Raw genomic sequence first — 57,095 nt, forward strand, 5'->3', positions numbered from 1 at the left:
CGAAGTGTTCGGCTGGGAGCTCAGTTCATTTGGCGCATACTCATTATTCGGGCTGGAGATTTCCGGCGTTCAGGCCTGGTATATGTTCGCCAGTGCTGTTCTTCTCGTGGCGGTCTGGTTTGCCCTGAACCTGATTGAATCTCCCATTGGCCGGGCCTTGCGCTCCGTGCATGGTTCGGAAGTGGCGGCCAGTGTGGTGGGCGTCAATACAGCGAAGTACAAAAGCCTCGTGTTCGTGATCTCTGCCATTTACGCCAGCCTGATGGGTGGCCTCTACGCTCACTTCCAGGGCTTTATCACGCCCGCAGTGGCAAGCTTCGAGTTCTCCATTCTCTTTATCACCATGGTTGTGCTCGGTGGCATGGGATCCACATTCGGTGTGATTCTCGGTGCCGTGGTGCTGAAGCTGTTGCCGCAGGTGCTGGCGGACTTCCAGGAACTCGAGACTGTCATGTTCGGCCTGATCCTGATGTTGACCATGATCTTCATGCCCAAGGGGCTGTTACCAACGCTGACTGCCGTTGTTTCCAAAAGAATGCGCAAGAAAGCGGGAGGTGAGGCATGACAGCACTGGTTGAAGTAAAAGGGCTGGACAAGGCCTTTGGTGGCGTTCATGCGGTGGAAGGCGTCAGCTTCGCCGTGGAGGCGGGGCAGGTCTATTCTGTCATCGGCCCGAACGGTGCCGGAAAAACCACGCTGTTCAACCTGATCACCGGTCTCTATATCCCCACCAAGGGTGAGATTCTGCTGAATGGTGAGAGTACCGCCAGGCTGGAACCAAACGAGCTTGCGGAACGGGGTATGTGCCGGACGTTTCAGCAGATGCAGATCTGTATGAACATGACCGCCATCGAGAACGTGATGCTCGGCCGGCACCTTCAGCTCAAGAGCAACCTGTTCACCACACTGTTCCGCTTGCCCGCTTTACGCCGGGACGAGGAGTTTGCGTACAAGCGCGCCGCTGAACTCATGGAATACGTGGGGTGTGGCGAGTACGTGGGTGCCGAAGCCTCTGCGATGTCCTACGGTGCGCTCAAGCGACTGGAGATTGCCCGGGCCCTGGCGGCGGAACCCAAGGTCATCCTGCTGGATGAGCCGGCCGCAGGCCTGAACGCCACGGAGACCGCAGCCCTGGAGGACCTGATCCGGAAAATAGCGGATCAGGGCATAACCGTGATGCTGGTTGAGCACGATATGAAACTGGTGATGGGGATATCCGACCGGTTGCTGGTGCTTAACTATGGTCGCGTTCTGGCCGAAGGCACGCCCGAGGAAATCCGTCAGAACCCTGACGTTATCGCCGCCTATCTGGGTGGCTGAGCAAGGAGACATTTCACATGAGCGAGCAACAGACTGAAATGGCGCCTGCCCGGTCACGCAGTGAGCAGGCCGTCCGAATTATTGTGCACGAACATCAGGCGCTGTGGCGGATCCTTGATCTGCTGGATCAGCTTCTGAGTGATATGAATGTCAATGACCAGCGGCCGGATGAGCGGCTGCTCAAGACAATCTTTGATTACATTCAGCACTTCTCCCAGCGGGTGCACAGTACGCCCACGGACATTGAGCTCTACAAGCGGCTCAGTGAGAAGTCCCCCGAGACAGCGCCCCTGCTTGAGAAGCTGGCCAAGGGCTATGTGATCGGGCATGAAAAGCTTCTTGAGTTGCGCCAGCTGCTGGCGGAATGCGAAGAAGGCTGGCCGGAAGGGCGTGAGGAATTCAGTCATGCCCTGGCACGTTTCACGGAAGCCCTTCGCAAGCATATCCGCAAGGAAGAGGGCGTGGTTATTCCCCGGGCCCGGAAACTGCTGACCGAGGAAGACTGGCAGCAGATCATCGAAGCGCGGGATGTGGAAAACGACCCCTTGTTTGGTGAACGGGTGCGGGAAGAGTTCCGGGAGCTGCGCCACCAGATTGTCAGTTACACACCGGAGAAATTCGGGGGGCTGGGTCTCAAGCACGCAGACCGGGTGACTGCGCCTCACGCAAAACAGGAAATGCTGTCCATCAAGGGGCTTGTCACGTCCTATGGCCAGATCGAGGTTCTGCATGATGTGGACATCCACATCAACAGTGGCGAGATTGTCTCCCTGGTGGGCGCCAACGGAGCTGGCAAATCCACACTGCTGATGACGATCTCGGGGCTGCAGCCTACAGACCGTGGCGCGATCACCTTTGAGGGCAAGGATCTGGCGAAGATCCCTGCCGATCAGCGGGTGGCCGATGGCATTGTTCAGGTGCCGGAGGGGAGACAGGTGTTCAAGGACCTCAGTGTTCATGACAACCTTTTGCTGGGCGCCTACACGCGTGGCAAGACGCCTGAGGTGATGGATGACCTGGAGCGCATGTACACCAAGTTCCCCATCCTTCGCCAGAAGCGCCACAACCTGGCCGGTGAGCTGTCCGGAGGTCAACAGCAGATGCTGGCCATGGGGCGGGCCCTGATGGCCAAGCCAAGGTTGTTGCTTATGGATGAGCCCAGCATGGGCCTGGCGCCGTTGATCATCGAAGAGATCTTCAACATCGTCAAAGAGTTGAAGGAAGAGGGCATCACCATTTTCCTGGTGGAGCAGAATGCGTCCCAGGCGCTGGCTCTGGCCGACCGTGGTTATGTGCTTGAAACCGGCAAAGTGGTTATTGAGGGCACTGGCCGTGAACTGCTCAGCAATGAGAAAGTTCGTGAGGCGTACCTGGGCATGTGATGTTCCCGGAATGTCTGCATCAGTTGCAGGATCGGGTCCTGTGGCAGCGGCTTGAGGGTCTCAAACATGGTTCGCTTCCTTATCGGCCGGTTGGGTACGGATGAGGGTGGAGCGGCCAGTGTCCAGCGCCTTGATCAGCTGGGTCTGTTTTTCCCGGATGCCTTCTGCTGCCTGTTCGCGCACCGGCCCGTAGCCCCTGACGTCGGCTGGCAGCTCGGCCAGTTGCAGGAAAGTTTCGTAGTTGCTGGCGTCCAGTTCCCGGCCAATACGAGCCACCAGGTTTTGATAGTCCTTCAACATGGCGCGATCCAGCTTCCGGTCTGCTGAGTAACTGAAGGGATCCACCGCGGTTCCGCGCAGGCTGCGGAATTTTGCCAGCAGCCTGAAGGCCCGGAACATCCAGGGACCGAATCGGCGCTTCTTCGGACGTCCCTGGGCATCGGTTTCCTTGCTGAGCAGGGGCGGGGCCAGGTGAAAGTGGACCTTGAAGTCACCTTCAAAGGTTTCCTTCACTTCCTTCATGAAGTCGGTTTCCGCGAACAGCCGGGCCACTTCGTACTCGTCCTTGTAGGCCATGACGCGATACAGTTGCTGCGCCACGGCCCGGGTCAGGAGCAGGTTTGTCTGTCCCAGGGCTTCCTCGGCCTTCCGGACTTCCGCAACACTGGCCCGGTACTGATCGGCCCAGCGCCGGTTCTGATAGTTGACCAGATGGCCATGACGGGTCTCGATCAGCTCATCAAGGGTCGGCTCGGACTGGGCGTTCACAACCTTCGCGCCGCCGGTGTCCAGCAAGTCCGTTACCGCGCTCAGATCAACAGCGGCCACGCGGCCCCAGCCGAAGGCTTCCTTGTTGCGATCAATCGCCACGCCGTTGAGCTCGATGGCCTTCATCAAGGCCGCTTCAGACAGGGGCAGCAGTCCTTTCTGCCAGGCAAAGCCGAGCATCATCACGTTGGAGAATACGGTGTCGCCCATCAGCTTCTCGGCGATGCCATTGGCGTCGAGCTGATTGAAATGGTCCTGACCGACCGCATCTCGGAGCAGGCCCAGTCGCTTGTCGGCCTTCATGTCGGCATCGCGGAAGAGCACGTAATCGGCGGTAGGCAGTTCCGCTTCGTTGGCTACAATCCGGGTGTGATTCGGCCTCAGTACACTCAGGGCTTTCTGGGAGGACGCCACCACCAGGTCACAGGCGATAATCGCATCGGCCTGGCCGTTGCTGATCCGAACCTGGTGGAGCTTGTCCGGAGACGGCGCCATGCGCACATAGCTCAGAACGGTGCCACCCTTCTGGGCGAAGCCCATGAAATCCAGTACCGAGGCACCCCGGGATTCCAGGTGCGCGGCCATGGTGATCAGCTGTCCCACGGTGACCACGCCTGTGCCACCGACGCCGCCAACGAGCAGGTCATAGGAGCCGGTCATCGCCGGCAGTTCCGGAGCAGGAATGTTGGCCAGTTTGCCGGTCAGTACCGAGCCGGTGTCCATACCCCGGGATTTGCGCAGCTGCCCGCCTTCAATGGTGACAAAGCTGGGGCAGAAGCCGTTGACGCAGGAAAAGTCCTTGTTGCACGAAGACTGGTCGATCTTGCGCTTACGGCCCAGCTCGGTTTTGCGGGGCACAACGGAGAGGCAGTTGGACTGCACCGAGCAATCGCCACAACCCTCGCAGACGTGATGGTTGATGAATGCCCGCTTTGCCGGGTCCGGGAACTGATTGCGCTTGCGGCGCCGGCGCTTTTCAGCGGCACAGGTCTGGTCGTAGATCAGCACGGTGCATCCCGGAATGTCCCGCAATTCGCGCTGAACCGTATCCAGTTCGGAGCGATCGTGGAAGGTGACGTCCTTCGGGAACTGGTCTTTATGGCCATCGTATTTTTCCGGCTCATCACTGAGCACCACGACCCTGCGAACACCTTCGGCTGCCATCTGCTGGGCAATCATGGGCACGGTGATCTGTCCATCGACCGGCTGGCCGCCAGTCATGGCCACGGCATCGTTGAACAGTATCTTGTAGGTGATGTTGATGCCTGCCGCCACGGCCTGGCGGATGGCCATGGAGCCGGAGTGGAAATAGGTGCCTTCACCCAGGTTCTGAAACACGTGGGGGTTACCGATATAACGGCTCTTGCCGATCCAGTTGACGCCTTCGCCACCCATCTGAATCAGGGATTCCGTGTTGCGGCCCATCCAGGAGGCCATGAAGTGGCAGCCTATGCCGGCCAGAGCCTTGCTGCCTTCCGGGACCTTGGTGGACGTGTTGTGGGGGCAGCCGGAGCAGAAATAGGGCATCCGCTTTACACCACCCGGGTCCTGGGCATTGGACATGGCGCTGATCTCGGCCATGCGCTCGCTGAAGTCCAGCGAGAAGAACCGGCCAAGCCTGGCAGCCAGGAAACCGGCCACCAGTTTAGGGCTCAGTTCACCCACGTAGGGGATCAGCGGGCGGCCGAGCTCATCCTGTTTGCCGGTAATCAGCACTTTGCCGGGGCGGTCCGGCTCGGACATGGTTTCCTTGATCTGGCTCTCGATGATGCCCCGCTTTTCTTCAATGACCAGGACTTCTTCCTTGCCATGAACGAAGTTGAGAATGCCGCGCCGCTCCAGAGGCCAGACCATACCGATCTTGTAGATATCCAGCCCCATGTCGTGGGCCTTGTCTTCATCAATGCCCAACAGATCGAGGGCTTCGAGCAGGTCCAGGTGACCCTTGCCGGTGGTTACAATGCCGAAACGGGCTTCCGGGTTGTTGTACAGGCAGCGGTCAATGGGGTTGGCCCTGGCGAAGGCCTGCACGGCGGCCAGCTTGTGTTCGATCCGGGTTTCCAGTTGGGGCCCGGGCAGGTCCGGCCAGCGGTAGTGGAGGCCGCTTTCGGGCGCGGTGAAGTCATCGGGCGTGACAAACTCCGGCAGCGGGGGCAGCTCCACGGAGGCCGCGCTTTCAACCGTTTCCGATATTGCCTTGAAACCCACCCAGCAGCCGCTGTAACGGGACAGGGCATAGCCCCAGAGGCCGAATTCCAGGTACTCGGCCAGGCTGGCCGGGTTGATGGTGGGCATGAAGAAACTCATGAATGCCACATCGGACTGGTGGGGCATGGAGGAGGACACGCAGCCATGATCATCACCGGCAACCACCAAGACACCGCCGTGGGGGGATGAACCGTAGGTGGTGCCGTGTTTGAGGGCATCGCCAGCGCGGTCAACCCCGGGGCCTTTGCCATACCAGAGGCCGAATACGCCATCCACCTGCCGGTCATCATCGGTCTCTACCTGCTGGGTGCCCAGCATGATGGTGGCAGCCAGGTCTTCGTTAATCGCTGGCACGAAATCGATACGATTTTCATCGAGCAGGGTCTGGGCCTGCCAGAGCGCCTGGTCGTAGGCACCCAGGGGGGAACCCCGGTAGCCACTGACCATGCCGGCGGTGTTCAGCCCCTGCTTACGATCCAGGGTGGCCTGCATCAAAGGGATGCGGACCAGAGCCTGTGTTCCGGTCAGGAAAACCCGGCCTGATTCCCGCAGGTAGCGGTCTTCCAGTTTGTAATTGTCGAGCTGCGGGGTGTCGGCGGACATGGTGCCCTCCTTTTGTCGATTTTATAACCAGAATTCTAGAGGGAAGTCCGCAGAAGGTGCTTGCTTATTGGGTGAGGGTTGTCGGGGTTTGCGAAAGGATGTTTGATAAAAGACAATATTAAGCAAGAACCTTTGATAAAAATCAGGTGTTACCAAATGAAACAGGTCAATCTCGACAAACTGGATCGGCGGATCCTGTCGGTGCTTCAGCAGGACGGGCGCATCAGTAACCAGTTACTGGCAGAGCAGGTGGGGTTGTCGCCTGCGGCCTGCTGGCGGCGGGTACGGACTCTGGAGGAAAGCGGTGTCATTCGGGGATATAGCGCACGGTTGGACCCCGATCGCATCGGCCAGGGTTTGTGCGTGCTGGTCAACCTGTCATTACAGCGGCACACGATCGACAGCACTGCAGAGATTGAACAGCAGGTCAGCAGTTACCCGGAGGTACTCCAGTGTTTTGCGGTGACCGGCAATGCCGATTTCGTACTGAGGGTTATCGTGCCGGATATGGCCAGCTATGACCGCTTTCTGAATGAAAAGATCTTTACCTTGCAGGGCATTGCACAGGTGAATTCAAACTTTGCTTTGCGGGAGATCAAGAATACCGAGACCATCCCGGTGGATGGCCTGGTATGAGACGTCAATAATGCGAACCTGAACGTATCCCCCCGCAGGGCGGGGAGTAAGAGCGGTAGCCCGGTGTTACTCGGGCTTTTTGGCAACCAGTGTCAGGATGTCGTAGCTTGCAACCAGTTCGTCGTTCTGGTTCTGAACTTGAACATCCCAGACTACTACGCCCTGGGGGTGTCCATCCGGGGATGTCCGCCCCTGATCGATCTTGCGCTTGCAGGTCAGCCGCGCCCGGATGGTGTCTCCCGGGGCAACCGGCTCAATAAAGCGCAGAGTGTCCAGACCGTAGTTCGCCAGAACCGGGCCTTCGCCCGGATAAACGAACAGTCCGGCCGCCGCAGAAAGCACGAAGTAGCCATGGGCAATGCGCTTGCCGAACTGTGAGTCCCGCGCTGCAATTTCATCAAAGTGCATGTAGAAATGGTCGCCGGACAGGCAGCCGAAGTTGACAATATCCGCTTCGGTGACCGTGCGTCGGTGAGTCAGCAGGGATTCATTGATCTGCAGGTCTTCAAAGTGGCGACGGAATGGGTGCACGTCGGTTTCAATCAGATCAGCACCACGGACATACTCGCGGGTGACCGCTGCCAGCATGGTCGGGGAGCCCTGGATCGCCGTTCTCTGCAGGTAATGATGGACTGCACGGATACCACCGAGTTCTTCGCCACCACCGGCGCGACCCGGGCCGCCATGCTTGAGCATGGGCAGGGGTGAACCGTGGCCGGTGGACTCCTTCGCAGCTTCGGCATCCAGCAGGTGCAGACGTCCGTGGAAGGCCGCAAGCAGGGGAGCGATTCTGCCGGCAATGGCGGGATCCCGGGTGGTCAGGGTGGTGACCAGTGAGCCCCGACCCTGGGCGCACAAAGACACTGCGTCCTCAATGGTGTCGTAGGGAATCACCGTTGCTACCGGGCCAAAAGCCTCGATGTCATGCGCGCCACACCCATTTTCGGGGTTCCGGCACAGCAGCACGTGCGGCTCGATGAACGCACCGTTCTCGGTGCCCTCTCCAGTCGGTTTGAAGCTGCCTTCGCCACCCATGACACGTTCGCTGGTTTTCAGCAGTTCCCGGATGTTGGCTTTGACGTCTTCAAGCTGGTCGGTGGAGGCCAGGGCGCCCATGCGAACGCCCTCGACCGCAGGATCGCCGACGGTGACTTTCGACAGGCGCTCCTTGAGTTTCTCGCAGACAGCATCTACCTGGTCTTTCGGTACCAGGACCCGGCGGATAGCCGTACACTTCTGTCCCGCCTTCGCCGTCATCTCGCGGCCCACTTCCTTCACAAAGATATCGAATTCTTCGTGCTCGGGAGTCACGTCCGGCGCCAGGATGGCACTGTTCAGTGAGTCGGCCTCGGCGTTGAACGGAATCGAACGGTTGATGATGTTCGGATGATTCTTGAGCTTGCGAGCGGTTGCCGCCGAGCCAGTGAAGGTGACGACGTCCTGCTCTTCAAGGTGATCGAACAGGTCGCCGGTGCTGCCGATGATAAGCTGCAGGCTGCCTTCAGGCAGGGCGCCGGATTCCTGCATCAGGCGAACGGCGAGTTCGGTGACATAGCAGGTAGAGGTGGCCGGTTTCACAATGGAGGGCATGCCCGCCAGGAAGGTCGGCGCGAATTTTTCCAGCATGCCCCACACCGGGAAGTTATAGGCATCGATGTGCACGGCCACACCGCCACGGGGCACCAGGATATGGGTGCCGGCAAAGTGGTTGTTCTTGCCCAGTGGGGTCACCGGGCCTTCATGCACCACGTTGCCGGAGGGCAATTCGCGGCGGCCCATGCTGGCATAGGAGAACAGGGTGCCGAAACCGCCATCGATATCAATGCCGTTATCGCCCTTGGTAGAACCGGTATGCATCGACAGTGCGTAAAGCTCTTTCTTGTGTTCCTGGAGGTACATGGCCATGGCCTTCAGGGCCAGGGCACGCTCCTGGAAATCCATGGCCATCAGGTTCTTGCCGCCGACCTTGCGGCCGTACTCTGCGGCTTTCCCGAAATCGAGTGTATCGTCGTGGGTGTGCGCCACGATTTCGCCGTTGACGGCGCTGGGCAAAGCCTTGGCGGGCTTTTCACCGACCCACTGGCCGGCGATGAAACTTTTCAGGACTGACATGGGGAACTCCGTTTGTTTCTGAAACGCCAAGGCAAGCCCCGTGTGTGCGGGGCTTGCCTTGCTCGTGTCTTGGTGGGCTGGGCGGAAACTACATTTCGTCGTAGTCCAGAACCACCTTGTCGCTGACCGGGTAGCACTGGCAGGAAAGCACATAGCCGGCTTCCACTTCGTAGTCCTCCAGGGCAAAGTTCTGGTCCATTTCCACTTCGCCTTCCACGACCTTGGCGCGGCAGGTGGAACAGACGCCGGCTTTGCAGGAGAAGGGCAGATCTGCGCCTTCCTCGTTGCCGGCATCCAGAATGCTCTTGGTGTCACGAATCAGCGGGAAGGTCAGTGAGCGGCCATCGGCGATGACGGTCACTTCGCTGACAGACTGCGGGTCCACTTTGGACGGTGCCCTGTCCTTGCGAGCCTGGGGCGCACCACCGACCGGCGTGAACAGTTCGAAATGGATCCGGCTTTTGTCCATGCCATGACGAAGCAGCGAGTCCCGGACATCCTCGGTCATCAGCTGGGGGCCGCAGATGAAGGCGGCGGTGAGATCCTTGGCGTTGATCCAGTGATCAAACAGGGCGTCGCACTTGTCGTGGTCAATCCGCCCGTTGTACAGGTCAATGTCCTGCTCTTCACGGGTGAAGATATAAACCAGATTCAGGCGGGCCATGTATTCGTTCTTCAGGTCCTGGAGCTCATCCCGAAACATGGTGCTGCTGGTGGCCTTGTTGCCATAGAACAGCGTTACCTCGCTCTTGGGTTCGGTTTCCAGGGTGGTCTTGACGATCGACAGTATCGGGGTTATGCCACTGCCGGCAGCTACGGCCAGGTAATTGCCTTCCCGCTCGGGATCCAGGTCAATGGAGAAATGGCCCTGGGGCGGCATGACTTCCAGCGTCTGGCCTGGCTTCAGCTGCTCATTGGCAAACGTGGAGAAACGACCACCGGCAACCCGTTTGACCGCGATGCGCAGCTCCTGATCGTTGACGCTGCGGCAGATCGAATAGGAGCGGCGCACTTCCTCGCCATCCATCTGCGTTCTGACAATCAGGTGCTGGCCCTGTTTGTAGCTGAATTTGTCCGCCAGATCTTCCGGCAGGTCAAAAGCAAGTGATACGGCGTTTCTTGTTTCAGGTCTGACCTCTTTGAGGGTCAGTGAGTAGAATTTATTCATGATCGTATCGGCTCTAGATGCATTTGAAATAGTCGAAGGGCTCGAGGCATTCCTTGCAACGATAAAGTGCTTTGCAGGCGGTTGATCCGAATTCGCTGACCCGTTCAGTGTCGTTGCTGCCACAATGGGGGCAGGCAATGACGTCCGACTCCCCAAGCAGGGTCAGCTTGCTGGAGCTGCCCTCGGGCGGTGCAATTCCGAATGCCCGAAGCTTCTCTTTGCCTTCGGCTGTGATCCAGTCGGTGGTCCAGGCAGGGGTCAGCACCTGGTTGATTTTCGGATCCCGGAAGCCTGCGGCACGCATGGCTTCGGTAATCAGTTCCTCAATCAACTCGGTGGCGGGGCAGCCGGAATAGGTCGGGGTGACGTCAATGGACAGTTCTTTCCCGTCCCAGCGCACGGCACGAACAATGCCGAGTTCCACGACACTGACTGCCGGCACTTCGGGGTCTTTGACCTCCTCCAGAAGTGCCCAGATATCGTCCTCTGTCAGCAGATCGGGGCGGGCGTTTGCCGGCACCCGATCACTGGCAATCAGGATATCAACGGCTGACCTGTGGTCTGACTCACCATGTTGTGGCATCGGGATAGGCCCTCTGCAGGAACTGCATTTCTGCCAGAATGAAACCGAGGTGTTCGGTGTGCTCGCCGTGCTTTCCGCCCATATACATCCAGGCGTCTTCGGCGCCCGGTGTCAGGGTGGCCTGGGTGAGCACCTCGTTGACCATGCCGCGCCAGTCTGTAGCCAGCTGGTCGGGATCCGGGCCAATGCCCGCCTCGGCCAGGACACGATCGGTGTCGTCCGGAGTGATCAGTTCGCCGGTGAAGCGCCACAGGATATCAACCGCCTCCTGCATGCGTTGGTGGCTCTCTTCGGTGCCATCGCCCAGACGCTTGACCCACTCGGATGACCGGCGCAGGTGATAGGTAGCCTCTTTCAGGGCCTTGGCGGCGATACCGGCAATACGCTCGTCGCTGGATCCGGTCAGGCTCTTGAGTGTGAAGTAATGCCACACGTCGAAGAAAAACTGCCGGCCCATGGTGACCGCATAGTCCTCATTGGGCTGCTCGGTGAGCAGCAGGTTGCGGTAATTATGGGCATCGCGGCGGAACGCCAGCTTGTCGGCATCGCGGCCATCATCGATCAGCTCGGCAGCGTACTCGTACCAGTTGCGGGCCTGGCCGACGAGGTCGAGGGCAACGTTCATCAGTGCCATTTCTTCCTCAAGCGCCGGGGCCTTGCCGCACAGCTCGCACAGGCGCTGGCCCAGGATCATGTCGGAATCTGCCAGTCTCAGCAGGTATTCCTTTAATGCTTCTGCTTGTGTCATTGGATCCGCTCCTTACATGTGTCCGACTTCATCGGGCAGCTCGTAAAAAGAAGCGTGCCGGTAAATCTTGTCTTCCGACGGGTCGAAAAGTACTTCCTTCTCGTCGGATGCGGAGGCCGTGATGGTGTCGGAGGGCACGACCCAGATGCTCACGCCCTCATTACGGCGTGTGTACAGATCGCGGGCGTTTTCCATGGCCATCTCGGCGTCAGAGGCGTGCACGCTGCCCACGTGTTTGTGGTTCAGACCGTGCTTGGAGCGCACGAAGACTTCGTAAAGGCGCCATTCAGACATATTGCATTCCTCCGGTATCAAGCGGCTTGTGCGCGCTGTTTTTGTTTTTTGGCATAGGCGACCGCCGCTTCGCGGACCCATGCGCCTTCGTCAATTGCTTTCTTGCGAGTATTGATACGCTCGCGGTTACAAGGGCCGTTACCCTTGAGAACGTCGTAGAATTCCTGCCAGTTGATCTCACCGAAATCGTAGTGGCCGGTTTCTTCGTTCCATTTCAGGTCCGGATCCGGCGCGGTGCACCCCAGGAATTCGAGCTGTGGAATGGTCTGGTCGATGAACATCTGGCGCAGTTCGTCGTTGCTCTTGCGCTTGATCTTCCATGCCAGGGACTGCTGTGAGTTCGGGGACTCGTCATCGTGCGGGCCGAACATCATCAGGGCCGGCCACCACAGGCGGTTGATGGCGTCCTGCACCATGGCTTTCTGTTCGTCCGTGCCTTCACGCATCATGTCCAGCAGGATCTGGTATCCCTGGCGCTGGTGGAAGCTCTCTTCTTTACAGATGCGAACCATGGCGCGGGAGTAGGGGCCATAGGAGGTACGCTGCAGTACAACCTGGTTGACGATGGCAGCACCATCCACCAGCCAGCCAACCGCACCCATATCCGCCCAGTTCAGGGTAGGGTAATTGAAGATGCTGGAGTACTTGGCTTTGCCCTGATGCAGTTTCTCGATTTCTTCATCGCGGTCTGCACCGAGGGTTTCCATGGCGCTGTACAGGTACAGGCCGTGGCCTGCTTCGTCCTGAATCTTGGCCATCAACTGAAGCTTGCGCTTGAGTGTGGGCGCGCGGGTAACCCAGTTGCCTTCCGGCAGCATACCGACCACTTCGGAGTGGGCGTGCTGGGAGATCTGGCGAACCAGCGTCTTGCGGTAGCCTTCAGGCATCCAGTTCTTGGGTTCGATCTTGGTTTCCGCGTCGACCTTTTCCTGAAATTCGCGCTCTTCGGGCGACATCTCTTCCAGGGTCTTCAGGCGCTTGGCGCCGGTTTCAACGAGCTGAGCGTACATAAAATACCTCCGGATCGGGCTTGTTGTTCTGAAGCTCCGTGAACACTGGCACCCTCAAGTAACACCAGAGGGCGAATAACTCCATATTATATGATACTGAATAAATATCAAGAATAGTCTTTGTGTGTCATGTTATATCTCAAGTATCGCTTGATAAAGCTTACCTGCATGATTTAAATGGTAAAAATCATGATACGTGAACAAATGCTATCGAGATCGTTGGTCGGAAAGTGAAATTAAATCGACGTCTTTGGGTGGGCTGCGGTCAGGGGGCGCCGCAAGGACGGCGGGCCGCCCCCTGGGAGTCATGCAGGTTTATTGTTTGCGGCGGTCAAATACACGCTTGGCCTTGCCTTCGGAGCGGGCCAGGCGATTGGTTTCCACCACCTCGACACGGGTGCTGATGCCAATGTAGGACTTGATGTGGTGGGCCAGTTCCTTGGCTGCCGCGGCACGACTTTCGCTGGTGTCCGTTGCGCCAGGTTTCAGCTCGGTCCGGATGTCCACGCAGTCCAGGTTGCCTTCCTTGTAAACCTCGATCTCATAGTGCGGCGCCAGGGCCTCGCATTTCAGCACCTGTTCCTCGATCTGGCTCGGGAACACGTTTACACCACGGATAATCAGCATGTCGTCACTGCGGCCGGTGATCTTGTCAATCCGGCGCATCGGGCGCGCGGTTCCTGGCAGCAGGCGGGTGAGATCCCGGGTGCGGTAACGCAGGATCGGCAGCGCCACCTTGGTCAGCGAGGTAAATACCAGTTCGCCGTATTCACCGTCGGGCAGCACTTCGCCAGTTTCCGGGTTGATAATTTCCGGGTAGAAATGGTCTTCCCAGATGGTCGGGCCATCCTTGGTTTCGACACACTCCATACCAACGCCGGGGCCCATGACTTCGGACAGGCCGTAGATATCCAGGGCCTGGATACCGAGGCGTTCTTCAATCTCGGTACGCATGGCGTTGGTCCAGGGTTCCGCCCCGAAGATACCCAGGCGCAGGGGCAGCTTGTGGGGATCAATACCCTGGCGGTCCATCTCGTCGGCGATGTTCAGCATATAGGAGGGCGTCACCATGATGATGTCGGGCTCGAAGTCCTTGATCAGCTGGACCTGTTTCTCGGTCTGGCCGCCAGACATAGGGATAACGGTGCATCCGAGGCGTTCGGCACCGTAGTGGGCGCCAAGGCCGCCGGTAAACAGGCCATAGCCATAGGCAACATGGACTTTGTCGCCGCGGGAGCCCCCGCCTGCCCGGATAGACCGTGCCACGATGTCGGCCCAGGTGTTGATGTCACTCTGGGTATAGCCGACGACGGTCGGCTTGCCGGTGGTACCGCTTGATGCGTGCACCCGCACCACGTCGGACATGGGGGTGGCAAACATGCCGAACGGGTAGTTGTCGCGCAGATTCGCCTTGGTCGTAAACGGCACCTTGGCGAGATCATCCAGGGAATGGATGTCCATCGGCTTGAGGCCGAGATCGTCAAAGGCCTTCCGGTAGAATGGCACGTTGGTGTAGGCATGGACGACGCTCCAGCGCAGGCGCTGCAGTTGTTCGTGGCGCAGCTCGTCAATGCTGGCTGTCTCCATGCGGTCAAGTTTGCCAAGTTTTTGCAGTGGTAAGCTCATGATTCTGTCCTGCGTTGTTCTTGTCGAATAATGGTCTTTGTTCTGTCCTGGTCCGGCGGCCTCAGGCCACCGCATCTATCCGCTCAATAATCAGGGCGATCCCCTGGCCAACGCCAATGCACATGGTGCAAAGTGCGTAACGGGCTTTCTGTCCCACCGCGTGGCGGCGCTCAAGTTCATTCAGGGCCGTGGTCACGAGCCGGGCACCGCTCATTCCGAGGGGGTGGCCCAGGGCAATGGCGCCACCGTTCGGGTTTACGTGCTCGGCGTCATCGGCAAGTCCGAGGTCGCGTGTCACGGCGAGGGCCTGGGCGGCGAAGGCTTCGTTCAGCTCAATCACGTCCATATCGGCCAGTTCCAGGCCCGCGGTTGCCAGCACCTTGCGGGTGGCCGGGGCGGGGCCGAAGCCCATGATCCGTGGCTCAACGCCGACGGTTGCCATGGCGACGATCCGGGCGCGGGGTTTGAGGTTGTATTGCTTGAGCGCATCGGCCCCGGCCAGAAGAACGGCGCAAGCGCCATCGTTGACGCCGGATGCGTTGCCCGCGGTCACGGTGCCGTTTTCACGGAAGGGCGTCGGTAGCGAGGCCAGCTTTTCAAGGCTGGTTTCACGGGGATGCTCATCGGTATCCACCACCAGCGGATCCTGCTTGCGGCGGGGAATGGTTACCGGCGTGATTTCAGCGGCCAGTCGGCCTTCTTTCTGGGCTGCCGCCGTACGCTGTTGGCTGCGCAGGGCGAAGGCATCCTGATCTTCCCGGGAAACGCCGAAATCGGCGGCGACGTTCTCCGCCGTTTCCGGCATGGAGTCGATTCCGTACTGCTTTTTCAGTACCGGGTTTACAAAGCGCCAGCCGATCGTGGTGTCGAAAATCTCCGCCTTGCGACTGAAAGCGGACTCGGCCTTGCCCATCACGAACGGAGCCCGTGACATGGACTCCACGCCGCCGGCAATCATCAACCGGGTTTCACCGGTGCGGATGGCCCGGGCAGCGCTGCCGATGGCATCCATACCGGAGCCGCACAGACGGTTGATGGTGCTGCCCGGCACGTCCACCGGCAGACCTGCCAGTAGCAGGGACATGCGGGCAACGTCACGATTGTCTTCGCCGGCCTGGTTGGCACAGCCATAGAGAACGTCGTCGATTTTTGACCAGTCCAGATCCGGATGGCGTTCGGTCAGCGCCTTGATGGGGATGGCGCCCAGGTCATCTGCACGCACGGCGGAGAGCACACCGCCGTAACGGCCGATGGGGGTGCGGATGGCATCGACGATGTAGGCGTCTTTCAGGGAATTATCGGTGCTCATGCAGTTTCCTCCGAGTTGCGTACGGTGCCGCGAACCTCGTAGGAACGGCCCCGGAACAGGGCGACCTTGCGGCCGTCCTGATTGGTTAAAGTGATGTCGTAAATACCGGTGCGCCCGCCACGGGCCTGTTCTTCGGCGGTGGCGGTCAGCCGGTCGCCCTCTTTGGCGCCGTACATATAGTCAATGCTGCAACCGGAGGCGACGGTGGCCCGGTCGTAGCTGTTACAGGCAAAGGCAAACGCGGAATCGGCCAGGGTGAACAGGTAGCCGCCATGGCAGGAGCCGTGGCCCTGGATCATGTCGCTGGTGACGGTCATGGTGAGTACCGCTTTGCCAGGGGCGACAGATTCAATGTTCATGCCCAGGTTCTGGCTGGCACGGTCCCGTGCGAACATGGCCTTGGCGCATTCCTCGGCGAGTGTCTGTGGATCCATCTCGCTCATGAATAAAACCCCTTCTGTGCAAATGCGTTCTTCCGGAGCAGCAGGGCAGGGCGATAGCGGTCCTCTGCGTAGCTGTTCTGGATGTTGGTGAGCACGTTGAACACATGGCCCGCTCCCAGTCGGTCGCTCCAGCTCAGCGGGCCATCGGGATAGTTCAGTCCGGCTTTCATGGCCAGATCAATGTCCGCAACCGTGGCTACACCATGGAGGGCCGCATCGGCGGCTTCGTTTGCGAGGGTGGCAACCGTGCGCATAATCACCAGTCCGGGACGGTCAGCCACCAGGCTCACGGCAACGCCTGCTCTTTGCAGTAAAGCACAGGCGCAGGAAACCGCTGTGTCGGAGGCCTGGTCTGCCGGTGCTAATGCAAGCCGGGATGCCTTGCTGTAGTCGAACGCCAGATCAAACAGCACCAGGTTGGAAACGCCGTCGGTGGCTGCCCGCTCGGTGGCCATGCGCCCATCAGTCAGCGCCAGCACGGCATCGCCGAAGCGAAGCTGGCCGGGACCGTCGCGCTCAATGATTGTCAGGCCCGCAGCTCTCAGACGCTGGACGAGCGGCGCTGCCACGCCGGGATTACCCTCAACGATGAGCACGGTTTCGTCAGACTGGCGCTCCGGCTCCGGCTCCGTCTGTGGCGCGGGCTTTTCTGCGCCTTCGCCATAGGCATAGAAACCCTGGCCGTTTTTGCGTCCGAGGCGCCCGGCTTCGACCAGTTCTTTCTGAATCAGCGACGGCTGGAAGCGCGGGTCCTGATAGTAGGAATTGAACACGGAGTTGGTCACGGCGTAGTTGACGTCGTGGCCAATCAGGTCGGTCAGCTCGAATGCGCCCATGCGGAACTGGCCGGCCTCGCGAATGATGGCGTCCAGCGTTGCCGAATCGGTGGCTTGTTCCTGCAGCAGGCGCAGGCTTTCCGCGTAAAATGGGCGGGCGACCCGGTTAACGATAAAGCCCGGTGTCGAGGTGGCGTAGACCGGCTTCTTGCCCCACGCGGTTGCCGTGGCGTGAACTGTCCCGGCCACGGATTTGCTCGTAGCCAGTCCCATCACGACCTCTACCAGTGCCATCAGGGGCGCGGGGTTGAAAAAGTGCATGCCCACCAGGCGCTCGGGCTTATGCATTTCTGCTCCGAGGGCGGTGACAGAGATGGAAGAGGTGTTGGTGGCAAGGATCGTATCCCCGGCACAGAGCTCTTCCAGGATTGCCAATAGCTGACGTTTGATGTCGAGGTCTTCTATGATCGCCTCGATCACCAGTCCGGCGTCGGCCACGTCATCAAGTCTGGCAACCGGCTGGATCCGGCCAATGGTGGCATCCAGGTCCTGCTGCTGCATCTTGCCTTTGTCGACGCGGCGCTGAAGCTGCCTGGCGATGCCCTCGCGTCCATTCTGTGCGGCGCCTTCCCTCTGGTCATGCAGGTAAACCCGATGGCCGGCCTGGGCCGCAACCTGGGCAATGCCGGAGCCCATGGCGCCTGCGCCTATGACGGCGATGATGGTGTGGGTATCAAGTGCCGGCATGAATTACTTCCCCTTGAAGGCTGGCGTGCGTTTCTCCATGAAGGCGGCGACGCCTTCGCGGTAGTCATCGGTCTGCCCGGCCATTCGCTGGAGGTCTCGCTCCAGATTGATCTGCTCTTCAAAGGTGTTACTGGCGCTGGCATGGAGCGCGCGTTTGATCAGGGCCAGGCCTTTGGTGGGCTGGGTGGCGAAATGCCGGGCCAGTTTCATGGTTTCTTCCATGAGCTGCTCGTTGTCCACGCAGCGCCAGATCATGCCCCAGTTCTCGGCCTGTTCTGCACGGATCTTCTCTCCCAGCAAGGCCATACCTTTGGCCCGCGCCATGCCGGCCACGCGGGGAAGAATCCAGGTGCCGCCCGAGTCGGGAACCAGACCCAGCTTGCAGAACGCCTGAACAAAGCTGGCAGAGCGGGCCGCCAGTGTGATGTCGCAGGCAAGCGCAATGTTGGCGCCGGCGCCGGCAGCGACGCCATTGACTGCGCAGAGGACCGGCATCGGTAAATCACGCAGGCTACGCAACATCGGGTTGTAGTAGTTCTCCAGGGAGGCGCCCAGATCAGGCGCTTCCTGGTCCGGGGATACGCTGCGGTCAGAGAGATCCTGGCCGGCACAAAAGCCCCGGCCAGAACCGGTAATGACCAGTACACGAACAGACTCATCCTTGCGCACGGTGCTGATAGCGTCCCGCATGCGCTCGTGCATTTCGACATTGAAACTGTTCAGGCTGTCGGGGCGGTTCAGGGTAAGCAGAGCCACACCCTGATCGATTTCGAGAAGAATGCTCGGCTGAGTCATGGCGTTATCCTGTAAATGGAATGATGGATGGCTTTCCGACGTGGCTTTGTTTTTATCGGGAGACTGTCTCAGCTACCCGGAATCAGATTTGCCCTGGGGCGATGTTTCCGTGGTGAGTGGGCTGATTTTGAATCAGTATATCTGTAAATTGATACTCGTCAAGGTTTGGGTGGTTCGCCTTTTGTATCACGTTGCCCTTTCTGGTTTGAAATCTCTTTAGTGTCTGATAGTTAGGGGTTTTCTTGATTTTTGTCCAGGTTTCACGTGCGTTTTTTCCACGTAGATCGGGATTTATGTTGCTTTTCTCTGTAAAAATATCCCCCAGAAGCGGTAAAGTGATGCCGAAAATGAATCAGAATGTGTCTTTACATTCCGGGCCTGTCAGTGAAGGAGAAAAGCATGCCTAGTTACAGCATTGAGGGCGTTCAGCCTGTTGTACATCCGTCTGCATACGTTCACCCGACCGCGATTCTTATCGGGGATGTGTGGATCGGTTCAGGGTGCTACGTCGGCCCGGCCGCCTCTTTGCGTGGAGACTTCGGGCGCATCGTGTTGAAGGAGGGATCAAACATCCAGGATACCTGCGTTGCACACGCCTTCCCGGGCAAGGATGTGGTGGTCGAGAAAGACGGGCACGTGGGCCATGGGGCCATTCTTCATGGCTGTACCGTTGGCGAGGGCGCAATGGTTGGAATGAACGCAGTAATCATGGACGAGGCTGTTATAGCACCCCGCTCTATTGTTGGCGCAGGGGCTCTCGTCAAGGCCGGTTTTCAGTGTGATCCGGCATCATTGATTGTAGGGACGCCGGCGAAGGTAGTGAGGATGTTGAGCGATGATGAGGTCGCCTGGAAAGCGAAGGGGACTGAAGAGTATCAGCGGCTGACCCTCCGCTGCTTTGCGAGCCTGAGGGAGTGCCAGCCACTGGAAGAGGCGGATCCTGATCGGACCAGAGTTGATGCCGGCAGTTACCAGCCCAAACACCAGAGCTGATTCCGGGATAAACGGATATCACACAGGGTGATTGCGTGTTTCAGGCTGCCAGCTCGGATTTCAGGGCATCGATTATGATGCGGGCAAAGTCTTCGGGAGAGTCTTCCTGGAGGAAATGGCCACCCCGCAGCGTAATGTGGGGCTGTCCATGGGCACCGGGTATGCGCCGCTGCATATACCGGTCGCCGCCCCGAGTGATCGGGTCGCCGCTGCTGAAACAGGTTATGAACGGCTTCTTCCATTTTTCCAGCACCCGCCAGGCGGCCTTATTGGCCGCACTTGATGGGTCCTCGGCGGTCACTGGAACAAGTTTCGGGAAAGCCCGTGCGCCTGCCTTGTACTCGGCACTGGGGAAGGGTGCCTCGTAGGCCGCGATTTCGGCCTTGCTCATGGTTCTTTCTGTGCCCAGCTGGACGATTCGGCCCACGGGAAACCACGGGCTGTGGGTGGCAAAGGCTTTCCAGAGTGAGAATACAGCGGGCACCGGCGTATCGCCTGTTGGCAGCATGCCGTTACCAACAATGATCCGGCGGAAAAGCTGTGGGTGCTCCGCAGCCAGGCGCAGGCCCAGCAGGGAGCCCCAGTTCTGGCACACCAGGGTAATATTCTTCAGGTCCAGTGCTTTCAGCCATTGTGAGAGCCAGTGTAGGTGACGCTCGTAACTGTAGTCGCCCACGTGGGAGGGCTTGTCGGATTTTCCGAAACCCACCAGGTCGGGTGCCAGCACTCGATGTCCGGCGTCGGCTACCAATGGGATCATGTGCCGGTAAAGGTACGACCACGACGGTTCACCGTGCAGCATCAGTACCGGTGCGGAATCGTTCGGACCCTCGTCTACATAGTGCATTCTCAGGCCTGGCTCGACGTCCAGGTAGTGAGGAGAAAAAGGGTAATCCGGAAGCCCTGCGAAGCGGGCTTCATCGGTTCTCAGAATACGCATGCCATCGACTGTCCTGACTGAGTGGTTGCGTGGCTGGGTTGTCTCAGCCTTCACGAATCAGGATAAAGCAGATGGAAATTTTGTGTGTTTGGTTTACGTAACAGTGCGTTGGCTGTTTGAATCAGGACGCCTCGCTGAGCAGGTCTGCTGCCAGCGGTTATTGGTCGGAGTCAGCAATGGGGCGGCGGTTGGAGCGCTTGTCCTCCCAGCTGAGTGACTTCGGATCGTACCAGCCTATGCGGTCCCGTACCTTCTCACGGGTGGCGGGCGACAGGGTCGGCCACAGTTCGTGGAATTCGTCGAGCCCACGTTCCCGCTGGCGTAGCTGCTTGCCCTGAAGCTGCCGAATGATGCGGGGAAGATGCAGGGCTTCTCCCAGTTGCCCGGGCACAAGCACCTCCTGTCCCATCACCTTGCGACGATGGGTTCTGGCGGCCAGTACCCGGTGAAGGGCAGTGGCTGCGCTCAACGCTGTTTCGACATCAAACTCTTCGTTACCCAATGTCTGACCCGTTTCACGAATGACCAACAACCGTTCACTATAACCTGAAAGCCGCTAGACTGGCCACGGCGCCGTGGTAGTCTGGTGTCCCGGTTGGCAAACAGATTCAGGATCTCACTCTATGATGTACGGAAAACTGGAGACACGGACTTTTCTGGCCATGCTCGTGGGCGTCTCCCTAGCCTTTGCTTTGCTGATGAAGCCGTTTTTTGGCCCGATCTTCTGGGCCATCGCCATTGCGCTGATCTTTCACCCGATACGAGAGCGTCTGGCAAAGCGGCTGGGTGATCGTCCCAATGTGATTGCCTTGCTGACACTTATACTCTGCATGATTATCGTGGTTATTCCGGTGCTGGGACTGGTGACATCCCTCGTCGCCGAGGGGCTTTCTGTCTATCAGAAAATACAGGACGGGGAGCTCCGCCCCGGCGAATACATAGACCGGGTGAACCAGTCGTTTCCTGCGATTGAGGCTTTCCTTGCCCAGTTCGGAGTGGATTTCGCCGAGGTGAGGGACCGGGCGTCCAATGCGTTTGTCGGAGGTAGCCAGTTTCTGGCAAAACAGGCCCTCGGGGTCGGCCAGAACACCTTTCAGTTCTTTCTGGGGCTGTCGTTAATGGTGTATCTGGCTTTCTTCCTGATCAGGGACGGCAGCAAGCTGGTGGACCTGCTGATCCAGGCACTGCCACTGGGCGATGAGCGGGAGCGCCTGCTGCTTGCCAAGTTTGCGGAGGTCACCCGGGCGACGGTCAAGGGCAACCTGCTGATTGCCATCATCCAGGGCGCGCTCGGCGGTCTGATTTTCTGGCTGCTCAATATCCAGGGTGCGCTGCTGTGGGGCGTGGTGATGGCGATTGTCTCGCTTATTCCGGCCGTAGGCGCGGCGCTGGTTTGGGTGCCGGCGGCCGTCTACCTGGCAGCGACCGGCGAGATTGTTTCGGCCGTTATCCTGACCGCCTACGGCACGGTTGTCATCGGGCTTTCCGACAACATTCTGCGCCCGATTCTTGTCGGTCGGGATACAAAACTGCCGGATTATATTGTTCTGCTGTCAACGTTGGGCGGCATTGTGATGTTCGGAGTCAACGGCTTTGTGATGGGGCCGTTAGTGGCGGCCCTGTTCATGGCCTTCTGGGGAATCTTTATTCGCGAGTTCGGGGAGATGCCGGGAACAGCTGTGCACGACATGGCCGATACAGCTACAGAAACGCAACAATCTGAAAAACCCCGGCAGGACTAACTATGTTAGGCTTTGGTCTTAGTGTCCACCCTGTAGGGACTGGCAACACAATAAAAAACAACAGGTAACCGGAGTAGATCATGATCAGGAGATCGGCAACACGAAGCCGGCTGGCGGCGGCAGTAATGCTCGGAGCGGTCACGCTCGCAGCAGCCCCGCATGCACTGGCAAACGAGACTGTGGCGCTCAAGAATGCGCTCTACGGTGCTGGCCATGAGATCACTAATGTCAGCCCGCAAATGGACCAGGCAACACGCTCTGCGCTCACAGCGTTCCAGCGGGATCAGGGGCTGAATGCTTCGGGTGAGCTGGATAACGCCACCAAGGAAGCCCTGGGGATGGTGTCCGTGCAGGTTGCGTCCTCCAGTTCTAACGGCTCATCGCAGAATGCAACTGCGTCCTCCGGCGCCGCGTCCGAGCCTGAAGAAGCTGCAGATGCTCAGTCCGAAGAGGAAATCGAGGAAGACGATGACGGTGGCTGGTTCTTCTAGTCCTGTGAATAGTACTCTGAACTGAGTCGGACGACCGTAAAGCAACGGGCCCGGTGGTACTCTGTACCCCGGGCCCGTTGCGTTCAGTCCAGTTTTTCCAGGTCTCTGACCGCGCCCTTGTCGGCACTGGTTGCCAGCAGGGCATAAGCTTTCAGCGCCGCTGAAACCTTGCGAGGCCTTGCCAGTTCCGGTTTCCAGCCCTTCTGATTTCTCTCTTCGCGGCGGCGATCCAGCTCGTTCTGGTCTATCTCCACGTTGATGGAACGGTTGGGGATGTCGATGCGGATCAGGTCGCCATTTTCGATCAGGCCAATGGCGCCGCCTGCGGCAGCTTCCGGAGAGGCATGGCCGATGGACAGGCCGGAGGTGCCGCCGGAAAAACGACCGTCGGTCAGCAGTGCGCACTCCTTGCCCAGCCCCTTGGATTTCAGGTAGCTGGTGGGGTAGAGCATTTCCTGCATGCCGGGACCGCCCTTCGGGCCCTCATAGCGAATGATGACCACCTCACCGGGTTTGACTTCATCGTTGAGGATACCTGTTACTGCCGTATCCTGGCTTTCAAACACCCTGGCCTTGCCTTCGAATATATAGATGCTTTCGTCCACACCTGCGGTTTTGACCACGCAGCCGTCCTGGGCGATGTTGCCAAAGAGTACCGCCAGGCCGCCCTCTGACGAATAGGCGTGTTCGACGGAACGGATGCAGCCGGTTTCGCGGTCGCCGTCCAGCGAAGGCCAGCGAGTGCTCTGGCTAAAGGCTGTCTGGGTAGGAATACCGGCAGGGCCGGCCTTGTAGAACTCCACCACTTCCGGCGTCGGTTCCTGCATGATGTCCCAGGTTTTCAGGGCTTCGCGCATGGTTTTACTGTGCACTGTGGGCAGGTCCGTGTTGATCAGTCCACCCCGTTCCAGTTCGCCGAGGATGCCCATGATGCCACCGGCCCGGTGTACGTCTTCCATGTGGTATTTCGGGGAGTTGGGTGCAACCTTACAAAGCTGCGGAACCCTGCGGGAAAGCTGATCGATCTCGTTAAGGGTGAAGGGAACGCCGCCTTCCTGCGCTGCTGCCAGCAGATGCAGAATGGTGTTGGTCGAGCCACCCATGGCGACGTCCATGACCATGGCATTCTCGAACGCCTCTATGGAGGCGATGCTTAACGGCAGCACGCTGGCATCGTCGTCTTCGTAATAGCGCCGGGCATTCTCTACAATCTGTCGACCGGCTTTCAGAAACAACTGCTCGCGGTCGGAATGGGTGGCAAGCAGTGAGCCGTTGCCCGGCAGTGCAAGACCGATGGCTTCGGTCAGGCAGTTCATGGAGTTCGCAGTAAACATGCCGGAACAGGACCCACAGGTGGGGCAGGCACTGCGCTCGTACTCGGCGACGGTTTCGTCGTCCGCGTTCGGGTCGGCGGCAATGACCATGGCATCCACCAGATCCAGCTTGTGTTCGGACAGCTTGGTCTTGCCTGCCTCCATGGGGCCGCCGGAGACGAAAATGGTGGGAATGTTCAGTCGCATTGCCGCCATCAGCATGCCCGGGGTGATCTTGTCGCAGTTGGAAATGCACACCAGTGCGTCGGCGCAGTGAGCATTCACCATGTACTCCACGGAATCGGCAATGATTTCCCGGGAAGGCAGGGAATACAGCATGCCGTCGTGGCCCATGGCAATACCATCGTCCACGGCGATGGTGTTGAACTCCTTGGCAACGCCGCCGGCCTGCTCGATTTCGCGGCACACCAGCTGGCCCAGGTCCTTGAGGTGCACATGGCCGGGAACGAACTGGGTAAAGGAGTTGGCAACGGCAATAATGGGTTTGCCGAAGTCTTCATTTTTCATGCCGGTGGCGCGCCAAAGAGCACGTGCGCCTGCCATATTGCGGCCGGCGGTTGATGTCCGCGAACGATACTGGGGCATGGTTTTCTGGTCTCTCTTTTAGCATCTTGGTCAAAAGTCGAAGGCGAAAGGATACCAGATTACCCCTTGATCGCATGGTTGTTTTGACAATCCGTGCTTACAATGTGTAACAGAGTTAATGAACTATTGATCAAGGAGTAGTCCTATGGCTGGGCGGGAAAGCCTGCCGCTGCGTCGTCTCAAACAGTTTCAGCCGTTGAACCGGTTGACCGACGACCAGTTGGTGTTACTGGCAAGCCGGGCAGAGCGGAGAACCCATGGCCCGGGGCAGCGAGTGGTGGAGCGGGGAGTGCGTGATGGGCTGGATTTCTTTCTGGTAGCAGGCAGCGTGGAGCTGGAGTCCATTGACGGCCGCAAATCCACCATCGATGCGGAGAGCGACAAAGCCGTCAACCCTATCGCCAGGTTACAGCCGCGAATGTATGACGTAACGGCGACCAAAGCCAGTGAGTTTCTGGTGATTCCACAGGATATCCTGAACCAGCTGCTGCGCTCGGCACCGGTGCCGCAGGTGGAGATGGACTCGGGTGACGGCTTCGGAGACGACGGCAACGAGGAGCATCACCTGCTGATGGAATTTTATGCCGAGCTGCGCTCCAACCAGCTCAGCCTGCCCAGCGTTCCGGATGTGGCCTGGAAGGTGCGACGGACCGTGGATCGTGAGGATTCCACCGCAGACCAGGTGGCCAGCGCCATTTCCGCTGACCCGTCGATGGCGGCCAAGCTGGTTCGCGCCTGCAACAGCCCGTTGTACCGGGGTTTCAGCGATGTCCGCAATGTCCGTGAAGCCGTTGTCAGGCTGGGTATGCGCACGACCCGGCAGCTGGTAACCGTGTTTGCCATGCGGGAAGTGTTCAAAACCAGGCAGGCATCGCTGCAGAAAGAGATGGACAAGCTCTGGCGCCACTCCCGCGAAGTTGCGGCGCTGTGTTGGGTGCTTGCCGACAGCGCCACGTCGATAAACCCGGAAGAGGCCCTGCTCGCCGGTTTGCTGCACGATATCGGCGTGGTGCCGGTGCTGGTCCAGGCTGAGCATCACGTTAACCTTTTTGCAGATCAGGCCAATCTCGAACACGCCATTGGCGAGCTTCGGGGAGATGTAGGCACTGCGATTCTGGAAAGCTGGTCTTTCCCCGCGAACTTTCTCGAGGCCACCCGCCAGGCCGAGGACTGGGCCCATGAAAGCCGCGAATCGGCCCCCCAGTTAGTGGATATTGTGATTGTAGCCCAGTTGCATGCCATGATTGGTTCCAGCCAGAATGGCAACCTGCCTCCGTTCGACGAAGTGCCTGCCTACCGAAGGCTGGGCGAGCTGGAGCTGAATGCCTCCCGAAGCCTGCAACTGCTGACGGAAGCCCGTGCAAGGGTGGATGAAGTCCATCGCCTGCTTTCAATACACTGAGGATATGACAAGGTGGTCAGTCTTCCGGAGCTCTTGACTGGTGGCAATACCAACAATGAATGTACCTCTTTTTCCGTTGAACTCTGTTGTACTGCCCGGGGGAAGGATTCCCCTCCAACTGTTCGAGCCGCGATATATCGACATGTTGACCCGTTGTCTCAAGGAAGACCGGGGCTTCGTGGTCGTATTGTTGAGGGAAGGGTTGGAAACCGGTACCGCAGCGGCTTTTTATGATATTGGCACTTACGTGCGCATCATTGATTTCCAGCAGATGGATAATGGCCTGCTGGGCATTACGGTTGAAGGTCAGGACAAGGTGACCGTGGTGCGTTCCTGGCAGCAGCCGGATGGCCTGAATGTGGGCGATGTGGAGTGCCTGCTGGCGGAAGAAGAGTGGCCTGTTCCAGAGCGGTTTACCGAGCTGCCGTCGGTCCTGAAAGCGCTGTTTCGCCATCCGGTCATCCGTGAGCTGGGCATGGACGTCGACTATGACGATGCCCGTGATGTTGGCTGGCGGCTGACAGAGCTGCTTCCCCTGGACAAACAGGAAAAGCAGCGCCTGGTAGAGCTACAGGATCCGCTGGAACGTCTGGAGCGGCTGCTGGGGTTGCTGGAAGCACTGGAACAGAAGTGACAGCTGCCTAGCCTGTCACTGGCCCGTAGAGAATGATCGCTTCCGCCCATTTATCAGTGATGTACCAGACGATGTAGAGCATCCAGGCAACACCCGCTGCCAGTAACGAACTGTCCGTTGTCAGCGGGATATTATCATAACGACTGTAACTGGCCCTGGTCAGCCCCGAAATGGACAGCCCCAGAAGAATTCCCCCGACGACATCTGTAATCCAGTGAACCCCCAGGTAGAGACGGCTCAGCGCAACCAGAACGATGGGAATACTGAACATCAGGTAATAACGCCAACGCCAACGGTGCCGGCTTTCCCGGGCAACGAAACCGGCGGCCAGTGACGAAAACACGGTAATGCCGGTGGTATGCCCGCTGGGAAAGGCGCCGGAGGCAGGCGGGCCAAGCACAATGTCCGGCCGCGGGATCCCCGACAGGTATTTGAGTGCCCACACCAGCAGGGTGGCCAGCAAGGCTGCACCGGCAATATGCAAAGCTGCCGCGTAGAAACCACGCACGCCCAGCGCGAGCGCGGCCAATGCCGCCGCAGCCAACAGTATGGGTGGATCTGCCAACAGCGTGATCAGGATCATCACCGGATCCAGTAATGGATTTCTGAGTTGTTCCAGCCAATCCAGCGTCAGGGTGTTGTAAGGCTCGAACAATTGCGTTGCGGTTGCCAGTTGCCCCAGGATCATGAACAGTGCCCCGGCACCCAGTGCCAGGGACAGAGAGGGAAGTGGAAACTCGCCGGCCTGGGCCGGCCGCTGGCTTGTATATAGACGCCAGAAGCGATGAGTGCTGTGGTAGCGGGCCATCAGGCCGGCAATCCAGTGGTAAAGCCGGCTGCTATGGCCAAGCCCGAGCTGGAAGCGGAAAAGCAGCAGGTAGATCACCAACAAAATTCCGGCACTGACCCCGATGACCGGATAAAAATGGGCAGGTGGTTTGAAATCACTGGCCAGGGCGCTGCCGACCAGGTAGCCAGGCAGAACATAGGTGGGCGCCCAGGCAACGGCCGAGGACAGGTTAAACGCCAGAAATCGACGCCAGGGCATCAGAAAGGCGCCGGCAATCAGGGGAATGATCGGGCGAATCGGGCCAACGAACCGCCCGATAATCACACTCTTGCCACCGTGGCGATGGAAGAAAACCTCACCTTTGGCGACAAAGCCGGGAAAGTGATTCAGCGGCCAGAGCTTCTCCAGCCGGCCCTGGAACAGTCTGCCGAGGGCAAAGCTGACACTGTCACCGGCAATGGCTCCGGCTCCCGCCCAGAACAGCACTTCCAGAATCGGTATGGAAACCTGGCCCGCAAGTGCCGCCACTGCAAAGATGATGGCCACGCCCGGGATAAGGATGCCGGCCAGAGCCAGGGATTCCAGAAAGGCCGTCGCGAAAAGGGCGACCGAAAGCCATCCAGGGTTGGCACCGAGCCAGGCCGTCAATGCCTGCAGCCACTCCGAACTCATGGCTGGCGAACTTCTCCCTGACTATACCAGACCGAATCGGCGCCCCTTTTTCTGGCCTCCTCCATTGCCTGCCGCACCCGTTTTCGCAGGTCGGCCGTGCGGGTGTCAGAGCTGGCGCGGGTAGTACACCCGAGGCTGACAGTGACCTTGCCCGCCAGGGGCCAGGTCTGTTCTGCAATGGTTCTGCGGATGCGTTCAGCGATGACCCTGACACCTTCCTCCGGAGTGAACGGCAGGATCAGGAAGAACTCGCCGTCCTCAAGCGTGTAGAGGGTGTCGCCGGCACGAATGACACCGAACAGGTGCTGTGTGAGATCCCGCAGCAGCCGTTGCATGCCGGCCTTGCCGTGGAGATCCTCGGCCTCATCCGCATAATCGATAGTCAGTGATACGACGGACAGGGAGTGGGACATCTCGATTGCGCGGCTGATTTCTTTCTGCAGGGTTTCATCCAGGAAGCGAGCGTTATGGGCACCGGTCACCGGGTCGGTGATCGCCAGGTCTTCCGCGGACTGCGCCATGTGGTCATAGTGCCAGATATACAGTGCTGCCACAGCCATCACCGCAAACACTCCCGTGCTGATGGTGACAGTGGCGGTGACCGTTTGCGTGAGCAACAGGAACAGCACGAGTGCGGCCAGTAGCAGTAGCGAGAGAATCATTCCCTGGCGTAAGGGCAGGATCAACAGGTTCAGCAGCACCAGGGGCATAACCCAGTGACTGATTCCGGGCGGATCCAGTACGTAGATTGCAGCGACCAGGCCGCTGTTGAGCGCCGTCAGGATGATCAGGTGCCCGGGTGCTGACAACTGGTGGCGGCGACAGATGAACGTATAGCCGGCGCCAGCAATGGTCAGAAGTGCCATGCCGGACGCCAGGAAGAACAGTTTGTAGAAACCATAACGAAGATTCTGGAAGGCCAGGCTGGCAATAAACAGGCTGGCAAACAGGTAGCCGGCCAGGTGAGTGAAGCTTCTGAGGCGTGTCTCGGTCATGACGACGGCCCTCCGGCACCTTCGGTGCTTGCCGGTGGTGCAGTGTGGGACCAGGTGCTGTAGGACTGGGCCCGGTTACCGCCCTGCTGTTGAGCCCGCCTGAGGGCATTGGCGGCGGACTGCTGCAGGCTGTCGGCATCATCGCCTATGTTCAGCCCCGCAATGCCGGCGCTAACGGTAAGGTCCAACTGATGGGAGGCCAGCAGGGTACTCAGGCCCCTGCGGATGGTCTCGGCCAGTGTGGCTGCATCTGTGGTCGCTATGCCGGGCAGGATAATCAGGAACTGCAGATCCGCCACGCGATAATAGGTGTCGAAATCCCGCAGTTGTGAGTGCAGGTAGCGGCCAATTCGTGGCAGTATGGAGCGGATGTCGGCGTCAGGATTGTTGTCGCTCAGGTGAGTGTCCAGGCCGATCATGATCACCGACATGTCGGTGCCTTCCCGCTCGCTGCGCTGGATCTCCTTGTGCAGGTCGGCAGACAGGTATTCCCGGCTGGCCGCCTGAGTCAGTTCGTCGGTGCGGCGCAGGGGCGCCAGTTGCCGGGATTTGTACTCCCGGAGAAATACCAGTAAACCGGACAGCATGATGGTCAGCAGCAGAGCGCTGATCATCTGATGGCGTTCCGGGATTCCACCGGACCAATGGGTGGCAAACATCGCCATAATGGCTACCAGCACGGTAATGCAGGCGCCCCAGAAAACCGGCAGCAAGGCAAACCCGATCAATGGCGCCACATAGATCCAATGGGTCAGGTTCCAGGGCCCGGTCCACAGGCTGGTGACCAGGAGCAGTAGCAGGGCCCCGAACAGCAAGCGATGAATGGACGGCCAGGGTTGCCGGAATCGTCCGGGGTGAAACGCACTACTGGTGAAGACCAGGCCGGCGCCGATAATGGCCGTAACAGCGGTCAGTGGCTCCCGCTGAATCACAGCGAATACAGCGATAGTGAGCAGGATCAGGAATCCTGTTCTCGATAGTCGGCTTAGCAGGAATTTTTCGGCCATCTGGGCCATGGTTTCCGTCCTCTCCCGGGCGTCCGTGTTTTCAAAGCATACAGCAGGTACTGTTCAATGACCCGCGTAATAACCTGTGTCAGGGCGGTATAATAATCGCTTGGGATGCGTACTTGAAACGGGAAAGGTAAAGTTAGGCCCTGATTCGCACAATCGGTTCAAAAATCTAAAGGTAATCGGATGGATATTGCAGTTTACATGGCTGACGTGGGGCAGCAGGCGCGGGAAGCCGCCACCGCAGTAGCCCGATCCACAACAGCGGTTCGCAATCAGGCGTTGCTGGCGACGGCAGAAGCACTGGATGCCTCGAGGAATGAGCTGGCCGCGGCAAATGCCAGGGATCTGGAGCATGGCCGCAGCAGCGGTCTTGATGACGCCATGCTGGACCGGCTGGAACTGACCCCGGCACGCATCGATGGCATGATCGAGGGGCTTCGCCAGGTGGCCTCGCTGCCGGATCCGATCGGTGAGATTACCGACATGACCTACCGTCCGTCCGGTATACAGGTAGGGCGCATGCGGGTACCGCTGGGGGTGATCGGCATTATCTACGAGTCGCGGCCCAACGTGACCGTTGAGGCAGCCAGCCTGTGCCTCAAATCCGGTAATGCCACCATTCTGAGGGGTGGCTCCGAGGCGATTCATTCCAATCAGGCTATCGCAGAGTGCCTCGCCAGGGGGTTGTCAGACGCAGGGCTTCCGGCGAATGCCGTTCAGGTCATCAAAACTACCGATCGGGCTGCCGTGGGCGAGCTGATCACCATGCCCCGGTTTGTCGACGTGATTGTTCCCCGCGGTGGCAAAGGCCTGATCGAGCGAATCAGCCGTGATGCCCGTGTTCCGGTGATCAAACATCTGGACGGCATCTGCCATGTGTATATCGACAGCCACGCAGATCCGGAGAAGGCTCTGGCGGTCGCTCTCAATTCCAAGACTCAGCGTTACGGTACCTGCAATACCATGGAAACCCTGCTGGTGGATCAGGAAATTGCCAGCGACATCCTGCCGTTGCTGGCGGAGGCATTTCGCGAGAAGGGCGTCGAGCTCCGGGGCTGTGAACAGACCGTGCAAATCCTGCCGGATGTGGCTGCTGCCACAGAAGAAGACTGGGCAACCGAATATCTGGCCCCGATTCTCGCGGTTAAGGTTGTTGACGGACTGGATGGCGCCATTACTCATATCAATTGCTACAGCTCGCAACACACCGACAGTATCATCACCGAGAATTTCACCCGGGCACGGCGATTCCTGACGGAAGTGGATTCCGCTTCGGTCATGGTGAATGCCTCTACCCGGTTCGCCGACGGTTTTGAATACGGCCTGGGTGCGGAAATCGGCATCTCGACGGACAAGATCCACGCCCGGGGCCCTGTCGGCCTTGAAGGCCTGACATCACAGAAATACGTGGTGTTCGGCGATGGCCACATCCGGACCTGACTCTGCATGCATGTCATCTACGGCGGTACCTTCGACCCCATCCATCACGGCCACCTGCGCCTGGCAGTCGAGCTTCGGGAGCGGCTGGGCGTGCCCGAGGTGTCGCTGATGCCTTGTCACGTGCCTCCTCACCGGGAGGTTCCCGGCGCAACCAGCGAGCAACGGGTGGCGCTACTGGAACTGGCCATTGCCGATGAGCCCGGGCTGACGCTGGATCAACGGGAGCTGGGGCGCGGTGGCGCCTCCTATACGGCAGAAACCCTGCGCCAGGTCCGTGCGGAACTGGGTCCGGACCAGCCGCTGACGATGGTTCTGGGCACTGACTCCTTTGCCGGTTTTGACCGCTGGCAGGAATGGCAGCGCATTCCTGAGCTGGCGCACATTGTGGTGGTGCAACGACCGGGGCCCGGCCTGGAGCCGGGCAGCGCTCCGGCACGCCTGCTTGAGGAGCGCTCGGTCAGTGGGGTGGAGGCGCTCTATGGAGCCCCCTGTGGCCATATCCTGGAACTGGATCCGCCCTTGCTGGATATCTCGGCAACGGGCATTCGCGACCGGATTCTCTCGGGGCGCTCGCCCCGGTATCTCCTGCCTGACAGCGTATGGTGGGAAATTCGTCGCCAGGGACTCTACGGCGCGTGACCTGACGGGAACTTTTAGTGCTACAATCCCGTCTGAATATGACTTTTCGGGTGGCCGCCTTCGCCGCTGCCCGCCAACAGGGTGATTATGCAGGCTGAGCAACTGAAAGAACTGGTCGTGGGTGCGCTTGAGGACGTCAAGGCGCAGGACGTGAGCATTATTGATGTCAGGGGAAGAACCAGTGTCACGGATTACATGGTGCTGGCTTCCGGAACCTCTAACCGGCATGTGAAATCCCTGGCGGATTCGGTGTTGTCGGAAGCGAGGGATCAGGGGGTCAGAGCCAGTAATGTGGAAGGTGCCAACGCCAGCGACTGGATTCTGGTTGACCTGGGTGATGTGGTGGTTCACGTCATGATGCCGGCAACCCGTGAATTTTATGATCTTGAGCGCCTTTGGCGTGATGCTCCGGATCTGGGTGCTGCAGGTAGCGAATAGTCATGCGGTTACGTCTGGTCTGTGTAGGGCAGAAAATGCCCGAGTGGGTCAGCCAGGGCTTTAACGAGTATGCCCGCCGGATGCCGCCGGAACTGAGCGTTGAGCTGGTGGAGATACCGATGGCTCATCGTGGCAAAAATCCGGATATCCCGCGGTTGATGCAGAAAGAGGCGGATTCGATCCTGTCTGCTGTCGGCCCCCGCGACCACGTTGTTGCGCTGGAAGTGGGTGGTCGCAACTGGTCCACTGAAAAACTCGCCAGCCAGCTTGAAAACTGGCAGCAGGATGGCAAGGACGTCAGTTTCCTTGTCGGTGGCCCCGATGGTCTTGCCGACGCCTGCCGGGCCAGAGCTGATCAGTTATGGTCACTGTCATCTCTGACCTTGCCACATCCGCTGGTGCGCATCCTGCTAGCCGAGCAGCTCTACCGGGCCTGGTCCGTCACCCGTAATCACCCATACCATCGGGCCTAGGAAACTGATATGCCCTGGGGCGAATTCAAAGACACTGCAGCCGAACGGCGCCTTTTCCAGCGGCGCACCGTGGTGATGTTGTTACTGGTGTTCGTATTGCTGAGCCTGCTCATTGCCAGGATGTATCAGTTGCAGGTTGTTGAACACGACATCTACACCACGCTCTCCGACAAAAACCGTGTCCAGGTGCAATCCGTAGCTCCGCCCAGGGGGCTGGTCTACGACCGTAACGATGTGCTGCTGGCCGAAAATCGCCCGGTTTTCAGCGTCACGCTGGTGCCCGAGCGCGTCGGCGACATGGAACAGACCCTCGCCAAACTTCAGGGTATGCTCAGCATTTCCGACGAGGATATGGAGCGCTTCCACCGGCGGCTCCTCGAGCCCCGCCGTCCGTTCCAGGAACTCCCCCTGCGTTATGATCTCAACGAGCAGGAAATTGCGCGCCTGGCGGTCCATCGCCATGAATTGCCCGGTGTCGAGGTGTCCGCCGAGCTGGTGCGTTACTACCCCCACAGTGAGCTGACCGCCCATGCCCTCGGCTACGTGGGCCGGATCAATCGGCAGGAGCTGCAGCGTATTGATCCGGTTAACTATGCGGGTACCAACTATATCGGCAAGTCCGGTGTGGAGCGATTCTACGAACAGCTTCTGCACGGGCGTGTCGGCTACCAGCATGTGGAGACCAACGCGCGGGGCCGGACTCTGCGCGTGCTTGAGCGGGAGAATCCCGTACCCGGCGAGGACATCCGGCTGCACATGGATTTACGGCTCCAGCAGCTGGCACATGAACTGCTGGATGGCCGGCGTGGCGCCATTATTGCGATTGAGCCCTCCACCGGGGGAATTCTGGCCCTTGCGAGTGTTCCCGGTTTCGACGCCAACCTGTTTGTAACCGGCATTGGTGTTGAGGCCTATCGTGAGCTCAGCAAGAGTGTCGATAAACCCCTCTTCAACCGGGCCCTGCGTGGCCAATACCCTCCGGGCTCGACACTCAAGCCCATGCTCGCAGTTGCGGCTCTCGACAGCGGTGCTGTAACCCGGGACAAGACCATATGGGACCCCGGATACTTCCGGCTGACTCCTGGCGGGCGTCCCTGGCGAGACTGGAAGCGGGGTGGTCACGGCTGGGTTGATCTCACGGCGGCGGTGGCTGAATCCTGCGACATCTATTTTTACGAAGCAGCCGTGGCCATGGGCGTTGACACCATGCATCAATACCTCTCGGAGTTCGGGTTCGGCGAAGATGCGACCCTGGATGTTGCCGGGGCCTTGAGTGGGCTGTTGCCATCCAGGGACTGGAAGCGTGCCGTTCACAGTGAGCCCTGGTATCCGGGTGACTCGGTAAACCTCGGCATCGGGCAGGGGTACATGTTGGCAACACCATTACAGCTGGCAACCGCGACCTCGGTTCTCGCCAACCGTGGAAATTGGTCCGAGCCGAGATTGCTGAAAGATATCAAGGGCGACCGATCGATTGATGAGGTGCTGCCCACCGGCAATCACCAGTCCATCGAGCTTGAGAACCCTGACGATTGGGAGTATGTCGTGGAAGCCATGGCGGAAGTGATGCACGGCAGCAAAGGCACCGCTCGCGGTGCGGCGAAGGGTGCGCCCTATCGCATGGCTGGCAAAACCGGCACTGCCCAGGTGTTCAGTCTGGCTGAAGACGAAGAGTACGACGAGGAAGAGATTCGGGAGCGTTTGCGGGATCACGCCCTGTTCGTGGGTTTTGCGCCAGTGGATGACCCGCAGATTGCAGTTTCCGTGATCGTGGAAAATGGCGGCAGTGGCAGCGGTACTGCGGCACCCGTGGCGCGGGCAATGTTTGACGCCTGGCTGTTGGGCTTTCCCGAAGAAGGAGAGGCGCTGGTTGTGGGTTCATCAGAGGGGGATTCCCACTGATGGCGGCCGGAAGCATGTTCAGTGAGTCGTTGCGCCATCCACTCTCCGGTCCACGGGGCATCTGGTCTTTTTTGCACATAGATCCGGTGCTGATGTTGCTTTTGCTGGCGCTTATCGCCGGTGGGCTGGTGGTGCTCTACAGCGGGGCCGACCAGAATATGGCAGTGGTCAAGGCCCAGGGCGTTCGCATGGGCGTGGCGCTGGTGGTGATGCTGGTCTTTGCCCAGCTTGACCCTTCTGTCTTCAGGCGCTGGGCGCCCTGGCTGTTTGCCGCGGGAATTGCCGGCCTGGCTGCGGTGTTGCTGGTGGGGGTGGGCGCCAAGGGAGCGCAACGTTGGCTGGCGATACCGGGGTTACCCCGCTTCCAGCCCTCTGAGTTGATGAAACTGGTGGTGCCGATGATGGCGGCCTGGTATCTGTCGCGCCACTACCTGCCGCCGCGCCTTCGCCACGTGGCTGTAGCGCTTTTGATCGCCCTGATGCCCATGGCGATGATCATCCTGCAGCCGGACCTTGGTACCTCCCTGCTGGTCGGGGCTGCAGGCATCTTTGTGGTGTTCTTTGCGGGGATCAGCTGGCGATTGATCGGGGCCTTTTTTGCCATGGTTTCTGTGGCCGCGCCATTGATGTGGTTCTTCGTGATGCGGGATTATCAGAAACAGCGGGTGTTGACCCTGCTTGATCCTCAGAGCGACCCCCTTGGTGCCGGCTGGAATATCATTCAGTCGAAAACCGCGATCGGGTCCGGTGGCATGGACGGCAAGGGCTGGCTTCAGGGAACCCAGTCCCATCTGGAGTTTCTGCCGGAAAGCCATACGGATTTCATCGTTGCGGTTCTGGCGGAGGAGTTCGGTTTCGTCGGTATGCTGACGCTGCTGGTGCTCTACCTGCTGATAATCCTGCGCTGTCTATATATTGCGGCCACGGCTCAGGACTCTTTCAGCCGCCTGCTCGCCGGAGCGCTGACCATGACCTTTTTCATCTACGTGTTTGTCAATGTCGGGATGGTCAGCGGGCTGCTTCCGGTGGTTGGGGTTCCGTTGCCGCTTGTCAGCTATGGCGGAACCTCCAGTGTTACGCTTATGGCGGCCTTTGGAGTGCTTATGTCCATACAGACCCACAGGCGTATGATCAGTGCCTGATGGTCCCGCACCAGCATGGACGCCGGGTAATGGTTGCTTCGCGGGTCGTCGTGGTAATCTTGGCAGCCTCATCCTTGCAGGGAGTTTCATGAAAGCAGTCATTAACAGGGCGCGTAACGCACTTGTGGTGGTCGTTGTTTTGGTCATGCCGGCGCTGGCATCGGCGCAGTACGACAAAACACCTGAGGGCCAGGCTTTTATTCGCGAGATGGCGGAGCGTTACGGCTTCGAGGCGAGCCGGGTCAAAGCGTTACTGGCAACCGCCGAACGCAAGGATTCGATACTGGAGTCCATCAGCCGGCCAGCTGAAAAAACACTGGAATGGCACCAGTACCGCAAGATTTTTATCCGTCCGGAAAGAATTGATCAGGGCGTGGAATTTCTCAGTCAGTATCGGGACGCATTCGAACGGGCTGAAGATGAATACGGGGTGCCGGCATCGGTCATTGCCGCGATCATTGGTGTGGAAACCTGGTATGGCACGTACAAGGGCAACCACAGGGTGCTGGATGCATTGGCCACCCTGGCATTCGATTACCCCCCGCGGAGTCGTTTTTTTCGCAGTGAACTGGTGCAGTATCTGCTGATGACCCGCGAGCAGGGTTTTGATCCGGAAGCTCTTACCGGCTCCTATGCCGGGGCAATGGGGTATGGTCAGTTTATCTCCAGCAGCTACCGTCACTACGCTATTGATTTCGACGGCGATGGCGTAGCCGATATCCTGAACAACCCGGTTGACGCGATCGGCAGTGTGGCCAATTATTTTCGCGCCCATCACTGGAAGCAGGGAGCGCCGGTGGCGGAGCCTATGCACAACAGCCTGCCGGAAGGTTCACCAATGCTGACAGGGGAACTGAGGCCGACCCTCACAGTCAATGACTATCGGCAGGCCGGGTTGTCGCCCGAAGCCGATGTGGCTGCTGATGCAAAAGCCAGGGCAATCCGCCTTGCTGGTGCCGATGGCCCTGAGCTGTGGCTGACATACCATAACTTTTATGTGATAACCCGCTACAATCACAGTCATCTCTACGCCATGGCTGTATTCCAGCTGGCCAATGCACTGAGCGAACAGGCCAGTCAGCCAGAAAAACAGAACGGGGTGAATAATAACTCGTGATTACACGCACTTTCTTATTGGTTATCGCCGGAGCCCTGGTTCTGGCGGGATGTGCTTCATCACCGGAACCGGATCATTCCTCCAGGTACACCTTGTCTCAGGACAGGGCGCCAGCTGGCAGTTTTGACGCATCCGGCTTGCAGGATGCGAGCCCCCGCTATGAAGAACCCCGTCGGGCCGGTAACAAGTCCCCCTACAAGGTCTGGGGCAAGGAATACTGGGTCCGGGAGAGCAATGACGGCTATGTCCAGCGGGGCACGGCCAGTTGGTATGGCGAGAAATTCCATGGCCATAAAACCTCCAACGGAGAGGTTTTTGACATGTATGAGATGTCCGCTGCCCACAAGAGCCTCAGGATTCCGGGATACGCCCGCGTAACCAACCTTGATAACGGCCGTTCAGTGATCGTGAGGGTGAATGATCGCGGCCCTTTCCATGGTGATCGCCTGATCGATCTTTCCTACGCTGCCGCCAAGAAACTGGGCTACCAGGGCAGGGGCACCGCCAGGGTAGAGGTGGCAGCTATCACGGTGAAACCGGATGGCTCGATGACACTCGCTGGCAGGCCCTTCCCTGATGCAGGGGCGCCGGTTGATGCCGAGCGCCTGGCTGACCCGGGAACCGGCAACGAGGCTTTGTTCGTGCAGCTCGGTTCGTTCAGCCAGCGTAATCCTGCCGAGGCTCTTATGGATCGCGCCCGGCGGGCTGTTGCAAACCCCATGCGGGTCAGGGAAATAGAAACGGCCTCAGGCCGCTTCCACCGGGTTCAGGTAGGGCCGTTCAGGGATGAAGATGAGGCGCTTAGAACCCAGAGTCTGCTTGAAAACCAAGGATTCGGTCAGTCAATATTGCTGACCGATACACACTGAACCAGTCACCCACTAGATATTGAATGGACCCATGGTAATAAACAACGTATTCCGCGCCTGTACCGCTGTTCTCATGTTGGCCCTGCTGACAGCAATGCCTGCTGCGGCACAGTCTGTGCTGATCCCGTCGCCGCCTCAGATCGGTGCTAGCTCCTACATTCTGATGGACCCGCTGTCCGGGCGGATCATCATGGAGGAAAACAGCCATGAGCGTCTGCCTCCTGCGAGCCTGACCAAGATGATGACTGCCTATATCCTTGAGCGGGAGCTGGATGAGGGGCGTATCGCCATGTCCGACATGGTACCCATCAGCGTCAACGCCTGGCGCACCGAAGGTTCGCGCACCTTTGTGCAGGAGGGAACCCAGGTGTCTGTGGAGGATCTGCTGAAGGGCGTCATTATCCAGTCGGGTAACGACGCCTCCGTTGCCCTGGCGGAGTTCGTTGCCGGTAGCGAGGATGCCTTCGTTGATATCATGAACCAGCAGGCGCAGATTCTGGGGATGAATGAGTCCAGTTTTGCTAACGCCACCGGGTTACCGTCCCAGGATCATTTCTCGACCGCCTACGATCTCGCCCTGCTGGCCAAGGCGATCATTAATGATTACCCGGAAAATTATCCGCTGTACGCGCAAAAGCACTTTACCTTCAATAATATACGCCAGCCTAACCGCAACAGCCTGTTGTGGCGTGATGACAGTGTCGACGGTCTGAAAACAGGCCATACAGAAGAGGCGGGATACTGTCTGGTGGCGTCAGCCAAGCGAAACGATACCCGCATGATTGCGGTGGTTATGGGCACCGACAGCACAGCCGCCCGCGCTCAGGAAGTCCAGAAAATGCTCAATTATGGCTTCCGTTATTACCAGACAGAGCGCCTGTTCCGTAATGGCCAGGAGCTGCTAGAAGCAAAGGTCTGGGGTGGCGAGAGTGACAGCCTGTCGGTGGGTCTCATGAAGGACGTTCACGTGACCATTCCCCGGGGCTCCCGTGATTCCCTGGAGTCCACGGTAGAAATGGATTCCGTGATCAAGGCGCCTGTGTCTAAAGGGGACGAGCTGGGACGGGTGACGGTGAAGCTGGACGACGAAGTGTTGGTTGACCAGCCGGTGCTTGCCCTCAGTGATGTGCCCGAAGGTGGATTCTTCAAGCGCATATGGGACGCCATCAAGTTATTCTTTATGCAATTGTTCGACTAATGGCCGGTGCGCCTGGGAGAGATCCGCGATGAATGAGCCGAAGGCACCCAAAATCGAGTTCCCCTGTGACTATGTGATCAAGGTCATCGGGGATTCCGCTCCGGACTTTGTGGAGTTTGTGGTGGAAGTCGTCGAGCAGCACGCACCAGGACTTTCCGAAAAGGATGTGTTTGTCAGAGACAGCAGCGGGGGGCGCTTCTCCTCGGTCAACCTGACCATCGTCGCTACGGGTGAGCCGCAGCTCAAAGCCTTGTTCGAAGAGCTCAAGGCCAGTGGCCGGGTCCATATGGTGCTGTGACCAGATGGACGAATTGATTGTTCGTACACTGGGAGAACAGCCTTATCTGGAAACCTGGGAGGCGATGAAAGCCTTTACCGCTGACAGGGATGCTTCAACGCCGGATGAAATCTGGCTGTTGGAGCACCCACCGGTGTACACCCAGGGCCAGGCAGGAAAGGCCGAGCATATTCTGGCACCGGGCGACATACCGGTCGTTCAGGTAGACCGGGGCGGGCAGGTGACTTATCACGGGCCCGGGCAACTGGTGGTTTACCTGATGATTGACCTGACCAGGCACAAGCTCGGCGTGCGGGCGCTGGTGGATGTGATCGAGCGATCGATTGTCCAGACCCTCGCCACGTTCGGGATTTCCGCCTCACCGCGGCCTGATGCTCCAGGTGTTTACGTTGATGGGGCCAAGATTGCCTCTCTTGGCTTGCGAGTGAAGCGGGGATGCTCCTTCCATGGTCTGGCACTGAATGTGTCCATGGATATGGAGCCATTTCGTCGTATCAATCCTTGTGGTTACGCTGGCATGTCTATGTGTCAGATCCGTGACTTTGCTCCGGGCGTGGACATCAGCGATATCACAACCATTCTGTCTGGCGAACTTGCCGCCAGTCTGGGCCACGGCAGAATTCGCCGTATTCCTTAGCGCCCCCCGGAATCACGCACCTGATCGCGGCCCAGGGTCTTGGCGCGATACAGCGCCTCGTCGGCCCGTTGCAGCAGGCGGTCAACGGACTCCGATCCCTGGATGGTCGCCACGCCAATACTGATCGTGGTGTTGATGCTCTGGCCATCGGCATTCACCGGTGTTGACGCAATCGTCTGGCGTATTCGATGGGCCGTCTGGACGGCTTCAGCGGTATCCGTTTCCGTCAAGAGCACGAGGTATTCCTCGCCACCCCAGCGTGATAGCGTATCCACCTTCCTGCATTGATCCTGCAGCGTACGGGCGACCATGATGATGGTTTGATCGCCCACATGATGACCATATTTGTCGTTTACGGACTTGAACAGATCGATGTCCATCAGCAGGACTGAAAACGGGCGCCGGTTGCGAAGATAGCGCTGGTACTCGGCCTCCAGTTGCTCATGGGCCTCGCGCCTGTTCGCCAGCCCGGTCAGTGCATCGTGTTTTGCCGCATACTCGAATTCTGCTGCCAGTTTGAGTAGCCCCAGTTTGCTCCGCCGTCGGCTCTGATCCAGCACATAGCAGGTGGACATTTCGAAGCCCAGAACAGCCAGCATGGTCAGGCGAAAGCTGGTGCTGTAGGGAGAATTGAACGCCATGTCTCCCAGCGGGCTGAACAGAAGCGCTACTGCTGCCAGGCCTCCCGCGCAGGCAATCACGCCGACTCTTGCCTCACTGATGTAAAAGATGATCGGCGGATAGGCAAACAGCCATATAATGGCGGAGCCGTCCTCTATCGCGTTGACAGCCAGGTAGGTAAACAGCACCGTGATAACAGTAATGAAGCCACGACGTTGAAGGGTACTGTTATGGCTGGCGAGATAGACAATACCGTTGATGCTGAGCAGGGCCGCAAAAACGATCAGAATGGTGGCAGAGCCTGCCAAACCGCGATCCAGCGAGCGCCAGGCAAACAACAGAAGGATAGGGATGGCAGCCAGTGTCAGCCAGCCGATCAGCATGGGAACCGGGATTTCGCCCTTTACCCGGAACTGCGACAGCTGGGTGTCTGATGTTCTGCTGGTCGTTTGTGGCATTATGATGGTCTTGTTGTTTTTGGTTATGAGCGAGGGCTCCAGGGCCTGCGCTCAATACTAAACGCCTTTGCACGCAGGATCTGTGTAAAAACGTAAACCGTTTCCAGACTCCATGAGTAAACAGGAGACAGGGCATTTGCATTGGCCTCAGGGCCATGGTTTTGATGGCGCATCGGTTAGGTTGGAGCGCAGAGGTATCCGTATAATGGTTGTGATGGCCTATAGCGCCAACACTTACTGAACCGGGCAGGTTTTTGATGGCATCCAGATCCAGGAACAACTCCGTTGCACGTATCAAGACCGGAAGTTTTGAACGCCGGCTTACCCTCACAAGGGCCGGGCTGTTTGCCGGTACACGCATGGCGTCCCATATGGCCACCAACTGGTTTGGCAGCAAGGACAAACGGGATGCCAGGCATCGCAAGATGCTGTCCAGCCAGGCCGAATTTCTGGTGGACGAGCTCGGTAAGCTGAAAGGCAGTGTGGTCAAGATCGGACAGGTAATGGCTCTGTACGGCGAGCACTTCCTGCCAGAGGAAGTGACCGAAGCGCTGCATACCCTGGAAGACCAGACCACCTGGCTGGAGTGGTCCGCCATTGAGCGCGTACTGAAAGACGAGCTGGGTGCTGACCGGCTGGCGGAACTGGAAGTAGACCCGGACCCGATCGGCGCTGCCTCCCTGGGCCAGGTTCACCGTGCCCGGCGGCGCAGTGACGGGCTCGAGCTGGTGCTCAAGGTTCAGTACCCTGGCGTTGACGAGGCGGTAGACAGTGATCTGAACTCGGTAGCCCAGTTGCTCAAGGTGGCACGCCTGGTGTCATTTGGCCCGGAATTTGATGACTGGCTGGAAGAAGTGCGGGACATGATGCACCGGGAAGTCGATTATCGCCTTGAAGCCCGCACCACGGAGAAATTCCGGCAGATGCTGCTGGACGATCCGCGCTTTGTGGTGCCCCGGGTCCTGGACGAATACTGCACGGCTCACGTTATCGCCTCCACCTACGAGCAGGGCCATTCGGTCAGTTCTGTGGCAGTCAGGGAGCTGTCTCTGGAGCGCCGCAGTGAACTTGGCAGGGCGGCGCTGGAGTTGTTCTTCAGGGAGCTGTTCGTCTGGGGTGAAATCCAGACCGACCCCAACTTTGGCAACTATCGCATCCGCATTGCCGGCGAGAACGGTGCTGACAGCCAGCATGACCAGATCGTATTGCTGGATTTCGGTGCGGTTCAGTCCTATTCGGCAGCGTTTCTCGACCCGGTTATCCAGATGATCCGGGCCTCCTACGAGGGTGACCTTGAAGCCGTCATAGATGGCGGTGTGAAGCTCCGTTTCATGAGCGTGGACTGGCCAGCAGATGTGCTGGAAAAGTTCGGTGCCGTCTGCATGTCGGTGCTGGAACCCCTGTCACGGGACCGGAGCAGTTGGCCGGATTACGCCGTAAACGACAAGGGCGAATATCGCTGGAAACAGAGCGACCTGCCGTCCCGGGTTGCCCGCCAGGCGGCACGGTCCGCCATCAGCCGTTACTTCAAGGTTCCGCCGAAAGAGTTTGTCTTTCTCAATCGTAAGCTGATTGGTGTCTATACCTTCATCGCCGTGCTCAACGCCGAGTTCAATGGTGAGGAACTGCTGCGGGACTACCTCTACGGAGACCCGGGGACACCGGATGCCTCCAGTACCAGCCATATCACCAAGGCATAGCGAATTCCCTTGCCAATGCCCACCAGCACCACGAAATTGAGCCAGGGCACGCGCATGATGCCTCCCACGAGAGTCAGCGCGTCGCCGCCGATAGGTAACCAGCCCATAAGCAATGACCACTGCCCGTAACGGTTGAACTGGGTGCGAGCTTTCTCCAGCTGGTTTTCCGTCACCGGAAACCAGCGCTTGTGCTTAAAGCGATCCACCTGCCGGCCGATAACCCCATTGACGACTGAACCCAGGGTATTGCCGGCGGTGGCCCAGAACCAGATCCACCAGAGTGAATAACCTTGTGTGACCATGCCGCCGAGCAGTATTTCCGAGTACGCCGGCAACAGTGTTGCAGCGGCGAGGGCGGTCATGAAAAGGGTAAGATAGGCCAATGTTTCTCCTCACCAAGACAGGTTGTTGTACCAATGAGAAAGCTGTCACTTCGCTTCAAGCTCTACGCCCTTGTGATTTCCCTTCTGCTGGTTATGGGCATCAGTATCGTGGTGACGGCGCAGCTGTCCCTGGGACAAATGGAGCAAAGAATCACCTCCGAAACCCGTGAAACGGTTCAGAGTATGGCCGTCGAGCGGCTGAGTGCAACGGCCGGCAAGTATGGAGAGCTGGTCAGCGGCATGTTTGCGACAGCCTACCGGACGCCGGAAGTGGTTCGCAATGTGATCAGCCGAAACATCCAGGCCGACAGCTCCGGGCGAATCAGCCGTATTGACCTTCAGGAAACCATCGGAGCTATTCTGGAAGAGCAGGACAGCCTCAGCTCCATCTACGCCCAGTTCGAGCCCGATGCCTATGATGGCCAGGACCGCTATTTTACCGGTGGTGTGGAAGAGCACAGCAGTGACGAAGGCACCCTGGAGATCTATTACTATCGCACGCCGGAAGGGGATGTGACGTTCAGTCGCACCGAAGACCCGTCGGTAAAGTACCTGGAGGCACGCAACGAGTTCGGGATTCGCGAGGCGGAATGGTACCTGTGCTCCAGGGATGCCAGAAAGCCCTGCATCATGGAGCCCTACGAATATGAAATCGAAGAGGGTTATTCCGAGCTGATGACCAGCCTGGTGATGCCCATTCTCGAAGATGGCGGATTCGCCGGTGTGGCAGGGGTTGATATCAACCTGTCCACGTTGCAGCAAACCGTCCAGAACGTCAGTCGTGAGCTCTACGATGGTGAGTCGCGGGTTACCCTGCTCAGCAACAAGGGCCTGATCGCTGCGTCCAGCCACTACGATGACTACCTGGGCCGGCCACTCTCGGAAGCCCTGCCACAACAGGCAGATCAATACACCGCTCTGCATCGTGGTGATGGCACCTACGATGACGGGGAGACGCTGGCCGTGTCCTACCCCATCGAGATCGACCTGCCGGATACCGAGTGGTCGCTGCTGATCGAACTGCCCCGGGAAACTGCCCTGGCGGATGTGGCCGAGATTACCGGGCTGCTGTCCAGTGAGGTGAGCACCACGGCCGGGCGACAGACCATGGTGGGTGTGCTGGTATCGATCCTTGCAATTGTGGTTCTGGTGGTACTGGTGCGCTCGGTCACCAAACCGCTCAATGAGATCCGCGACCGTATGAAAAACCTGGCCAGTGCAGAGGGGGATCTGACCCGCGAGCTGGATATTGAAACCCATGCGGAGTTGATCGAGCTTGCCGGCGGGTTTAATACCTTCCTTGGCCGGCTCCGGGAAATGATCAACGACCTGAAAGAGGTCAACGGCAAGGTTAGCCAGCAGGCGGCGGATGTGGGCGTGATTGCCGGGGAAACCGATGACCAGACCGAGCGTCAGCATCAGGATATCGAGAGTGTTGTTGCTGCCATGAACGAGATGTCCGCGGCTGCCGGCGAAGTGGCCGGATTCGCCGGTGAAGCGGCAGAAAATGCGCAAATGGCCCAGGACGGCGTGCGCTTTACCCAGGACACGCTGACATCAGCCCTGGAGGGTGTCAGCGCACTTGCCGGCGATATGGACGAGGCGAGCACGGCTATCAGTCATGTTGCCACCCGTAGTGAGGAAATTAACCGGATTATCGAGGTTATCCGCGGGGTTGCGGAACAGACCAACCTGTTAGCCCTGAATGCGGCCATAGAGGCCGCCCGGGCAGGAGAACAGGGCCGCGGTTTTGCCGTGGTGGCGGATGAGGTAAGAACCCTCGCGTCCCGCACCCGGGAGTCGACCGACGAGATCAGCCAGATGATTGATGGCCTGCAAAGTGATGTGAGCGGTGCCGTCACCGTTATCCGGAGTGGTGTTGACCGGGCGACCCGGGCCGTTGAAGGAACCCGTGAGGCCGACCATTCCCTGGCTTCGGTAGTAGAGCGTATTGCCACCATTGTTGAGCACGTTACCCACGTGGCTACTGCGGCGGAGGAACAGAGCTCTGTCAGTGAGGAAATCAATCAGAACCTGACCCGTATTGGCGACGCTGCTAACGATCTGCGAGCCCTCGCGCAAAGAGTGAGTGGAAGCGGACGCTCGCTGGATGAACAGGTGCGGGCGCTGGATTCCGAGCTGAGTCGCCTTAAAACCTGACCTGTATCGTCTGTTACTATCGATACTATTCAGCCCATCAATTTTATTTTTCAGCAAACGTGCGATCATAATGCCCTTTGTTCGAGGCTGTGAAAGCCCGCCTATTTTCCGGATCAGGAGTTGAATTATGGAGCAAGTCACTATTTTTGGCCGTGCTTCCTGTGGGTTCTGTACGCGCGCAAGGCAGCTTTGCGAAATCAATGATCTCCCTTATCGCTACGTAGACATCGTCGAGGAGGGGATCAGTAAAGAGGATCTGTCGAAAACCATAGGCAAGCCGGTTCATACGGTCCCGCAGATTTTCGTGGGCCAGGTGCATGTTGGCGGGTTTGACGACTTTTCCGGATATCTGGAGCGGGTCGGTACCGCGGCCCACTGAACAGTATCCTGAAAAAAAACGGCGCCCCGGGGTAACCGGGGCGCCGTTTTTTTGTCTACGGGCCAATCAGATCTGGAAATCGGCCTTCAGCTTCTTTTCAACCAACTGGTTCTTCAGCTTCGCCACCCGCGGCAAACCGTCGTCAAACGGCGGGAAACTCTCGCCGTAAATCAGAGGCTCGAGATAGTCGCGGCAATCCTGGGTGATGCCGTAGCCATCATCGGTAATATAGTGGATCGGCATTTTCTTTTCCTGGTTGGCAACGTCGGCCAGGGGCGCTTCGCCGATGTGCCAGCGATAGGGCCGTGACTGCTCGCGCACAATCGTCGGCATCAGTGCCTGCTTGCCGGCCAGGGCCATTTCCACGGCCACCTTGCCGACTGCATAGGCCTGCTCCACATCCGTGGCGGAGGCAATATGGCGGGCGCTGCGCTGCAGGTAATCCGCAACCGCCCAGTGGTATTTGTGCCCCAGCGCCTGGCGCACCATATTGGCGAGTGTCGGGGCGACGCCACCGAGCTGGGTATGGCCGAAGGCATCCTTGGCGCCGGCGTCGGCCAGGAAACGCCCGTCTTCATACTGGGCGCCTTCTGAAGCGACCACGACACAGTAACCATATTCCCTGACGCAGAAATCCACCCGCTCCAGGAACCGTTCCCGCTCAAAGGGTACTTCCGGGAACAGAATGACGTGGGGCGGTTCGCCTTCACCTTTGCCGGCAAGGCCACCAGACGCGGCAATCCAGCCAGCATGGCGCCCCATCACTTCCAGGATGAACACTTTGGTGGAGGATTCGCACATGGAGCGGATGTCCAGGCTCGCTTCCAGGGTGGATGTGGCAATGTACTTGGCCACCGACCCGAAGCCGGGGCAGCAATCGGTAAAGGGCAGATCATTGTCCACCGTTTTGGGAACGCCGATGCAGGTAATCGGGTAGCCCATCTTCTCGGCAAGCTGCGATACCTTGTAGGCGGTATCCTGGGAATCGCCGCCACCGTTGTAGAAGAAATAGCCGATGTCGTGGGCCCGGAACACTTCGATCAAACGCTCGTATTCGCGCCTGTTTTCAGAAAAGTTCTTCAGCTTGTGGCGACAGGACCCGAACGCGCCGCCTGGCGTATGGATCAGTGCCTGGATATCATCATCACTTTCCAGGCTGGTATCGATCAGCTCCTCTTTCAGGGCGCCGATGATACCGTTGCGCCCGGCGTAGACCTTGCCGATCTGGTCCGGGTGCTTGCGCGCGGTCTGGATGAGCCCGCAGGCGCTGGCGTTAATAACGGCGGTTACACCGCCTGACTGGGCATAAAATGCGTTTCTGATGGCCATTTCCGGCTAGTGCCTCCTGCAGTTTCATCGAATGCGGCAGATGATACGCCAATCGCTGGTTTTTTTCATGACATCAAAGGTCGTAACGAACGCTTGACGACCCGCATTCTATACGGGACGCTTTGCAGGTTTCATCCAAGAGGTCGACAACCGAATGCATATTCATATCCTGGGAATCTGTGGCACCTTCATGGGCAGCCTGGCCGTGCTGGCCAGAGAGCTGGGGCATACTGTAACCGGCTCCGATCAGGGCGTGTATCCGCCCATGAGCACCCAGTTGGAAGCCCAGGGCATCGGATTGATGGAGGGTTACCATCGCGACAACCTCAAGCCCGAACCTGATCTGGTGCTCATTGGCAACGCCGTGTCCCGGGGCAATCCGGAAGTGGAAGCGGTCCTGAACCAGAATATCGACTACATGTCCGGCCCCGAATGGTTGGCGCGGGAAGTGTTGCGTCATCGCTGGGTGCTGGCGGTAGCGGGTACCCATGGCAAAACCACCACAACCGCCATGTTGCTGTGGATACTGGAACAGGCAGGTTTCGAGGCTGGCTACCTGGTGGGCGGCGTGCCCCACGACTTCCCGGTCTCCGCCCGGCTGGGTAACAGCGATTTCTTCGTGATTGAGGCGGATGAATACGACAGCGCCTTCTTCGACAAGCGTTCCAAGTTTGTTCACTACCGGCCTCACACCCTGATTCTCAACAATCTGGAGTTCGACCACGCCGACATTTTCGAGAACGTGGAGGTCATTGAGCGCCAGTTCCATCATCTGGTCAGAACTGTGCCCTCTCGCGGTCTGATTGTGCGCCCGGCGCTGGATACCCATCTCGACAGGGCGCTGGAACTGGGCTGCTGGACCAGCATTCAGGCCACGTCAGTCGGCAGTGAGGTGCCCTATATGGCCGACTGGCGGGCGGAGTTGCTGGCCGAGGATGGCAGCCGGTTCATGGTGGTTCACCACGAACAGCCCGTCGCGACAGTGAATTGGTCGCAGACGGGGCTGCACAACGTTCGTAACGCCCTGGCAGCCATCGCCGCTGCCCGCCATGTAGGGGTGACGCCGGACCATTCCGTGGCGGCATTGTGCCGGTTTTCCGGCGTCAAACGGCGGATGGAGTTGCTGGCAGATATTGAGGGTGTCCACATATACGACGATTTCGCCCATCATCCCACAGCCATCACCACCACCCTCGAAGGGCTGCGCAACAAAGTGGGGGAGGAGACCATCCTCGCCCTGATCGAACCGCGCTCCAATACCATGCAGCAAGGGGTGCACCAGCAGACACTGCTGCCCAGCGCCGCAGCGGCAGACCGGGTAATCTGGGCCAACCTGAATCAGATGGACTGGTTGCCAGCGTTGATTGAGGGCCATAACGCCACAGCGGAGGCGCCGGAGCGTCACTGTGTGGAGTCAACCGTGGAAGCGCTGATTGGCAGGGTTCTGGAACAGGTCTCCGGCCCCTGCCATATTGTCATCATGAGTAATGGCGGTTTTGGTGGTATTCATCAGAAGCTGATTGCGGAACTTGAAGGTAAAACCGGTCAGGGAACATCAGCATGACAGCAGCACCAGACAACCCGCGGGTGATCAATCTGGCTTTTACCGGTGCTTCCGGCGCCCAGTACGGCCTTCGCCTGCTGCAGTGCCTGGTGGCGGCGGATTGCCGAGTGCATGTGATGGTCAGCAAGGCCGCCCAGGTGGTGATTGCCACGGAAACCGACCTGAAACTGCCGGGTAATACGCCGGCCATGCAGGAGGCGTTGACCAGCTATGCGGGCGCCAGGCCGGGGCAGGTGCTGGTATTCGGGCGGGAGGACTGGTTTTCTCCGCCGGCATCCGGCTCAGGCGAGAAAGCCCCACTGGTGATTTGCCCCTGCAGCACTGGCACCTTGTCTGCACTGGCCACCGGCGCCAGCAACAACCTGATTGAGCGTGCCGGGGATGTGGCCCTGAAAGAGCGCCGACAACTGATCCTGGTGCCCCGGGAAGCGCCTTATTCCGAGGTGCACCTGGATAACATGCTGCGCCTGACCCGCATGGGTGCGGTTATCATGCCGGCCAGCCCCGGGTTTTATCATCAGCCGCAATCGGTCAGTGACCTGGTGGACTTTATCGTTGCCCGCCTGCTGGACCATCTGGGCCTGCCCCAGGATCTGATGCCACGCTGGGGTGAGGAACGACTCAAGTCAAAACAGCCCGATTGACGATGTTTTTGGTCAGCCCGATTGATGCTTTTCATCATTGAGCGAAAACGCCGCTCCCCCGAGACTTGGTGAACGACAACCACAAGACAGTCATTCACCGAGGTTCACCATGATTCCACGCACACTCTTCGATGCCGACCTTGAAGGTTTCCGGGATTCCGTCCGCAAGTTCCTGCAGCAGGAAGCGGCGCCCTATCACGAACAATGGGAAAAGGACGGCCAGGTCAGCCGGGAACTCTGGACCAAGGCCGGCGAGCTGGGCTTTCTCTGCCCGACGATGCCGGAAGAGTATGGTGGCGTAGGGGCGGATTTCCGCTACAGCGCGGTTATCATGGAAGAGGTGTCCAGGGCCGGGTTGTCCGGCATCGGCTGGACCCTGCACTCCGATATTGTCGCGCCTTATATCCTCAATTACGGGTCCGAAGAACAGAAACAGTATTACCTGCCAAAACTGGCCACCGGTGAGATGATCGGCGCCATCGCCATGACCGAGCCCGGTGCCGGTTCCGACCTCCAGGGTGTGAAAACCACGGCGGTAAAGAACGCGGCCGGCGATCACTACGTGCTTAACGGTTCCAAAACCTTCATCACCAATGGCCAGTTGGCGGACCTGGTGATTGTCGTGGCCAAGACCGATCCCAAAGAAGGCGCCAAGGGTACCAGCCTGCTGCTGGTGGAAAGCGCCTGGGAAGGCTTCGAGAAAGGCCAGAACCTTAACAAGGTGGGCATGAAGGCCCAGGATACCTCCGAGCTGTTCTTCCAGGACGTCCAGGTGCCGGCGGATAAACTGCTGGGCTCCATGGAAGGCCAGGGCTTCTTCCAGTTGATGGCGGAATTGCCGGCTGAGCGACTGCAGGTTGGTTTGACCGCCGTGGCTGCAGCAGAGGCGGCCTGGCAGTGGACGCTGGACTACGTCAAGGAGCGCAAGGCGTTCGGCAAGCCGGTGATCGCGTTCCAGAATACCCGCTTCAAGATGGCAGAGATGAAAGCGGAAATCACCGCGGCCCGGGTGTTCTGTGACCGCTGCCTGGAGCTGCACCTGGAGAAAAAGCTGGATATTCCCACGGCGGCGATGCTGAAACAGCACACCACCGACCTGCAGTGCAAAGTCATGGATGAGTGCGTCCAGCTTCATGGCGGCTATGGTTATATGTGGGAGTACCCCATTGCCCGTGCCTGGGCCGATAGCCGGGTTCAGCGCATTTATGCCGGTACCAACGAAATCATGAAGGAAATCGTTGCGCGCTCGTTTTAAAGCCTGACTTGAAGTGACGGCGCGCCGCCGGAGTTTCTCCGCCGGCGCACTTTCGTTACCAAAGTTTACAAATTGCCAAACCTATCAAGGTTCACCCCGGCAACATCCCCTACAGTAGCGGCACAACCTCTAACAAGGATAATGGTTGCCGCAATGAAACGCCTGCTCCCCATTTCAGTTGCCCTGTTTACACTTGCCCTGGCCGGATGCGGCGAGGAATCAGACGAATCACCGGTGGATGGCCGCGATTTTGACGCCCAGGACTACAGCGAGCCCAGGCCCTACACCGGCAGGGTTATAGACGGCTACCTGCGCAATGCACGGGTGTGGCTGGATATGGATGGCGACAGCCAGTACACCCCGGGGCCGATGACCATCAAGAACAGCGCCGGAACCGAAATCACCCTGCCCAATGGCGAGCCCACCGCCATGACGGGTGAAGACGGCAAGTTTACCCTCGACACCACCGGGCTGGTGCAGGACCCATTGGTGTCCCCGGACATCGACCCCCGGGATTTCCCCCTGTTTGCCGTCATTATCCCGGGTCAGACGCTTGAACAAACCCGCATGGGGGAGGTGGAGCTGGAAGACGCCTACATGCTCAGCGCCCCTCCGGGGGTTCGCAATGTCACACCCCTCAGTACGCTGGTGCGCCAGCGCCGGGTCATTGGTGTGCGGGATCTGACGGCCACCACCAATGATCTGGCGGATGCATTGGGGAATGTGAATCTGCTCAGCGACTATGTGAAATCCGGAGATCACCGGGCCCATGCCTATGCCCGTGCTTTTGCCCGCTTTATGGCCAGTCAGTTTCCGGACGACTACGCCAGCCTGCTGCGTGGCGGCGACGGACGCGAGCGTTTTCTGAGCAAGGACGCGGCCTTCCTTCTGGGTGTCTCGTTCGTTCGTAATGCGCTGGATGTGGTGAAGGTGGTGGACGAAGCTGCCTCCCAGGGCAACTACGAAAATGTGGATGTCGACGGGCTGGCGTTGCCGGAGGTGCCCATTGAGCTGGAGGACCCGATGATTCTGGAGCGACAGACGGTTCTGGCGCGGGGCGAGGGCAGCGAACTGCCTGCTTCCATGTCCAATCTCGGCGTGTCCGCGGAACTGGTGTTCGATTACTCCGAGGATGGCCGGGTTACGTCCATTACGGGCCACGGCTGCATGATGCCATCGTTGAGGGAAATGGCCCGCCTGATCAATGCCGGCGGCAAGATTGCGAACACCGGAACACAGTGGATGCCAGGCATATCCCTGTCTCAGGAAAGCGCCGGTTTCTACGAGGATGAAGGTCCGGACGAGAGGCTGGTATTCGACTGGGAGAATCGCCGGGCGACGTTTGAAACCACCACTGGCTGTCATCCGGGCCTGGCGTCATCATCCGCATTGGGTGGCGTTGCGGCGATCAGCTATGAGTGGACCATGGCGAATACACAGGTCCAGGAGCTCATTGCGATGTCAGGAGACAAAACCGAAGTGCTGGAACCCGACTATCAGCTTGGCACTGACGCTTTCTTCGGCTTTACCCGCACGGTGGACGGAACTGAAGAAGAAATCATGACCCTTTCTGGTGATGTAGAGTCATGCGATGCGGCTATTGATCCGGACGATGCAGGCGCGGCGCTCCTGGTTTCCGCCCAGCAACCCTACACCGTATCCGGAAGTATTCCGCAGCCAGACGGATTCAGCCCACTGGCGCTGGAATTCGACAACCGCAATGATCGACTGCGTCCCCTCCGGTTCGGCTTCCTGGATCCAGACATGGCTTCCACCACTGGGGTCAACAATATCGAGGGCTTTGACTGGGCGTTCTATTACCCCTTCGAAACGTCAAACGAATTCGTGGAAGAGCAGCCCAACCTGATCGGCACTGCCTACCTGAACCGGCGCGGTGGCAGCAGGGCCTGCGGTAGGGAGTTCGAGAGAATGCCTTCGGCGGCCTATGCCCGGGTCAATTACACCTATCAACGACTGTCCGAATATCTGTCAGGGTTGGTGGAATAGGGGGTAATGCAGGGAGCTCCTCGGGCAAAGCCGGGGAGTCAGCACTGTGTTTGCCGAATAACGCCAGTCTGCCGGACAACGTCTGCGACATGTGCTTATAAAGGTTTCGGATTCGTAACACTTCCTGAGGGAGGAAGTGGTGCCGAGGAGAGGACTTGAACCTCCACGGGGTTGCCCCCACTAGCACCTGAAGCTAGCGTGTCTACCAATTTCACCACCTCGGCAGGTGATTTGCAGCTTTTCCGGTGGGTTTCAACAGCTTTACCTTGTTGAATTTCCGGTGTTTCTGCCACGGTTGCGGGCAATGCCGTCAACCGATGGCGCGTACTTTAATCATTCGGAAAAAGGCTGTCAAACATTTTTTGTCGGCCAATGCCGGTTTTTGTGCCTGTTTTTTCGTGGCCGGTTAGGCACGCAGGCGTTGGCAGCGTTATACTCCTCGGCAAACATTATATAACGCATGATTTCCAGGCAGGAAATCGAGATAGGGATACGAATGGTTTCCAGAAAAAAGACAGATAACGACCCACACGCACAGCGTGAGGCCAGCAAGTACGACAACCCCATCCAGAGCCGGGAATTTATCCTCGAGCATCTGAAAGAGAGGGGCGCGCCGGCCACCCATGAAACCCTGTGTGAAGAGCTTGGTCAGCAGTCCGAAGAGGGCATCGAAGCCCTGCGCCGCCGGCTGATCGCCATGTGTCGCGATGGACAGCTTATCTGCAACCGCCGTGGCGCCTACCTGCCCATTGAAGAAGCGGACCTGGTGACAGGTCGTGTGACAGGGCACAAGGACGGGTTCGGGTTCCTGATACCGGACGATGGTGGTTCAGATCTGTTCCTGACAGCCCGCCAGATGCGTCAGGTTTTTCATGGGGATCGGGTTGCTGCACGAGTCGATCGGGTCGATGACCGTGGCCGTCGTGAAGGTGTGATCGTCGAGGTGCTGGAATATCGTACCCATCAGACCGTTGGTCGGCTGTTCCAGGAAAGCGGCATTTCGTTCGTGGTTCCGGAGAATGCCCGCATCAACCACGAAGTGCTGATTCCCGCCGAGCACATCAATGAAGCGCGGCATGGGCAGTACGTGGTAGTGGACATTCTGCGTCAGCCTACAGTGCGCACCCAGCCCACAGGAAAGGTAGTTGAAGTGTTGGGCGAGCATATGGCGCCAGGCATGGAAATCGACGTTGCCATCCGCTCCTATGATATCCCTCATAGCTGGCCGCCCGCGGTGGGTGAGCAGGCAGCGGGTATTCCCGAGGAAGTCACGGAAAAGGACAAGCAGAACCGGGTGGATATCCGCAACCTGCGCCTGGTGACCATCGATGATGAAACCGCGCGGGATTTTGACGACGCCATCTACTGTGAGCCACGTCCTCGCGGAGGCTACCGCTTGCTGGTGGCGATTGCAGATGTGTCCCACTACGTGCGCCCCGACACTCCGCTGGATGAAGAGGCGATCAACCGCGGCAACTCCGTGTATTTCCCGGATCACGTCGTGCCCATGCTCCCGGAAAAGCTGTCCAACGGACTGTGTTCATTGAACCCGGGCGTGGACCGGCTGTGCATGGTAGCGGACATGACCATCAGCGCGGCAGGTGCCATCAGTGGCTATACCTTCTACCAGGCGGTGATGCACAGCCATGCGCGGCTGACCTACAACAAGGTCAGCGACATGCTGGAGCGGCCGGATTCCGAACCGGGCTACAGGCTTTCGGAGCAGTACGCCCACGTGCTGCCACACCTGCACAACCTCTACAATCTCTATAAGTTGCTGCGCAAGGCCCGAACCGAGCGGGGCGCCATCGATTTCGAAACCACGGAAACCAAGGTGGTGTTCGACGCCAACCGCAAGATTGAGGAAATCGTTCCGGTCCAGCGTAACGATGCCCACAAGATTGTCGAGGAATGCATGCTGGCCGCCAACGTGGCGACTGCACGGTTCCTGAAGAAGCACAAAGTGCCTTCGCTGTATCGGGTTCACGACGGGCCGTCCGAGGAGCGTCTTAATGCAGTGCGGCTGTTCCTGGGCGAACTGGGCCTGCAGTTGGGCGGCGGAGACAAGCCAACCTCAGCGGATTATCAGGAGCTGTTGTCCAGTATTTCAGACCGCTCCGATGCCAACGTGATCCAGACGGTGATGCTGCGTTCTCTCAGCCAGGCGGTGTACAGCCCGGACGAGGGTGGTCACTTTGGTCTCGGCTTTACCAGCTATGCCCATTTCACCTCGCCGATTCGCCGCTATCCGGATTTGATCGTGCACCGGGGAATCAAGTCTGTTGTTCATGGTGAAGAGGGCAGCAAGGATGTGGTTGAGCCCCCGAAGCGTGATCCGGAGCTTGCCGATTACCCTTACGATACGCCTCGCATGCACCAGTTGGGTGAGCACTGTTCGATGACCGAACGGCGCGCTGACGATGCCACCCGGGATGTCATGGCGTGGCTCAAGTGTGAGTACCTGAAGGATCATGTGGGCGAGGAATATGATGGCGTGATTGCTGCCGTTGTGCCTTTCGGTTTCTTCGTGGAACTGTCAGGGGTCTATATAGAAGGCCTTGTACACGTATCCACGCTCAGTGGCGATTACTTCCATCACGACTCTGCCAAGCATCGCCTGATTGGCGAGCGCACGGCCATGAGTTTCCGCCTGGGCGACGATGTCCGGGTGAAGGTGGTGCGTGTGGGCATGGAAGATCGCAAGATTGATCTTGAACTTGTGAGCGAACCTCAACACCGCCAGGCGGATCGGGACGCGCTGGAAATTACCAAGCGAGAGCCGAAGGACAAAGGCAAAGGCCGGGGCAAGGGCGGCAAATCCGCCGCTGGCCGCTCCACGAGGGGCGACCGCGGGAAAGGCTCCAGCGGAAAAGCCGGGCGCGAGAAAGCCGGCGATGCGGGTGAAAAACCACGGCGAAGGAAAGGTTCCGGGTCACCCACTGCCGGCAAGCAGGGACGGCCCGAGCAGGTGGCGCCGACCTACGAAGACGATGGCGAGTTGTCAGCCCGCGACAAGCTGGTGGCTGAAGCCGCCAAGCTGGCGTTGGGTAAGGGCAAAGGCAAGAAGCCTGCTGGCAAAACCGACGGCGCTGACAAGAAACGCAAATCCCGCAAGTCAGGAAAATAAGCCGTGTCTGAAGAGTTTATTTTTGGCTGGCATGCGGTTGAAGCGGTCCTCAAGCGAGAGCCGGAGCGTCTGCAACAGGTGTGGATCCAGACCGGCCGGGAAGATCGCCGGGTCAAAACCATAACCGATGCCCTGAACGAACTCGGGGTGCGCTGGCAGGTGGTGCACCGTAAGGAGCTGGACCAACGGGTTTCCGGGGTTCACCAGGGCGTGGTGGCGGCGGTATCTGAAAGCCGTGAGTGGAGCGAAGACGACCTTCTGGCCATGCTTTCAGCTTCCGATAAGCCGCCGTTCCTGCTCATCCTTGATGGTGTCACTGATCCCCATAACCTGGGGGCCTGCCTGCGCACCGCCGATGCCGTTGGCGTCCAGGCGGTTGTGGTACCGAAAGACAAGTCTGCCTCATTGTCGCCCACCGTGCGCAAGGTGGCCTGCGGGGCTGCTGAAACCGTACCGCTGGTGCGCGTCACCAATCTTGCACGGTTCATGCGCACCATACAGGACAGCGGCGTCTGGCTTATCGGCACTGCCGGTGAGGCGGAAAGCACCGTGTACCAGTCCGACTTTACCGGCCCCGTCGCTCTGGTGATGGGCGCCGAGGGCAAGGGTATGCGGAGGCTGACGCGCGAACATTGCGACCAGCTGATCAATATCCCGATGCTTGGACACGTGGACAGCCTCAACGTTTCTGTTGCCACCGGCGTTTGCCTTTACGAAGCTTTGCGTCAGCGGCTTGCATAGTACCCGCCACCCGCCTAGAATACGTGACCCCCTTTCCAGGGGGCGGTGCTGTATTGCCTGAAATCGGGGCAGTCAGCATCAAGAAGCCGGCGGCTTTGGCTGCCACCTCCTTGCTTCTTGCATTTGCCCGGTCTGTTTCTGTGCGTTTGCTGGAGGCTGTTTAAACCGTAGGGAGAACTCATGCGTCACTACGAAATCGTATTTATGGTACACCCGGATCAGAGCGAGCAGGTGCCCGCGATGATCGAGCGTTATACCGGCGTCATCAATGAAGATGGCGGCAAGGTACATCGCCTGGAAGATTGGGGCCGTCGTCACCTGGCTTACCCGATCAACAAGATTCACAAGGCTCACTACGTACTGATGAACGTTGAATGTTCACAGGCAGCGATGGACGAGCTGACTCACAACTTCCGTTTCAACGATGCCATCATCCGCGACATGATCCTGCGCCG

51 protein-coding genes, 1 tRNA gene and 1 pseudogene (2 of these 53 running past the window's edge) are annotated in these 57,095 nt (G+C 58.9%); 31 read left to right on the plus strand and 22 right to left on the minus strand.

Annotation, left to right across the window (positions count from 1 at the left end):
• The 4 genes and pseudogenes from QPL94_RS13235 to QPL94_RS13250 all read left to right on the plus strand — a co-directional run.
• Positions 1-565, plus strand: the 3' portion of a protein-coding gene (locus QPL94_RS13235; RefSeq protein WP_285358011.1) for a branched-chain amino acid ABC transporter permease. 443 nt of this gene lie to the left of the window's left edge; the window shows 565 of its 1,008 coding nt (coding positions 444-1,008); its start codon lies off the left edge, out of view; it ends in the stop codon at positions 563-565.
• Complete coding sequence (locus QPL94_RS13240; RefSeq protein ID WP_285358012.1) at positions 562-1,320, plus strand: ABC transporter ATP-binding protein; 759 nt, start codon at positions 562-564, stop codon at positions 1,318-1,320. The genes QPL94_RS13235 and QPL94_RS13240 overlap by 4 nt, the downstream gene beginning before the upstream one ends.
• Before the next feature lie 38 nt (positions 1,321-1,358).
• Positions 1,359-1,787: pseudogene (locus QPL94_RS13245) on the plus strand (hemerythrin domain-containing protein); the annotation flags it as partial.
• A 210-nt stretch (positions 1,788-1,997) separates the two neighbouring features.
• A complete protein-coding gene (locus QPL94_RS13250; RefSeq protein WP_285358708.1) occupies positions 1,998-2,702 on the plus strand; it encodes an ABC transporter ATP-binding protein in 705 nt (234 codons plus the stop codon).
• Positions 2,703-2,762: 60 nt separating this feature from the next.
• On the opposite strand, the gene QPL94_RS13255 is transcribed toward QPL94_RS13250, so the two are convergent.
• Positions 2,763-6,281, minus strand: a complete 3,519-nt coding sequence (locus tag QPL94_RS13255) for an indolepyruvate ferredoxin oxidoreductase family protein (protein WP_285358013.1) — start codon at positions 6,279-6,281, stop codon at positions 2,763-2,765.
• 156 nt (positions 6,282-6,437) lie between these two features.
• On the opposite strand from QPL94_RS13255, the gene QPL94_RS13260 reads away from it, so the two are divergent.
• Positions 6,438-6,917 carry an Lrp/AsnC family transcriptional regulator gene (locus QPL94_RS13260; RefSeq protein WP_285358015.1) on the plus strand — a complete coding sequence of 160 codons (480 nt, stop codon included), beginning with the start codon at positions 6,438-6,440 and terminating at the stop codon, positions 6,915-6,917.
• Positions 6,918-6,983: 66 nt separating this feature from the next.
• On the opposite strand, the gene paaZ is transcribed toward QPL94_RS13260, so the two are convergent.
• From paaZ to paaG, 11 genes are all read right to left on the minus strand, one after another.
• Positions 6,984-9,029 (minus strand): phenylacetic acid degradation bifunctional protein PaaZ, encoded by a 2,046-nt coding sequence (paaZ, locus tag QPL94_RS13265; protein WP_285358017.1) that lies wholly within the window; start codon positions 9,027-9,029, stop codon positions 6,984-6,986.
• A gap of 88 nt (positions 9,030-9,117) precedes the next feature.
• Positions 9,118-10,197, minus strand: a complete 1,080-nt coding sequence (paaE, locus tag QPL94_RS13270; RefSeq protein ID WP_285358019.1) for a 1,2-phenylacetyl-CoA epoxidase subunit PaaE — start codon at positions 10,195-10,197, stop codon at positions 9,118-9,120.
• A 13-nt stretch (positions 10,198-10,210) separates the two neighbouring features.
• Positions 10,211-10,780, minus strand: a complete 570-nt coding sequence (gene paaD, locus QPL94_RS13275) for a 1,2-phenylacetyl-CoA epoxidase subunit PaaD (RefSeq protein WP_285358021.1) — start codon at positions 10,778-10,780, stop codon at positions 10,211-10,213.
• A complete protein-coding gene (gene paaC / locus QPL94_RS13280) occupies positions 10,764-11,528 on the minus strand; it encodes a 1,2-phenylacetyl-CoA epoxidase subunit PaaC (RefSeq protein WP_285358022.1) in 765 nt (254 codons plus the stop codon). Before paaC ends, paaD begins: the two co-directional genes overlap by 17 nt.
• Before the next feature lie 12 nt (positions 11,529-11,540).
• The gene (gene paaB / locus QPL94_RS13285; RefSeq protein ID WP_027831090.1) at positions 11,541-11,822 is read right to left on the minus strand and encodes a 1,2-phenylacetyl-CoA epoxidase subunit PaaB; all 282 of its coding nucleotides are present in this window, start codon (positions 11,820-11,822) and stop codon (positions 11,541-11,543) included.
• A gap of 17 nt (positions 11,823-11,839) precedes the next feature.
• Positions 11,840-12,832, minus strand: coding sequence for a 1,2-phenylacetyl-CoA epoxidase subunit PaaA (gene paaA / locus QPL94_RS13290; RefSeq protein ID WP_285358024.1), 993 nt, complete (start codon positions 12,830-12,832; stop codon positions 11,840-11,842).
• Between the two features lie 315 nt (positions 12,833-13,147).
• Complete coding sequence (paaK, locus tag QPL94_RS13295) at positions 13,148-14,458, minus strand: phenylacetate--CoA ligase PaaK (protein WP_285358025.1); 1,311 nt, start codon at positions 14,456-14,458, stop codon at positions 13,148-13,150.
• Between the two features lie 61 nt (positions 14,459-14,519).
• Positions 14,520-15,767, minus strand: coding sequence for a 3-oxoadipyl-CoA thiolase (gene pcaF / locus QPL94_RS13300; protein ID WP_285358026.1), 1,248 nt, complete (start codon positions 15,765-15,767; stop codon positions 14,520-14,522).
• Positions 15,764-16,210: a hydroxyphenylacetyl-CoA thioesterase PaaI gene (gene paaI / locus QPL94_RS13305; RefSeq protein WP_285358027.1), complete on the minus strand. Its 447-nt coding sequence runs from the start codon at positions 16,208-16,210 to the stop codon at positions 15,764-15,766. Before paaI ends, pcaF begins: the two co-directional genes overlap by 4 nt.
• A complete protein-coding gene (gene paaH, locus QPL94_RS13310; RefSeq protein ID WP_285358028.1) occupies positions 16,207-17,733 on the minus strand; it encodes a 3-hydroxyacyl-CoA dehydrogenase PaaH in 1,527 nt (508 codons plus the stop codon). The genes paaI and paaH overlap by 4 nt, the downstream gene beginning before the upstream one ends.
• A gap of 3 nt (positions 17,734-17,736) precedes the next feature.
• Positions 17,737-18,528 (minus strand): 2-(1,2-epoxy-1,2-dihydrophenyl)acetyl-CoA isomerase PaaG, encoded by a 792-nt coding sequence (gene paaG / locus QPL94_RS13315; protein ID WP_285358029.1) that lies wholly within the window; start codon positions 18,526-18,528, stop codon positions 17,737-17,739.
• 399 nt (positions 18,529-18,927) lie between these two features.
• Between paaG and QPL94_RS13320 the strand changes: the two genes are divergently transcribed.
• Positions 18,928-19,521: a phenylacetic acid degradation protein PaaY gene (locus QPL94_RS13320; RefSeq protein WP_285358030.1), complete on the plus strand. Its 594-nt coding sequence runs from the start codon at positions 18,928-18,930 to the stop codon at positions 19,519-19,521.
• A 40-nt stretch (positions 19,522-19,561) separates the two neighbouring features.
• On the opposite strand, the gene QPL94_RS13325 is transcribed toward QPL94_RS13320, so the two are convergent.
• The gene (locus tag QPL94_RS13325) at positions 19,562-20,461 is read right to left on the minus strand and encodes a haloalkane dehalogenase (protein WP_285358031.1); all 900 of its coding nucleotides are present in this window, start codon (positions 20,459-20,461) and stop codon (positions 19,562-19,564) included.
• Positions 20,462-20,618: 157 nt separating this feature from the next.
• A complete protein-coding gene (locus tag QPL94_RS13330; protein WP_285358032.1) occupies positions 20,619-20,993 on the minus strand; it encodes a hypothetical protein in 375 nt (124 codons plus the stop codon).
• 94 nt (positions 20,994-21,087) lie between these two features.
• Here QPL94_RS13330 and QPL94_RS13335 point away from each other — a divergent pair, with 94 nt between their 5' ends.
• Positions 21,088-22,203 carry an AI-2E family transporter gene (locus QPL94_RS13335; protein WP_285358710.1) on the plus strand — a complete coding sequence of 372 codons (1,116 nt, stop codon included), beginning with the start codon at positions 21,088-21,090 and terminating at the stop codon, positions 22,201-22,203.
• Positions 22,204-22,283: 80 nt separating this feature from the next.
• Positions 22,284-22,694, plus strand: coding sequence for a peptidoglycan-binding domain-containing protein (locus QPL94_RS13340; protein WP_285358033.1), 411 nt, complete (start codon positions 22,284-22,286; stop codon positions 22,692-22,694).
• A gap of 83 nt (positions 22,695-22,777) precedes the next feature.
• On the opposite strand, the gene ilvD is transcribed toward QPL94_RS13340, so the two are convergent.
• Complete coding sequence (ilvD, locus tag QPL94_RS13345) at positions 22,778-24,613, minus strand: dihydroxy-acid dehydratase (RefSeq protein ID WP_285358034.1); 1,836 nt, start codon at positions 24,611-24,613, stop codon at positions 22,778-22,780.
• A gap of 145 nt (positions 24,614-24,758) precedes the next feature.
• Between ilvD and QPL94_RS13350 the strand changes: the two genes are divergently transcribed.
• Positions 24,759-26,015 (plus strand): HDOD domain-containing protein, encoded by a 1,257-nt coding sequence (locus QPL94_RS13350; protein WP_285358036.1) that lies wholly within the window; start codon positions 24,759-24,761, stop codon positions 26,013-26,015.
• 55 nt (positions 26,016-26,070) lie between these two features.
• On the plus strand, positions 26,071-26,649 hold the full coding sequence (locus tag QPL94_RS13355) for an LON peptidase substrate-binding domain-containing protein (RefSeq protein ID WP_137437896.1): 579 nt from the start codon (positions 26,071-26,073) through the stop codon (positions 26,647-26,649).
• A 7-nt stretch (positions 26,650-26,656) separates the two neighbouring features.
• On the opposite strand, the gene QPL94_RS13360 is transcribed toward QPL94_RS13355, so the two are convergent.
• From QPL94_RS13360 to QPL94_RS13370, 3 genes are read right to left on the minus strand one after another with little or no spacing between them, the layout of a single operon-like run.
• Positions 26,657-28,111: a bifunctional DedA family/phosphatase PAP2 family protein gene (locus tag QPL94_RS13360; protein WP_285358037.1), complete on the minus strand. Its 1,455-nt coding sequence runs from the start codon at positions 28,109-28,111 to the stop codon at positions 26,657-26,659.
• Positions 28,108-29,106: a GGDEF domain-containing protein gene (locus QPL94_RS13365; protein WP_285358039.1), complete on the minus strand. Its 999-nt coding sequence runs from the start codon at positions 29,104-29,106 to the stop codon at positions 28,108-28,110. Before QPL94_RS13365 ends, QPL94_RS13360 begins: the two co-directional genes overlap by 4 nt.
• Positions 29,103-30,122 (minus strand): GGDEF domain-containing protein, encoded by a 1,020-nt coding sequence (locus QPL94_RS13370; protein WP_285358040.1) that lies wholly within the window; start codon positions 30,120-30,122, stop codon positions 29,103-29,105. The genes QPL94_RS13365 and QPL94_RS13370 overlap by 4 nt, the downstream gene beginning before the upstream one ends.
• A gap of 180 nt (positions 30,123-30,302) precedes the next feature.
• On the opposite strand from QPL94_RS13370, the gene QPL94_RS13375 reads away from it, so the two are divergent.
• The 11 genes from QPL94_RS13375 to lipB all read left to right on the plus strand — a co-directional run bounded on the left by QPL94_RS13375 (position 30,303) and on the right by lipB (position 40,272).
• The gene (locus tag QPL94_RS13375) at positions 30,303-31,559 is read left to right on the plus strand and encodes a glutamate-5-semialdehyde dehydrogenase (RefSeq protein ID WP_285358041.1); all 1,257 of its coding nucleotides are present in this window, start codon (positions 30,303-30,305) and stop codon (positions 31,557-31,559) included.
• 6 nt (positions 31,560-31,565) lie between these two features.
• Positions 31,566-32,198: a nicotinate-nucleotide adenylyltransferase gene (gene nadD, locus QPL94_RS13380; RefSeq protein ID WP_285358042.1), complete on the plus strand. Its 633-nt coding sequence runs from the start codon at positions 31,566-31,568 to the stop codon at positions 32,196-32,198.
• A gap of 87 nt (positions 32,199-32,285) precedes the next feature.
• Complete coding sequence (gene rsfS, locus QPL94_RS13385; protein WP_285358043.1) at positions 32,286-32,636, plus strand: ribosome silencing factor; 351 nt, start codon at positions 32,286-32,288, stop codon at positions 32,634-32,636.
• A 2-nt stretch (positions 32,637-32,638) separates the two neighbouring features.
• Complete coding sequence (gene rlmH / locus QPL94_RS13390) at positions 32,639-33,109, plus strand: 23S rRNA (pseudouridine(1915)-N(3))-methyltransferase RlmH (protein WP_285358044.1); 471 nt, start codon at positions 32,639-32,641, stop codon at positions 33,107-33,109.
• 9 nt (positions 33,110-33,118) lie between these two features.
• Entirely contained in the window at positions 33,119-35,011 is a 1,893-nt protein-coding gene (gene mrdA / locus QPL94_RS13395; protein WP_285358045.1) for a penicillin-binding protein 2, read from the plus strand.
• Positions 35,011-36,153 (plus strand): rod shape-determining protein RodA, encoded by a 1,143-nt coding sequence (rodA, locus tag QPL94_RS13400; RefSeq protein ID WP_285358046.1) that lies wholly within the window; start codon positions 35,011-35,013, stop codon positions 36,151-36,153. The genes mrdA and rodA overlap by 1 nt, the downstream gene beginning before the upstream one ends.
• Positions 36,154-36,241: 88 nt before the next feature.
• Positions 36,242-37,270 (plus strand): lytic murein transglycosylase B, encoded by a 1,029-nt coding sequence (gene mltB / locus QPL94_RS13405; RefSeq protein WP_285358047.1) that lies wholly within the window; start codon positions 36,242-36,244, stop codon positions 37,268-37,270.
• Positions 37,267-38,139, plus strand: coding sequence for a septal ring lytic transglycosylase RlpA family protein (locus tag QPL94_RS13410; protein ID WP_502881547.1), 873 nt, complete (start codon positions 37,267-37,269; stop codon positions 38,137-38,139). The genes mltB and QPL94_RS13410 overlap by 4 nt, the downstream gene beginning before the upstream one ends.
• 31 nt (positions 38,140-38,170) lie before the next feature.
• Positions 38,171-39,337, plus strand: a complete 1,167-nt coding sequence (locus QPL94_RS13415) for a D-alanyl-D-alanine carboxypeptidase family protein (protein WP_285358048.1) — start codon at positions 38,171-38,173, stop codon at positions 39,335-39,337.
• 28 nt (positions 39,338-39,365) lie between these two features.
• Positions 39,366-39,635: an HP0495 family protein gene (locus QPL94_RS13420; protein WP_137437445.1), complete on the plus strand. Its 270-nt coding sequence runs from the start codon at positions 39,366-39,368 to the stop codon at positions 39,633-39,635.
• 4 nt (positions 39,636-39,639) lie between these two features.
• Positions 39,640-40,272 (plus strand): lipoyl(octanoyl) transferase LipB, encoded by a 633-nt coding sequence (lipB, locus tag QPL94_RS13425; RefSeq protein WP_137437446.1) that lies wholly within the window; start codon positions 39,640-39,642, stop codon positions 40,270-40,272.
• On the opposite strand, the gene QPL94_RS13430 is transcribed toward lipB, so the two are convergent.
• Positions 40,269-41,351: a GGDEF domain-containing protein gene (locus QPL94_RS13430; protein ID WP_285358049.1), complete on the minus strand. Its 1,083-nt coding sequence runs from the start codon at positions 41,349-41,351 to the stop codon at positions 40,269-40,271. The genes lipB and QPL94_RS13430 overlap by 4 nt on opposite strands.
• Positions 41,352-41,608: 257 nt before the next feature.
• Between QPL94_RS13430 and QPL94_RS13435 the strand changes: the two genes are divergently transcribed.
• Positions 41,609-43,051, plus strand: coding sequence for an ABC1 kinase family protein (locus tag QPL94_RS13435; protein WP_285358050.1), 1,443 nt, complete (start codon positions 41,609-41,611; stop codon positions 43,049-43,051).
• Here the strand turns inward: QPL94_RS13435 and QPL94_RS13440 are convergent.
• Positions 42,994-43,434, minus strand: coding sequence for a YqaA family protein (locus tag QPL94_RS13440; RefSeq protein ID WP_137437449.1), 441 nt, complete (start codon positions 43,432-43,434; stop codon positions 42,994-42,996). The two genes, QPL94_RS13435 and QPL94_RS13440, sit on opposite strands and share 58 nt — an antisense overlap.
• A 33-nt stretch (positions 43,435-43,467) precedes the next feature.
• Between QPL94_RS13440 and QPL94_RS13445 the strand changes: the two genes are divergently transcribed.
• Both QPL94_RS13445 and QPL94_RS13450 read left to right on the plus strand, forming a co-directional pair.
• Positions 43,468-45,594: a methyl-accepting chemotaxis protein gene (locus tag QPL94_RS13445; RefSeq protein ID WP_285358052.1), complete on the plus strand. Its 2,127-nt coding sequence runs from the start codon at positions 43,468-43,470 to the stop codon at positions 45,592-45,594.
• 127 nt (positions 45,595-45,721) lie between these two features.
• Positions 45,722-45,973 carry a GrxA family glutaredoxin gene (locus QPL94_RS13450; RefSeq protein WP_285358053.1) on the plus strand — a complete coding sequence of 84 codons (252 nt, stop codon included), beginning with the start codon at positions 45,722-45,724 and terminating at the stop codon, positions 45,971-45,973.
• A gap of 66 nt (positions 45,974-46,039) precedes the next feature.
• Here QPL94_RS13450 and QPL94_RS13455 read toward each other — a convergent pair whose 3' ends face one another.
• On the minus strand, positions 46,040-47,302 hold the full coding sequence (locus tag QPL94_RS13455; protein WP_285358054.1) for a 6-phosphofructokinase: 1,263 nt from the start codon (positions 47,300-47,302) through the stop codon (positions 46,040-46,042).
• Between the two features lie 154 nt (positions 47,303-47,456).
• On the opposite strand from QPL94_RS13455, the gene mpl reads away from it, so the two are divergent.
• The 4 genes from mpl (at position 47,457) to QPL94_RS13475 (ending at position 52,772) form a co-directional block, all read left to right on the plus strand.
• Positions 47,457-48,866 carry a UDP-N-acetylmuramate:L-alanyl-gamma-D-glutamyl-meso-diaminopimelate ligase gene (gene mpl, locus QPL94_RS13460; RefSeq protein ID WP_285358056.1) on the plus strand — a complete coding sequence of 470 codons (1,410 nt, stop codon included), beginning with the start codon at positions 47,457-47,459 and terminating at the stop codon, positions 48,864-48,866.
• Complete coding sequence (locus QPL94_RS13465) at positions 48,863-49,510, plus strand: flavin prenyltransferase UbiX (protein ID WP_285358059.1); 648 nt, start codon at positions 48,863-48,865, stop codon at positions 49,508-49,510. The genes mpl and QPL94_RS13465 overlap by 4 nt, the downstream gene beginning before the upstream one ends.
• Before the next feature lie 109 nt (positions 49,511-49,619).
• Positions 49,620-50,765 carry an acyl-CoA dehydrogenase family protein gene (locus QPL94_RS13470; protein ID WP_137437455.1) on the plus strand — a complete coding sequence of 382 codons (1,146 nt, stop codon included), beginning with the start codon at positions 49,620-49,622 and terminating at the stop codon, positions 50,763-50,765.
• A gap of 153 nt (positions 50,766-50,918) precedes the next feature.
• Complete coding sequence (locus QPL94_RS13475; RefSeq protein ID WP_285358060.1) at positions 50,919-52,772, plus strand: hypothetical protein; 1,854 nt, start codon at positions 50,919-50,921, stop codon at positions 52,770-52,772.
• A 137-nt stretch (positions 52,773-52,909) separates the two neighbouring features.
• Here QPL94_RS13475 and QPL94_RS13480 read toward each other — a convergent pair.
• A tRNA-Leu gene (locus QPL94_RS13480) sits at positions 52,910-52,996 on the minus strand.
• A gap of 272 nt (positions 52,997-53,268) precedes the next feature.
• On the opposite strand from QPL94_RS13480, the gene rnr reads away from it, so the two are divergent.
• The 3 genes from rnr to rpsF form a co-directional block, all read left to right on the plus strand.
• Positions 53,269-55,899 (plus strand): ribonuclease R, encoded by a 2,631-nt coding sequence (rnr, locus tag QPL94_RS13485; protein ID WP_285358061.1) that lies wholly within the window; start codon positions 53,269-53,271, stop codon positions 55,897-55,899.
• A gap of 3 nt (positions 55,900-55,902) precedes the next feature.
• Positions 55,903-56,640 (plus strand): 23S rRNA (guanosine(2251)-2'-O)-methyltransferase RlmB, encoded by a 738-nt coding sequence (gene rlmB, locus QPL94_RS13490; protein ID WP_285358062.1) that lies wholly within the window; start codon positions 55,903-55,905, stop codon positions 56,638-56,640.
• A gap of 180 nt (positions 56,641-56,820) precedes the next feature.
• Positions 56,821-57,095, plus strand: the 5' portion of a protein-coding gene (gene rpsF / locus QPL94_RS13495) for a 30S ribosomal protein S6 (protein WP_135955260.1). The gene runs 142 nt beyond the window's last position; 275 of the gene's 417 nt are visible here — the first part of the coding sequence; its start codon is at positions 56,821-56,823; its stop codon lies beyond the right edge, outside the window.

This window comes from Marinobacter sp. SS13-12, assembly GCF_030227115.1.
Classification (GTDB): domain Bacteria; phylum Pseudomonadota; class Gammaproteobacteria; order Pseudomonadales; family Oleiphilaceae; genus Marinobacter.

Bases quoted from the DNA above. Each gene is read 5' to 3' on its own strand.
- QPL94_RS13240 (WP_285358012.1), top strand. From the start codon at position 562: ATGACAGCACTGGTTGAAGTAAAAGGGCTGGACAAGGCCTTTGGTGGC.
- QPL94_RS13250 (WP_285358708.1), top strand. From the start codon at position 1,998: ATGCTGTCCATCAAGGGGCTTGTCACGTCCTATGGCCAGATCGAGGTT.
- QPL94_RS13255 (WP_285358013.1), bottom strand. From the start codon at position 6,281: ATGTCCGCCGACACCCCGCAGCTCGACAATTACAAACTGGAAGACCGC.
- QPL94_RS13260 (WP_285358015.1), top strand. From the start codon at position 6,438: ATGAAACAGGTCAATCTCGACAAACTGGATCGGCGGATCCTGTCGGTG.
- paaZ (WP_285358017.1), bottom strand. From the start codon at position 9,029: ATGTCAGTCCTGAAAAGTTTCATCGCCGGCCAGTGGGTCGGTGAAAAG.
- paaE (WP_285358019.1), bottom strand. From the start codon at position 10,197: ATGAATAAATTCTACTCACTGACCCTCAAAGAGGTCAGACCTGAAACA.
- paaD (WP_285358021.1), bottom strand. From the start codon at position 10,780: ATGCCACAACATGGTGAGTCAGACCACAGGTCAGCCGTTGATATCCTG.
- paaC (WP_285358022.1), bottom strand. From the start codon at position 11,528: ATGACACAAGCAGAAGCATTAAAGGAATACCTGCTGAGACTGGCAGAT.
- paaB (WP_027831090.1), bottom strand. From the start codon at position 11,822: ATGTCTGAATGGCGCCTTTACGAAGTCTTCGTGCGCTCCAAGCACGGT.
- paaA (WP_285358024.1), bottom strand. From the start codon at position 12,832: ATGTACGCTCAGCTCGTTGAAACCGGCGCCAAGCGCCTGAAGACCCTG.
- paaK (WP_285358025.1), bottom strand. From the start codon at position 14,458: ATGAGCTTACCACTGCAAAAACTTGGCAAACTTGACCGCATGGAGACA.
- pcaF (WP_285358026.1), bottom strand. From the start codon at position 15,767: ATGAGCACCGATAATTCCCTGAAAGACGCCTACATCGTCGATGCCATC.
- paaI (WP_285358027.1), bottom strand. From the start codon at position 16,210: ATGAGCGAGATGGATCCACAGACACTCGCCGAGGAATGCGCCAAGGCC.
- paaH (WP_285358028.1), bottom strand. From the start codon at position 17,733: ATGCCGGCACTTGATACCCACACCATCATCGCCGTCATAGGCGCAGGC.
- paaG (WP_285358029.1), bottom strand. From the start codon at position 18,528: ATGACTCAGCCGAGCATTCTTCTCGAAATCGATCAGGGTGTGGCTCTG.
- QPL94_RS13320 (WP_285358030.1), top strand. From the start codon at position 18,928: ATGCCTAGTTACAGCATTGAGGGCGTTCAGCCTGTTGTACATCCGTCT.
- QPL94_RS13325 (WP_285358031.1), bottom strand. From the start codon at position 20,461: ATGCGTATTCTGAGAACCGATGAAGCCCGCTTCGCAGGGCTTCCGGAT.
- QPL94_RS13335 (WP_285358710.1), top strand. From the start codon at position 21,088: ATGTACGGAAAACTGGAGACACGGACTTTTCTGGCCATGCTCGTGGGC.
- QPL94_RS13340 (WP_285358033.1), top strand. From the start codon at position 22,284: ATGATCAGGAGATCGGCAACACGAAGCCGGCTGGCGGCGGCAGTAATG.
- ilvD (WP_285358034.1), bottom strand. From the start codon at position 24,613: ATGCCCCAGTATCGTTCGCGGACATCAACCGCCGGCCGCAATATGGCA.
- QPL94_RS13350 (WP_285358036.1), top strand. From the start codon at position 24,759: ATGGCTGGGCGGGAAAGCCTGCCGCTGCGTCGTCTCAAACAGTTTCAG.
- QPL94_RS13355 (WP_137437896.1), top strand. From the start codon at position 26,071: ATGAATGTACCTCTTTTTCCGTTGAACTCTGTTGTACTGCCCGGGGGA.
- QPL94_RS13360 (WP_285358037.1), bottom strand. From the start codon at position 28,111: ATGAGTTCGGAGTGGCTGCAGGCATTGACGGCCTGGCTCGGTGCCAAC.
- QPL94_RS13365 (WP_285358039.1), bottom strand. From the start codon at position 29,106: ATGACCGAGACACGCCTCAGAAGCTTCACTCACCTGGCCGGCTACCTG.
- QPL94_RS13370 (WP_285358040.1), bottom strand. From the start codon at position 30,122: ATGGCCCAGATGGCCGAAAAATTCCTGCTAAGCCGACTATCGAGAACA.
- QPL94_RS13375 (WP_285358041.1), top strand. From the start codon at position 30,303: ATGGATATTGCAGTTTACATGGCTGACGTGGGGCAGCAGGCGCGGGAA.
- nadD (WP_285358042.1), top strand. From the start codon at position 31,566: ATGCATGTCATCTACGGCGGTACCTTCGACCCCATCCATCACGGCCAC.
- rsfS (WP_285358043.1), top strand. From the start codon at position 32,286: ATGCAGGCTGAGCAACTGAAAGAACTGGTCGTGGGTGCGCTTGAGGAC.
- rlmH (WP_285358044.1), top strand. From the start codon at position 32,639: ATGCGGTTACGTCTGGTCTGTGTAGGGCAGAAAATGCCCGAGTGGGTC.
- mrdA (WP_285358045.1), top strand. From the start codon at position 33,119: ATGCCCTGGGGCGAATTCAAAGACACTGCAGCCGAACGGCGCCTTTTC.
- rodA (WP_285358046.1), top strand. From the start codon at position 35,011: ATGGCGGCCGGAAGCATGTTCAGTGAGTCGTTGCGCCATCCACTCTCC.
- mltB (WP_285358047.1), top strand. From the start codon at position 36,242: ATGAAAGCAGTCATTAACAGGGCGCGTAACGCACTTGTGGTGGTCGTT.
- QPL94_RS13415 (WP_285358048.1), top strand. From the start codon at position 38,171: ATGGTAATAAACAACGTATTCCGCGCCTGTACCGCTGTTCTCATGTTG.
- QPL94_RS13420 (WP_137437445.1), top strand. From the start codon at position 39,366: ATGAATGAGCCGAAGGCACCCAAAATCGAGTTCCCCTGTGACTATGTG.
- lipB (WP_137437446.1), top strand. From the start codon at position 39,640: ATGGACGAATTGATTGTTCGTACACTGGGAGAACAGCCTTATCTGGAA.
- QPL94_RS13430 (WP_285358049.1), bottom strand. From the start codon at position 41,351: ATGCCACAAACGACCAGCAGAACATCAGACACCCAGCTGTCGCAGTTC.
- QPL94_RS13435 (WP_285358050.1), top strand. From the start codon at position 41,609: ATGGCATCCAGATCCAGGAACAACTCCGTTGCACGTATCAAGACCGGA.
- QPL94_RS13445 (WP_285358052.1), top strand. From the start codon at position 43,468: ATGAGAAAGCTGTCACTTCGCTTCAAGCTCTACGCCCTTGTGATTTCC.
- QPL94_RS13450 (WP_285358053.1), top strand. From the start codon at position 45,722: ATGGAGCAAGTCACTATTTTTGGCCGTGCTTCCTGTGGGTTCTGTACG.
- QPL94_RS13455 (WP_285358054.1), bottom strand. From the start codon at position 47,302: ATGGCCATCAGAAACGCATTTTATGCCCAGTCAGGCGGTGTAACCGCC.
- mpl (WP_285358056.1), top strand. From the start codon at position 47,457: ATGCATATTCATATCCTGGGAATCTGTGGCACCTTCATGGGCAGCCTG.
- QPL94_RS13465 (WP_285358059.1), top strand. From the start codon at position 48,863: ATGACAGCAGCACCAGACAACCCGCGGGTGATCAATCTGGCTTTTACC.
- QPL94_RS13470 (WP_137437455.1), top strand. From the start codon at position 49,620: ATGATTCCACGCACACTCTTCGATGCCGACCTTGAAGGTTTCCGGGAT.
- QPL94_RS13475 (WP_285358060.1), top strand. From the start codon at position 50,919: ATGAAACGCCTGCTCCCCATTTCAGTTGCCCTGTTTACACTTGCCCTG.
- rnr (WP_285358061.1), top strand. From the start codon at position 53,269: ATGGTTTCCAGAAAAAAGACAGATAACGACCCACACGCACAGCGTGAG.